This is a genomic window from Marinilactibacillus kalidii (assembly GCF_017599325.1).
Taxonomy (GTDB): Bacteria; Bacillota; Bacilli; order Lactobacillales; family Carnobacteriaceae_A; genus Marinilactibacillus; species Marinilactibacillus kalidii.
Genome location: NZ_JAGFVM010000031.1, coordinates 57,672 through 115,342 on the forward strand (window position 1 = coordinate 57,672; position 57,671 = coordinate 115,342).

A 57,671-nucleotide genomic window follows, 5' to 3' on the forward strand; every position below is an offset into this window, starting at 1 on the left:
ACTTTCGGTCCTTACCTTTCTGAACAGTCATCTGATACGTTCAAGAAAAAATGGGAACAGGTTTTAGATAAATTGGCATACGTTAAAAATCAAATGAATAAATCACAACATCCTGACGAAAGAAAACTAGAGAAAATCAATCAGGAAATTGAACATATTAAGGAGACGATTCAGTGAATCAGATAACAGTTAATGACCTGGTTGAAAAGATTGAACGGTTTGCTCCACCTTATTTAGCAGAAGATTGGGATCCTATCGGTTTATCTTTTGGATCAAAAGATAAACTAGTAAAAAAAGTTATGCTCGCTTTAGATGTGGATGCGACAACTATCCAAGAGGCCAAAGAAAATCATGTTGATTTGATTTTTACACATCATCCAGCTGTTTTTAAAGCACCTAAATTATTGAACAGCGATGATACTCGACGTCAAGACTATATCGAACTGATCAAGTCAGATATTGCCGTGTATTCCGCTCATACTAACATTGATGCAGCGGAAAATGGTATGAGTGACTGGTTAGCAGATGCTTTGTCTTTTCCTGAGAATCGTTCGATTGTTTCAACAATTCGAGAAGAATTTTATAAAAAAATTGCTGTGTACGTTCCAGTAGAAGCTGCTGAGAAGCTGAGAACGGCTATGCACGAGGCTGGGGCTGGAGAAGTAGGTCAATATAACGACGTATCTTACGATATGTTAGGTGTGGGGCATTTTACACCTAGTGATGGTGCCCACCCAGATCGAGGAGAAGTTGGCGAATCTGAAACAGTAGAAGAACTCAGAATCGAAATGCTGTTTCCAGAATCGATAAGAGACCGTGTCATCCAATCTATTTTAACCAACCACCCATACGAAGAACCTGTTTATGATTTATATACGATTGAAAATCAGAAAAAAGCTTATGGGTTTGGTAGAATTGCTCCAGTAGAAACAACAACAGAAGAGATGATTACGCAATTAAAAGAGACATTTAACTTATCGCATTTAAGATATGCTGGGCAAACGTCTTCTCGTATTCATAAGAAAGTAGCGATTTTTGGGGGATCGGGTGAAAATTATTATAAAGAGGCTTTAGCTCAAGGTGCAACTTTGTTCATTACCGGTGATGTGTCTTACCATGGTGCACAAGATATGCTGAGAGATGGTATGGATGTTATCGATCCTGGTCACTTTATTGAATCTATTTTTGTTCCTAAAATGAAAGAACAATTAAATCAATGGAAAAATTTACACCAATGGGACTTAGAGATTTTAGAAGCCCGTTTGCAAAAAGACGTTTTTAAATTCAGTTAAAAACCAGAAAATCGTTTCAATTTAGTGTAAAATAAAACGTATCATTAAAGTGGAGGAATAAACATTATGCATAAAAATTTAGTCGAACGTTTCGTGAAATACGTAAAAATCAATACGCGCTCTGATGAGTCTAGTACAACTGTTCCATCAACACAGTCACAAGTAGATTTTGCCAAACTATTAATGGATGACTTGCGCGAGATTGGTTTGAGCGAGATTGATTACAATGAAAAAAATGGATTCGTTACAGCAACATTACCTTCTAATATTGAAGCAGACGTGCCAACTGCTGGTTTTATTGCACATATGGATACGGCGGACTTTAATGCTGAAAATATTCAACCCCAATTTCATGAAAATTATAATGGTGAAGAAATTATTTTAAACAAAGAAAAATCAATTGTTTTGTCTCCAAAAGATTTCCCTAATATGAAAAACTATGTAGGACAAACGCTGATTACGACTGACGGAAACACGTTACTAGGTTCAGATGATAAGTCTGGTATCGTTGAAGTCATTAGTGCAGTAGAATATTTGATCAGTAATCCAGACATTAAACACGGTAAAGTAAGAGTCGCTTTTGGACCAGATGAGGAAATCGGCGTAGGCGCTGATTTATTTGATACAGACCACTTTAATGCAGATTTTGCTTATACTGTAGATGGTGGACCCGTTGGAGAATTGGAATATGAGAGCTTTAATGCTGCTTCTGCAGTTATCTCTATCCAAGGTAAAAATGTTCACCCAGGAACTGCAAAAGATACAATGATCAATGCGTTAAAATTAGCAGTGGAACTGGATAGCCTTTTACCTGAACAAGAAGTACCTGAGAAAACGGATGGCAGAGAGGGGTTTTATCATCTGTTAGGTTTGAATGGAACCGTTGAAGAAGCAAAAATGGAGTATATCATTCGTGACCATAGCCGTGAACTGTTTGAAGATAAGAAAAAAACAATTTCGGCTATTGTTGAGCAACTAAATAATCGTTTCGATCAAGAAAGAATTACATTAACGTTAAAAGATCAGTACTATAATATGAGAGAAATTATTGAAAAAGATATGCGTTCAGTAGAAGTTGCTGATCAAGCCATGCGTAATCTTGATATTGAACCAGATGTTAAACCAATCAGAGGCGGAACCGACGGCTCTAAAATCTCATTTATGGGCTTGCCGACACCTAATTTGTTTGCTGGTGGCGAAAACTTCCATGGTCGCTATGAATTTGTAGCAGTTGAAAGTATGGAAAAAGCTACAGACGTTATTATTGAAATTATCAAACTGACAGGTCAAGCATAATAGGATAAAAAAGATGGATATCTCGACTAGATATCTGTCTTTCTTTTTTCACAGTTAACCTTTAAAAGGAGTGAATAGATGAGTTTACAATTTGTGATTGGCCGTGCAGACACGGAAAAAGAGTCAGCGCTCATTAAAGAAATGAACCAGCTAATCAACCAAGATAATCAAGCTCAAGTCTTTTATCTCGTGCCAGACCATATTAAATTTGAAACAGAAATCAACGTACTTAAACAATTGAAAGACATACAAGACGATTCAAAAGCTTATACGGGTATGATCAACCTTCAAGTGTTTAGTTTCAGTCGTCTTGCTTGGTATTACCTTCAAGACACTGCCATCTATAATCAGACACAATTGACGGAAACAGGGCTGACGATGCTTGTCAAAAAACTTGTCAAAGACTATGAGTCTGCATTGAGTATATTTCGAGGAGAAAGTGCGCAGCAAGGCTTTATTGAAAAATTGACGACTTTATTTATGGAGATGAGAAATGGTCGTATCAATCTGACCGATTTAGAACAACTGACGAATACTGAGCTTGAACAGTCGTTAGGCGGGAATGATTTCTCTCAAAAAATTGCTGATATTCAATTGCTTTACCAAGCATTTAACGAGCAGTTGATCAATCAATACATCGAAAAAGAAGATATATTGGCGGCTTTGATTGAAGCACTACAAAAAAAGAATTTATCTCAAACGACCATCTATATCAACCATTATCAAAGTTTCTCTGCTCAAGAACAAGCGCTGATTATCGAATTGGTTCGTCATTGCAAAGATGTCCATGTAGCATTAGTCCTTGATCAAAAATTTGCTGTTGAACCACCGTTATTAACTCATTTTTTCTATGAAACCGGGATGACTTACTATCGTTTATATCAGCTTGCCTTACAAGAACATTTACCAGTTTTAAATGACCAAATCATTTCTGATGTTAATTCTGAAAGGTGTCAACCACTAAACGATCTAGCACAATTTTGGATCGATAGTTCTACTGGTCCTATGAACCCTGCTACTCAAATGGATCTTTCTATGGATGAATGCATAGAAATCTGGAGTGCTGAAACGAAGCAAGCAGAGATTCTGCATGTTAGTAACAAAATTAGGAAGATGGTCACAGAAGAAGGCTATCGCTATAAAGATATAATGATCATGAGTAGAGATATCGATGCGTATAAGACGGTCATTGAGCCGTTATTTCAACAAAATGAACTAGCGTTATTTATCGATGAACCAGATGCAATGTCTGGACATCCACTGGTTGAGCTGATACAAAGTTTATTACTGATTTCAAAAAGACATTGGCGATATGAAGATGTCATGCGGTTTCTTAGGACAGAATTATTCGTTCCACACCTGAGCGATCAATCCTTACCAAAAGAGCTAGGTACCAGATTAACTTATTTACAAGAGGCACATGCTGAATGGCGTACAAAAGTAGACTTAACCGAAAATGTAATATTAGCTTATGGCTATGAAGGTTCTGCTTGGACAAGAGATCAAGAATGGATTTATGCGCGTTATCAAATTGAGGATATGAATGAGCAATTTGATAACGATAAACAAATACAAGCCACTGCTAATCAGGTTAGAACAGTGATTAGAGAAACGCTCTTGCCTTTTTTTAAGAAAATAAAAAAAGCAACGACTAATCGTGATGCTGCAAGACTGCTCTATCAGTTTTTAAATCAACACAGCGTAGATGATCAAATCGTCTTTTGGAGAGACCAGGCTTTAGCTGCCGGCGACCTAGTTGAAGCAAGAAAGCATGAACAAGTTTGGGAGACATTTATCAATATGTTAGACGAATTCGTCGATGTCTTAGGTGATGAGCCGTGGTCAATGGATGACTTTCTAGCTATTTTAGAAACTGGTTTCGAGCAAGCAAAGTATAGTATTGTTCCACCAAGTATTGACCAAGTGATCTTTACGAGTTTTGATAAAGTACGCGCAAGTACAAAGAAAGTAGTTTTTATCGTTGGGTTAACTGATCAACTATTACCCTTGAATCGCGAAAATGATTCTATTTTAACAGATGAAGACCGAGAGAAAATACAAACAGTCTTACCTTTAGATCGCTTTTTAGCGCCGACTACAGAGTCAGTCATGGCATCGGAACCATTATCAGCTTATATGGCTTTTAGAAATGCTTCTGATAAATTGATTTTTTCATATCCGGTCAAGCAAGAGGGTAATGGAAATCATCGCATTAGTCCTTATATAAAAAGAATTGCTGATCACCTTTCTATTACGGTGCAACCTAAATTAGCAGATAGTCATCTCGTTCTCGACCAATCACTTGATACGATTCTTTCATTTATTGGTTCAAGGAAACAGTCTATCGGTCAATTGAATACCATCTTAAGAGAAGGTATTGATCAAGATCTTTTACCGCATACCTTTTGGCTCAGTCTATTTGAACAATTGAGAGATAAAGATAACTTTTTTGAAAATAGAGTATTTCACAGTCTTGAACGTAAAAATATTCCTGTACCGCTTACAAATGATTTAGCTGAACAGCTATATGGCAAAGATCTATATTTGTCTGTCTCTCAATTAGAGAGCTTTTATTTAGATCCATACAGTCATTTCTTGCAGTATGGCCTTCGACTTAAGGAACGTTCCATTCAAGAATTAACGCCGACGGAAACAGGGAACTTTTTTCATGATGCATTAGATCAATTATTTAAGCTGATTGTTTCTAAGGACTTAAGTGTGCAGTCACTGGATGATGAAATGCTTCGGAAGTTAACAGATGAAGTTCTCAATAATCTTTATGAAAAAAATCAGTTTCGTTTGTTATCCATGTCAAACCGAATGAAGTTTATTCGAGATCAACTTGGAAAAACCGTTAAACGAATGATGTGGGCAATTACTAATCAAAGTAAGCGTAGTAAGTCTACGCCTCAAAAATCAGAAGTTCTTTTTGGAAGAATTGGTCAAGCGAACGGCATACCAGGACTTGCATTTCCATTAAATAATGGTGGACAGATTCACGTACGAGGTAAAATTGACCGTTTAGATACAATGGAGATTGAAAAACAATTATACGTTAGTATTGTAGATTATAAATCGAGCAAACATTCATTTAAATATGATGAATTATTTTATGGTCTCATGATGCAAATGATTACGTATTTAGATACGGCTGTAGAATTTTCACCTGATTTACTCGGTCAGAAAGCTAGACCAGCTGGCGCTTTTTACGCACAGGTTAAAAATCCATATTTAAAATCACTAGCATTGGATACGGATGAATGGATGGAAGCTCTTCTTAAAGAATTTAAACTTAACGGCTTAGCCATTAATAACGAGGATGTACTAAGTCAGCTGGATTTAACGATGGAGCCAGGAAATCATTCATTAGTTTATCCAATCAATCAGTTGAAAAATGGTACATTAAAAGGCAGAGCCCTCATTACAACAGAAGAATTGGATTTACTTGTGAAACATAATCGTCAATTGATTATAGAAGCTGGTAATCAAATTTTAACTGGTAAAAATATGTTAATGCCTTTTATGGAAAAGCGCCAGTTTACACCATCGGTTAGTGGTCCATATAAGGCAATTTCTCAATTTGATGTGTTACTTGAAGAAAACAATTATCGTCACTTCGAAGATATACCAGATAAGAAAGCATTGATTCACCGCATATCGAACAAATTGATACTACCAGGGGAGGCGCATAGTTGATGAAGAGGATTCCACAAAAGCCGTCGGACAGTTTGTTTACAGACAACCAGTGGCGTTCAATTTATGACGAAGGAAAAAACCTTCTTATATCTGCTTCTGCTGGATCGGGTAAAACAACGGTGTTAGTCCAGAGAGTGATCGAAAAGATCAAAAATGGTGTGGGGATAGACGAATTACTTGTGGTCACTTATACCAACGCAGCTGCCAAGGAAATGAAAGAACGGATACAATCTGCTATCCAAAAAGAGATTACGCAAACCAACGATTCAGTTTTACAGCAACACTTAGTCAGACAGCTGCCTTTATTGTATCAAGCAAATATCTCTACATTACACGCATTTTGTCTGAAAGTAATTAGAAGATTCTACTATCTCATCGATTTGGACCCAGTATTCAGAATGTTAACAGATGATACTGAGAATACTTTGATGAAAGAGGATATTTGGGATGCATTAAGAGAAGAACTTTATGGTGAAGAGGCGTCGCTGTTTAAAACATTAGCAGCAACATATTCTAATGACAGATCTGATGACGGATTAACTGAGCTGATTTTTTCATTATATAATTTCTCTAGATCCAACCCCAATCCCAAAAAATGGTTAGAAGAATTGACCAAACTATATACAATAGAAAATAATCATATAGAAGATAGCCTGCTTTACGAGCAACTCGCAAAACCACAGATGCTACAAATCATTGATTTATCGATTGAATTAAATGCTTATGCTTCGACGATTGGGAATGGTGAAGAGGAATTAGAGAAACTTTTTAGTATCCTTGACACAGAAAAAAATCACTTTCTTTTTATCAAACAGTGTATAAAAGAAGGTAAGCTTGAGGAAGCATATGCGGTTATCCAATCTTTTAAATTTCAAACGTGGTCTTCTCCTAGAAAGAAAACTACACCTGAAGAAGTTAAAGAAGCCGCTGCTGAAATGAAAAATTTTAGAGATCAATCTAAAACAGCTTATAATCGTCTAAAAGAAGAATATTTTAGTGTGCCATTATCGAAGCAAATAGAATTGATGGATAAAGTCAGTATATTAGTCGAAGAGATGGCTAGGGTAACAAATTTGTTTTCGGATGCATTTCAAAAGCATAAATATGACAGAAGATTATTAGATTTCAATGACTTGGAGCACTTAACCTACCAAATCTTGACGAAAACTGAAGCGGATCAAGAAAGACCTTCAGAGGCTTCCAATTATTACCGAGGCTGCTTCAAAGAAGTGATGGTAGATGAATACCAAGATATTAACTTCTTGCAAGAGAGCATTTTGAAATGGCTGACTAATGATTCGCAGGCGCATGGTAACCAATTTATGGTAGGAGATGTGAAGCAATCCATCTATGCTTTTCGTTTGGCCGATCCTGATTTATTTATCGATAAGTATGAACGTTACGAATCTGGTGAACAAGGTGAGCGAATTATATTGGCAGAGAACTTCCGTTCTAATCATCATGTGCTCGATTTTACTAACTATATCTTCACACAATTAATGGATAAAGCAGTAGGAAACTTAGCTTATGATGATTCCGCTAAGCTTCAACAAGGTTTTCAAGCTTTCCCTAAAGACGCTACTTGTGAAACGGAAATCTTGATTTTTGAAAAGAATATTGATGAAGCTGAAGAACTTTCTGATGATACATCAGATTTTGAGGAAGTATCCGAGAGCTTCCAAATTGACTCAAAAGCAGAAGGCGAGCTGCTGATGGTTGGAGAAAAAATCCTTTCCTTAAAGCAAAATGGCTTTCAGATTTATGATAAGAAATTAAAGGAAAATAGACCGTTAACATTCAAAGATATCGTCTTATTGACACCAACCAAAAAAAATAATTTGGTTATACAAGATATTTTCAATAAACAGCTAGCCATTCCGACGGCTATCAAGGATACGCAAAATTATTTTAGAACTACAGAAATTAGTATTATGATGTCTTTACTCAATATCATCGATAATCCGTGGCAAGATATTCCGCTTGTTGCTGTTTTACGTTCTCCGATTGTCGGGCTAAATGAAGTTGATTTGACCAAGATACGTTTGATGAATACGACTTCTGCCTATTACGAATCCTTACTGGCTTTTATTAAACAAGAAGAAAAAGAACCGAGTAATCGACATTTACAATTGAAATTGATTGAATTCATGGAAAATCTCAATCGATGGAGAGAACTTGCTAGGAGACAGCCTATTGTCAAACTAATCTGGACGATCTATGAGGATACTGGCTTTTTATACTATGTGGGTGGCATGAGTTCTGGTAAACAAAGAAAAGCTAATTTACATGCTTTATACGAGCGAGCTGCTGCTTATGAGAAGACCACTTTCAAAGGACTTTTTCAATTTATACGATTTATCGAAAAAATGCAGAAAAAAGATAAGGACCTAGCTGAGCCATCGGTCGTCAATGAAGATGAAGATGCAGTAAGAGTCATGACGATTCATGCGAGTAAAGGATTGGAATTCCCGGTGGTTTTTGTTTTAGACATGTCTAAAAAGTTCAACCAAAATGAACTAAAAAAACCTTATGTATTTGATGAGAAATTCGGTGTTGGAGCAGAATACAAAGAAGTAAATGAATCAGCTCTTCAACCCAATGGACGATTCACGACGCTACCTGAACGAGCACTTAAAAATCATAAAAAGAATAAATTGTTGTCAGAAGAAATGCGTGTTCTTTATGTTGCGCTAACGCGAGCAGAACAAAAATTGTTTCTTGTCGGTTCGTACAAAGATAAAGCAGCTGCCTTGAAAGAGTGGGGGACTGTTAGCGGTCATGAGAACCCTGTCTTGCCCGCAGATATTCGTTTACAAGCTTCAAGTTATATGAGTTGGGTAGGACTAAGTCTAGCAAGACACCATAGCTTAGATCACGATACATGGCTCTCAACTTCAAATAGAGAGATATCTAATCACCCTGTTCAATTTAATGTTCAATTTTACAATCAATCTGATTTAGAAAATCAGTTGAAATCCTTTAATACAGAAGAAAATTCTGATTGGTATAATATTTTTAAAAAGAAACAACTCAAGTGGCAAGAAAATAAAGAAACAAAAGAGGCTCTTCGTCAAGCATTATCATTGATTAACGCAACTTACGCTCATCAAACGGCAACTAAAACGACAAGTTATCAATCAGTATCTGAAATCAAGCGTTTATTTGAAGAGCCAAATGATGGTCAGATGTTGAAAATTGATGTGACGAATCCAAGGGTTCCCTATCGTTATGTAGAAGAAAAACTTGATCGTCCGCTGTTTATTTCGGAAGTTTTGCAACCGAGCCCAGCTGAAATCGGCCAAGCAACGCATCTTGTTTTACAGGCGATGGAGCTCAGTCACGAACCGAACGAAGAGAACATAAGGAATCATATTCAATCTCTTGTAACTAAAGGAATATTAACAGAGGAAATGGCACCTTTAATCCGAGTCGAACAACTTGTTCAATTTTTTGAAACACCAGTTGGTAAAATAATCTGCCAAAATGCACAAAAAGTTAAACGTGAAGTACCTTTTTCTTTGTTATTAGAGGCTAGTGACTTGTTTGCTGATATGGAAGAAGAAACAGAACAAATCTTGATACATGGTATTGTCGATGGTTACATTGAAGAAGATGATGGATTGATTTTGTTTGACTACAAAACAGATCAAATTCAAAGATTTGATGATCCCGAAACAGTTATGTTGGAAAAGTATACTGGACAGTTGAGACTGTACAGAGAAGCTTTGGTATCTATACTGAAAAAACCGGTTAAAGAGACATACCTTATTTTACTTGATACTACCCAGATTGTATCTATACCATAAAAGCCATAAAAAAAATACCTTATCCCATAAATAGTAGGGGATGAGGTACTTTTTTTTAGCGATTATTCGAAGTTATATTGTGCACCTTCAGAATAGTTGTTTCCAGCGTTCCATAGCAAGAACTCGTTAACGCCATGTTCATTTAAAGCACGAATCTGATCTTCTACTTCACGAGCACCATAGTTTTTATAAAATCCTGATCCAAGGTAAGAAGCAGTGAAATCTTGAAGCCATGGTCTTGATTTAGGTGCATCTTCACCTAGAGCGCCTAATACATCATTTTCATATTCCATGTAATTCGATACTAGTTGATAAGGTTCAAGATCCGGTTTAGCAATGCCTAACGAACCGACACCCCAATGGCTAGGATAAATCATAGATGAAATAACATCTACATTAGCAGAAATTCTTGAGAAGTTCTGTCCAATGCCAGGTGTTTCTTCTTGGGTTGCAGCGTAGCCAAAGATATCAACAGAAACGTCAACATCGTAAGCTTGAAGTTCGCTTTTAGCGTATGCAACAAATTCAGTTACAGCATCTACACGTTGTTTAACGTTATCCAAGTCACTCTCTGCGTATTCTCCACGCGAGTAACTTAATTCTTCGTCACGATTTTCAAATCCTTCTGGGAAACGGACATAGTCAAATTGAATATCTTTGAATCCTAGTTTCGCAGCCTGTTTAGCTACTTCTACATTATATTCCCAAACTTCTCGTTCGTAAGGATTAACAAAACTTTCGCCACGCCTGTTTTTCCATACTTCACCATTACTTGTTTTAAAAGAAAGGTCTGGACGATCTTCTGCTAATTTAGAATCCTTGAAGACAACAATTCGAGCGATAGGATAAATATCATTTTCTTGCATTGTATCCATGAGCTTTTTAGGATCAATTACTTCTTGTGTTGATTCATTAATCAAATCAATATCTGAATCAAGTGGCATCATCATGTTACCATGATCATCCTTAACATCAACCACCATAGCGTTTAATGCTGTGTTATTCAACATATCAACAAGACTATTCATTTTTTCTCCAGCGGCAGAGTAGCCTGTTACAAATATACCTTTAACACCATCAGCAGGGTATTCAATATCTACACCGCTGTCGTATTTAAATTGACTAGGATACTCACTAGGCATTTTTAAAATAGGGTCTTGAGAAATTTCCAAGAAAGTTGTCTCGATTGGTTCTGCTTCAGCAGTAACGTCGTTGCCTTCTGCGTGTGCTGTTTCACTTAATAATGAAAGAGCCATCAATGAAGCTGTACCCAGGGTTAATTTCTTTTTCCAGTTCATTATTCTGTATCCTCACTTTCGTTTTCAACGGACTTAATAAGGGCAGGGTCTACGAGTTCATAGTCTTTCTCTCTTAATCCTTTAATAATTGCTGGTGTAGCTTCCAGTGTCCATTCACGGTCATGCATCAATAGATTAGCGCCTGAGGAAAGATATTCAGTATTTACCATAATATCAGCTAATGCATCAGCGTTCATATAATCAGATTCCCAATCATATCCATAAGACCAGTTCATCAACGTCATGCCTTGCTCGTTAGCAAGCTCTGCGGAATACTCAGTATTTTCTCCGAAAGGTGCTCTGAAGAATCGAGGTCTTTCCCCGGTGATCTCTTCAATCATATCACTGGTAGTCACGATTTCTTCATATTGCTTTTCCTCACTAATACTTGGCAGACTAGCATGAGTCTGTGTGTGATTCCCGATTTCGAAGCCCATATCGTAAATTTCTTTAAGCATTTCTTTACCTTCATCGCTTTCAAGGTACATCCCGTTGATAAAGAAAATAGCCTGCGCATCGTTTTCTTCTAGCGATTTTGCAATATCTAATGCGTATTTATCAGGAGCATCATCGAAAGTCAATAAGGCTACTTGACTATTAGCGTCTGATCCTTCCATCGGTTGGATCGCATAAGTTTTAGGATTTACTTCGTATTCGAATGCAACAGCTTCTTCGGGTTCTTCTTCAACAACCTCGTCAGATTCTGTATTTTCGTCTGACTGATCCTCAGAAGTCTCTTCTGAGTCAGTTGTATCAGCTACTTCTGAGGAGGGTTCTTCTGGTTCAGTAGCTTCATTTTGGTCACCACAAGATGCCAATAGTAGAGCAGAGGCAAGTAAAAATGCATAGTTAGAATTTTTCATTAATCATTACTCCTTATTCGTTTTCAGCCATAGCAGACTGAATCATATCTTGCGTTTGAGTGATTTTTTCTTTGACGGAAACGAGTGATTGATCTAATTGAACAAGCTCATCTTTTAATCCGGCTTTTTGATCATTGATTTCAGTGATACCAGCTGAGAAAGTGTCGTAAGTCGCATCATCATTACCGATTGAAGTAAAGTACGCTTCTTGAGCATCTAATGAAGTATTGTAGTTCGTTGTAAAATTTTCTAATTGAGAAGAAAATTCATCAACTTGAGCGTTTAATCCATCTAATTCTTCACTTGATAGACTTTCTCCATCGTAAGCAGCAATCAATTCTTCTTTTTCTTCAAATTCTTCATTTAGATCGTTGATCGTTTCGATGCGATCTCTTCTAGCAGTAATATTTTCAAATACTGAAGCTGAACCATCTGAGAAAGTTGCTAGTTGTTCATCGGCACTAAGTGATTCATCAAATTTTTCTTGAAGATTCGCTTCTTCTTGACTCAAACCGTTGATCTCTGTAACGATGTTCTCATGGATCTGATCAATCTCACCAACAGTTGTTTGGATTTCCTCAACGTTGTCTCCACTACAACTTGCTAAGAGAACCGTCGTTAAGCCGAGGCCGGCTAGAGCATATGTGTTCTTTATCATTTCATGAATCTCCTTTAAGTATATTCGTCTTTCAAAACATCTAAACATAACGTACTGAACAAGTATAACAAAGTTTCTCGTATCTTAAAAAGGAAATGATAAAGAACTTATCCAGTAACGATAGTTATTTAATAAGCGCTTTATTTAAAAAGGATAGGATAGGGTGTTTTTAAGTATAGAAATAAGGTACAATTGAATAGTATTATTCTTAGAAAAGAGGTTATTATGATTATTTTTTACATTATAGCAGGCATTATCGTCGTCATTGATCAAGTAGTGAAATACTTGACTGTTCAACATATTCCATTGTATGAGACAGTTTCTGCTATCCCAAATATATTATCCTTTACTTATCATCAGAATTCCGGAGCAGCCTGGAGTATACTGGAAGGGCAGATGTGGTTCTTTATTCTAGTTACGATTGCTGTGATTGGTGTGATTTGCTATTACCTTCAAACACAAGGCAGACAGAGCCTGTTGTTTTCTAGTGCATTGACACTGTTACTTGCCGGTGCATTTGGTAATCTGATTGATAGAATATTAAATCAATACGTAGTAGATATGTTCAGACTAGAATTTGTACAATTCCCAATCTTTAATGTGGCTGACATGTCTCTAACCTTCGGTGTTGGTTTAATGATAGTGTATTTGATACTAGACGAAATTAAAACTTTTAAACAAAAGAAAGCAGTGAAAAAATAATGGCAGAGCACTACTCATTTACAAATACGCAATCAAACGCGCGGTTAGATAAATTCTTGACTGAGAAATTACCGGAAATCTCTAGATCGCAAATTCAAGGTTGGATCAAAGATGGAAGTATTTCTGTCAATGGTGAACAATCGAAAGCAAATTATAAAGTTCAATTGGAAGATACAATCGAAGTAACGATTCCAGAGCCAGTTGAAATCAATGCGCAACCAGAAAATATTGAGCTTGACATCATTTATGAAGATCAAGACGTTGTAGTCGTGAACAAGCCACAAGGAATGGTCGTACATCCTTCATTAGGGCATGGTTCTGGTACACTTGTAAACGCACTACTTTACCACGTTAAAGATCTTTCTGGTATCAATGGTAAAATTCGTCCAGGTATAGTTCATAGAATTGATAAAGATACATCTGGGCTGTTGATGATCGCAAAAAATGATCAAGCACATGAAAAACTTTCTGCTCAGCTGAAAGATAAAAAAGCACAAAGAGAATATGTCGCGTTAGTTCATGGTGTCATCCATCACGAGAAAGGAACGATCGATGCACCCATTGGTCGAGATACTAGTAACCGAAAAAAATATGCTGTAGTGGATAACGGTAAAGATTCTGTTACACATTTTGAGGTAATCGAAAGATTCGATAAATTCACACTTGTTCGTTTGATACTTGAAACAGGTAGAACACATCAAATTAGAGTGCATATGCACTATATTGAACATCCAATGGCAGGAGATCCGATTTATGGTCCGCGTAAAACGATTAAAGGTAACGGACAGTTCCTTCATGCCGAAACACTCGGGTTTACTCACCCGACAACAGGAAAAGAAATGCATTTTTCTTCTCCAATACCTGACATTTTTGAAGAAAATCTTGATATTTTAAGAAAACAATAATGTTTATACTGGAAGGAATGATAGGATGGTTAACAAGATAACGATTTTAGATGAAATGGCTATGCAAAGAGCACTCACTCGAATCTCTTATGAAATCATCGAAATGAATAAAGGGACAGAAAACCTTGTGCTGGCAGGCATCAAAACGAGAGGCATTCATATCGCTAATCGGATTGCAGAACGAATCAAACAAATTGAAAATAAAGAAGTTTCGGTTGGCGAACTGGATATTACCTTATATAGAGATGATCGCCATTTTCCTGATGAAGTTGGTGATCCAGAAGTGAAGGGACAGCATTTTTCTGTTTCTGTAGAAGATAAAGTGGTTGTTTTGATCGATGATGTTATCTTTACGGGTAGAACCATCCGAGCAGCGATGGATGCGGTAATGGATTTAGGTAGACCCCAAAAAATCCTTGTTGCTGCGTTGGTTGATAGAGGGCATAGAGAAATCCCTATTAAAGCAGATTTTATTGGGAAAAATATTCCGACCGCAATTAAAGAACAGGTGAAAGTGTCTGTAGAAGAAATCGATAGTAAAAATGCTGTTGAAATTATTAAACCAGAATAAAAAGCATGCCGTAGCACTGAGCAAACGTCTTAAACGCGTTTGCTTGATGTCGGCATGCTTTTTTTATTTTCTAAGTGATTTAATCAGATCATCTGTAGGGGTTACGTAGTAAGTCGTTTGACCTTCATAAATAACAAAGCCTGGCTTAGCACCATTTGGCTTTTTGATTTGTCTAACTTGCACTGCGTCAACGGGTACGGATGCGGATAAGCGATATTTACTAAAATACGCTGCTATCGCTGCTGCTTCCTCTAAGGTTTTCTCGGAAGGCTCTTCACTTCTGACAATGACATGAGAACCAGGAATATCTTTAGTATGCAGCCACCAATCTGACTTACGTGCTGTTTTCAGTGTTAATTGATCATTTTGAATATTATTTTTGCCAACAAGTATGGTTGTACCATCACTAGAAATAAACTCATCTGGTTTAGATGCTGGTTTTTTCTTACCTTTTAGCGGTTTACGCTTCTTCTTGATATATCCACCAGATTGTAGCTCATCTCGAATCTCTTCAATATCTCGAGGGGAAGCAACTTCCATTTGAGTGAGTACAGATTCTAAATAATGAATTTCTTCTTTCGTTTGTTTCATCTGCTTGTTGAGATGGGTAATAGCATTTTTTAATTTCTGGTACCTTGAGAAATAAGCTTGTGCATTTCTTGAAGGTGATTTTCTAGGGTCTAATTCAATGGTGATTTTTTGATTCTCTTCATAAAAATTATCCAAGTCGACTGATGTCATTCCTTGCTCGATTTCATGCAAGTAGGCGGTTAGTACTTCTCCTTTAATTCGATACTGATCAGCTTTTTGGGTTTGTTTGAATTCTTTTTCAAGCTTCGCGAGTTTTTTGTGATTTTTATCGGTCTCATTTTTCACAATACCGAATAGGTCGTTAGCTTGTTGCTGAACACGGTCACGCTCAGCCTTATTACCGAAATAACGATCCGTAAGTTCGCTAAGTGTATCGAAAGATACTTTTTCACCCGATAATGATTGATAATCTATAGCCGTAAAATGCTCTTTACGATTATCTACCGTTAAAGTAGGAGAAAGGTTGTTTTCCTTATAAGCAGCCATAAATTTATCAAATACTAGGCGTGGAGCATCATCAGAGTGTTTTTCAATCAAATAGGCGATTTCTTCAGAAGAGTCTTTCCCTAACCCTTGAAAAGTACTTTGAATCCATTTTACTTTTTCTTTGAAGGGTTCATTTTCTATCGGCAATTTAGTATTGTACTCGAAAGGGTTTGCTTTATCTTGTCTGGGTGCTTCGATATATTTTGCACCAGGCAATAACGAGCGGTAGGTGTTTTGGCTAGAAGAGATATGTCTTATGGTTTCATAGATTTTTTCTTCTTGTTTGTTTACAAGTAAAATATTACTGTGTCTACCCATTATTTCCACAATTAAAACAAGATTTTGTATATCTCCTAATTCATTACGGCTATTAAAAGAAAATTCAATTACACGGTCATTGTCTAATTGTTTGATATCCTCTAAAATAGCACCATCTAGATATTTTCTAATCACCATACAAAATTGTGGCGGAACTGAAGGATTTTCAAATGGAATAGCGGTTAATTGCATTCTTGCATATTGTGGATGAGCAGACAAAAGTAGCTGCTTATTTTTTCGGTTAGCTCGGATCTTGAACAAGATTTCATTTTCATAAGGCTGTTGAATTTTTGCAACTCGACCACCTACGAGTTCCTGTTTTAATTCTTCAACCATTGCATGTGTAAATAATCCATCAAATGACATGTTATTATGTCTCCTTTCATCATGAGACTCTTAAACAGTATAGCATTTATAAAGAATCAAAACCATTTTTTCGTTGGAGAAAGCTTTGCCCAGATACCACTTAGATGGTATAGTTGACTCATACAAATAATTCGTTTGATAGTGAAACCATTTATCGAAAGAGAGTGATCAAAGTGCCTCAAAAAGTTGATACAAATGATTTATTAGTTAAATTAACCGAGCTACAAATGCTTTATAAAGCAATGTCACAAAATATTATGAGTGAGTATGATCTTTCTGCGTCCGCTCTAAACCTTATTGCCATTTTAGGTGAAGAAAAGGCTACATTAAAAGCGATCACCGAATTGAGTCAATTAGATAAATCGACAATCAGTAGACAGATGAATACATTGGTCAAAAAAGAATTAGTTTTAAAAACAACTGGCGAAGACAAACGATTCGCTTATTTCACATTATCTGATAATGCAAAATCACTTTATATATCGTATAATGAGACATTCAAAAAACAATTTTCAGAAATATTAGCTGGATGGACGGAAGAAGAGAAGCATTTGTTATCTGTTTTACTCGGTAGACTAAACAGAAGTTTAACAAATGGAATGAATTCTTTATAGTCAATTATCAGTTTTACTTAAGAGAAGAGGAAAAAACGATGCCTTTAGGAAGAAAAAAATCAAATCCTTATAGAATTGCCATATTAGGAATATTAACGGCTATTATCTTGATCCAAAACTTTGTCCCTTTTTTAGGGAATATTCCTATACCACCACTTAATCCCACCATTATTCATGTGACCGTAATTGTTGCGACATTAGTGCTCGGCACTAAAGACGGAATGATTGTAGGTGGCGTTTGGGGTATTACTAGAATGATTCGCGCCTATACAGTTCCAGCTACACCGCTTGACTGGTGGCTATGGACTAATCCTTTGATAGCTTTGCTTCCTAGAATTATGATTGGATTGTTAACGGGGCTGACCTATAAATTGATTAAACATTACTTTCCATCAAAAGAAAAGATATCAATGTCTATCGCTTCCGTCATTGGTTCATTCACGAATACGATCATGGTTTTATTCTTTATTTATCTTTTCTACGGAGAACGTTATGCACAAGCGATTGATGTAGACCTTAGTAATTTAGCAGGGGTTTTATTCGTTATCGTTGGTACAAGTGGCGTAGCTGAAGCCGTGCTCGCTGGAATCGTAGCGCCCCTTATCGCGACACCTTTGAAAAAAATCAAACATTAATAAAACATTTATTCAAGCCCCTAACGCCGGGAAGCGTTAGGGGCTTTTACGATACAAGCGTTATACTGACTATATTGTGATGGATATGATGAATTATTGGTGTACTTATTTCTTTATAAGGGAGAGTGCTGCAAGAGGTTATGAAATTTTTGATAAAAAAGAAGATAATAACATAAAAGTCGTCTTAAAACCTTAAAATTTTATTGAAATGAAAGTCTTTCAAGCGAATGTTGCTCGAAAGACTTTTTTGTCGTTGAGTTGTTACTTTAATTTTGTTATTTTGCAATCTGATTGTGCTAAACTAGAAGATAATCATGTAATGGTATTTAAGGAGATGTTTGAATATGAAAGACGATCAATCGAAACAATCAAGAACCGAAAGAAAGACAAGAGCTGACAAAAAAGATCAGCCAAAAAGTCGTTTTGATAAATATTATTATATCATTGTTGCTGTTTTATTAATCATTTTGCTGGTGATTATGGCTTATATTTTCTTTTTACCAAGAAATGAGAGAAGCAATCTATCAGAATCTACTCAGCCCAAAACGGAAATACCTGCGGAAAATAAAAATGAAACTGAAGAAACGAATCAGAATGAAGCAGATAATGCTGCTGAGGAAACCCAAGATGATTCAGAAGATACAACAGATTCAGAGGAACCAACAGAAGATGAGTCTGAAACAACTGAATTGGCAGAAGTCGAATCTGATGATCCTTTAGTAGAAGAAGCTTATACAGGAAATTGGTCTCCGGTCGGTACGAGCCAGACAGGGGAGCATACGACAGATTTCAGTGATGGGTCACAGGATCGTAGCGAAATAAACGAAGCAGTTAGATCAGTTACTGGCCTATCTTCAGGTAACATGACTGAATGGTGGGTTGGAGGTAATGGACCGAGTCAAGTAGAGGTCACTGTTTCTAATAATGAACAATCAGAGGTTTACCGCGTTTATCTTCAATTTGTTGAAGATGAGGGATGGCAACCCACCAAAGTGGAAGAATTATCTTCCGTTCCATCACAATATCAATAATATACAAAAGAGGTAGAAACATGCGAACTGGCATGTTTTTACCTCTTTTTTTTATCTGTAATTCATTGTTCTTCCAGTTTATTTCGCTTTCATGTTAAACTATTTGTACTACATTAGCTTCAGGAGGTATAGGATGAAATTACCTAACGATAGAATGAATATCATTCAAGAAATACTAGATAAGACAGAAAAAGAAATTGAGAATATGCGTCCAGTTAACATATTGATTGCTGGGAAAACGGGTGTAGGTAAGAGTACTTTGATCAATAATGTCTTTAGAGAGAAACTCGCAGATACAGGCATTGGTAAACCAGTAACGAAGCACCTTCGAAAAATATCAAAAAATGGTATGCCAATCGTTTTATACGATACGCGTGGGTTAGAGTTAGAGCAAACCATTCAAGATCGTGTAAAAAAAGAAATAACAGATTTGATTGCTCAAAATAAAAATAGTAAAGAAGCGGTTCATGTCGTTTATTACTGTATTCAAGCTACTTCTTCAAGAATCGAAGATATGGAATTAGCATTGATTAAGGATCTTTCTGAGAAGATTCCTGTTATTCTCGTTTTGACACAAGCGATTGGAGAACCGGCTGAAGTTTTTAAACAACATTTAGAAAATATGAATCTACCTGTTGCGGGTATCCAAGCGGTAATGTCAGAACCGTATGTCATTTCAGCAGACTATACGATTCCTGCTTTTGGATTAAAAGAATTAGTAAACAAAACATTAGAAATTATTCCCGAAGATGCACAAAAGGCTTTTACGAATGCCCAGCAGGCCGATATTGAACGCAAAGCTAAAAATGCTAGACGCTGGGCTACTCGCTATGTTGCATCCAGTTTTGGAATAGGCTTTATTCCCATACCGTTTTCCGATGCCTCCGTCTTGGTGCCCATGCAAATTACATTACTCGCACATATCACTGCGATTTTTGGAATTTCATTAGATAAGTCTTCTATTGTTTCCATTATTGCTGCAGTAGGCGGAACGAGCTCTGCGACTTTTCTCGGTAAATCCATTGTGGGGAACGCGCTAAAATTCATTCCTGGAGCCGGGACGGTTATCGGTGGAATCATTAGCGGAACTACGGCTTCAATCGTCACAAGCGCATTAGCTGTGAGTTATATAGAAGTATTGAGTGTCATGGCTTTTAAAGAAATGAATGGTGAAGCTGTGAACTTGTCTTTCATAGAAAATCTGATGCGAAAACAATTCAAGAAAAATATGCAACTTAAAGGAAAGCATTTGAATAAGAAAGAACTCGAGTTTGATCGAACGCGCACAGCTTCAACCAATTACGAGCATTTATTAAACCAAGGAGAGACCGAAGAAAAGAAACAACCTTTCTTTAAAAGAATCATTCCGACAATTAAACGAACCGTTAGTAAGTTCTCTCGAAAAAAATAAGTCATTAAAGAAGGTAGCTTTTAAATGAACCTTCTTTTTTTGTACCTATTTAGAAAAGTACTAGTCATTTCTTTAAAGTAAAACTTTAGCTCCTTTAAATTTTGTGTATTACGCAAGAAAGTTCCACTTGGTAACGGAACTTATCCATCTGGAATTGAAAGCGGTATTAATTTATAGTTACCTTATCAAGTTATTCAATAAAAAAGGAGGAAATAAAATGAAAAAGATTTTATTAGCGTGCTCTTCAGGAATGTCGACAAGTTTACTTGTGTCGAAAATGGAAGAAGAAGCGACGAAACGTGGGGAAGAGGTCAAGATTTGGGCTGTAGCTCAAGACAAAGCCGAACACGACATGGAAGAAGCAGATGTGTTACTTATTGGACCACAAATGCGTTTCATGAAGAAAAAATTTGCGGTTACTGCAGAAAAAGTGGGTATTCCTATAGACGTTATTGATTCCGTTGCATACGGTAGAGTTGATGGTGTTGCTGTTTTAGACAAAGCTTTTGAATTAATCGAAAAAGGATAATCAGAGATATAGGAGGAAAGACATGAACAAGTTTATGAGTGTATTAGAAGATATACTTTTACCCGTTGCTGACAAGCTCAACAATAACCGTTACTTAACGGCTTTACGTAACGGTTTTATGGTAGCGTTACCTTTAATTATTTTTGGATCAATCTTTGTTGTTATTGCCAATTTGCCATTTTTAGATAAACTTATCGGGGAAGAAGCTTATGTAACTTATCAAAATACTTTAGGACCTGCATCAGCAGCAACCCTAGGTATCATGGGATTATTCGTCATGATAGGTATTGGTTACAAAATGGTTGAACAACGTGGTGGCGAAGCCATCTACGGAGGGGTTGTTGCACTAGCTTCATTTTTAGTTTTAACACCTCAGGTTTTAGAAGAAACAACAGGTGTCATTCCAACAGCTGCATTAGGCGCACAAGGTATGTTCTTAGGTATCTTTACTGCATTTATTTCAGCGGAACTCTATCAGTTCTTTGTCAAAAAGAACCTTACGATCAAAATGCCAGCGGGTGTACCCGATGCTGTATCAAGATCGTTTAGTGCACTGATTCCTATTACATTAACCTTAACAATCTTTTTACTCATCCGTATTGCATTTAGCTTCACAGGATTTGAAACCGTACAGAATTTCATTTATACTTTAATCCAACAACCGCTTACAGCTTTAGGTAGTGGCTTGCCAGCAACGATTATTGCTGTATTATTGATTCAAGTATTTTGGTTCTTTGGTCTTCATGGTCAAATTATCATCAACTCTGTATTTGATCCAATTTGGTATTCATTGAACGATCAAAATTACAAAGCTTTCCAAGCTGGAGAAGACTTACCAAACATTGTTACAAAACAATTCATGGATACTTTTATCGTGGGTATTGGTGGATCTGGTATGACATTAGCTGTCATCTTAGCCATTTTCCTTGTAACAAAAAGTCGTCAACTTCGCGAACTTGGTAAATTAGCTGGACCAGCAGGCATATTCAATGTAAATGAACCAGTGATTTTTGGTCTTCCAATTATCATGAATCCACTAATTATTATTCCTTGGTTATTAGCGCCAGTTGTCGTTGCTATCGTAACGTACTTTGCTATGGATATTGGATTTGCTCCAAGACCCGCTGGTGTTATTGTCCCGTGGACAACGCCGGCGTTACTGAGTGGTTATCTAGCAACAGGAAACAATATTATGGGTTCCGTAATGCAATTAATCAATATGGCGATTGTATTCGTAATTTGGTTACCATTCCTTAAAGTATTAGATAATCAATATTACCGAGAAGAACAAAGTGTTCAACCAGCAGAATAGAATGATAAATGAATAGAAAATTGCATAAAGGAAATCGAGTGTCTTAGACATTCGCTTTCCTTTTCGTTTTTATGGAGGTCAATAAAATGGATACAATGACAGAGGTCGCATTTCAAATTATCTTATTTGCTGGAAATGGCAAGTCCAGTGCAATGGAAGCCATTCAAGAAGCAAAAGAAGGCAACTTTGAAGAGGCTGACAATAAATTAAAAGAAGCTAGTGAAGAACTTGGTAAAGCACATCAACATCAAACAGCCTTACTGCAAAATGAGGCTCGCGGTGAAAAACAAGAACTGAATATTATTTTGATTCACTCTCAAGATCATCTCATGACTGCCATGACTGTTCGTGATTTGGCAACTGAAATTGTAGAGCTTTACCGATTAAAATAAGGAGGTCAATTATATGACAGTCGAGTATCAATTCCCTGAAAATTTCTGGTGGGGCAGTGCGGCATCAGCCACACAAACAGAAGGTGGCGAAAATGGAATAAAAAGTAAAAATATTTGGGACCAGTGGTACGAAAAAGAACCAAATCGTTTTTTCGAAAATGTTGGACCAGCAGTGACTTCTGATTTTTATCATCGTTATAAGGAAGATATCGCTAACATGAAAAAAATCAATCACAATAGCTTTAGACTCTCGATTTCATGGGCTAGACTAATCCCTGGAGGAAGAGGTCCTGTTAATCAAGACGCCGTTACTTTTTACAATAACGTGATTGATGAATTGATTGAAAATGGTGTAGAACCTTTCGTAAATCTTTTTCACTTTGATATGCCACTTGAACTGCAAGAAATTGGCGGGTGGGAAAATCGTGATGTGATCGAGGCTTATGATGACTATGCAGCGGTCGCTTTTGAATTATTTGGAGACCGTGTGAAAAAATGGTTTACATTTAATGAACCAGTGGTGCCTGTTGAAGGTGGCTACTTATATGATTTTCATTACCCTAATATCGTGGATGCAAAAAAAGCTTTCCAAGTTGGCTATAATACAATGGTTGCCCATGCACGTGTTGTTAAACGTTATCACGAGAACTATGATGGAAAGATCGGTATCGTATTAAATCTTACACCGTCTTATCCTAGAAGTCAGAATCCAGCTGATTTAAAGGCTTCTCACATTTGTGATTTATTCTTTAATCGAAGCTTCCTTGATCCAGCTGTTAAAGGGGAATACCCTCAAGACTTGATCGACTTACTCTCAACTTATGATCAACTGCCTGTTACAGAAGAAGGAGACAAGGCATTATTAAAAAATAACCTTGTAGATTTGCTTGGAGTGAATTATTATCAACCTAGAAGAGTGAAGGCTAGAGATACACAACCTCACCCGGATAGTCCTTTCATGCCCGATTGGTTCTTCGATAATTACGAAATGCCAGGAAGAAAAATGAATCCTTATCGTGGTTGGGAAATCTATGAAAAAGGTATCTATGATATTATGATCAACTTGAAAGAAAACTATGGCAACATCGAATCATTCATTTCAGAAAATGGTATGGGTGTGCAAGATGAAGATAAGTTTTTAGTGGATGGTCGAATTGAAGATGATTACAGAATTGACTTTATAAAAGAACATCTAAAATGGCTACATCGTTCTATTCAAGAAGGCTGTAATGTGAAAGGTTATCATCTATGGACATTTATGGACAACTGGTCTTGGATGAATGCTTACAAAAATCGCTATGGATTCTTCTCCGTTAATTTAGAAACACAAGAAAGAACTGCTAAGAAAAGTGCTTCGTGGTACGCAGATGTTTCCGAGAATAACGGATTCAACGAGTAGAACTGAAAAGTAACGAATAAGCGTAGTGATATCGTATTACTGCGCTTTATTCATGTGTAAGAAAAGATATTAGCCAATCGATTACTTTTTTTAGGAAGGAGGAGAAGGATGCGTAGAAGACAAATGAAAATTCTCGAGAAACTTTCATCATCGAAACAACCCGTGACCAGTGATCAATTGGCTGCTTTAATAGAAGTTTCTTCTCGGACGATCAGAAAAGATATCAAGACATTGAATGAAGAATTAGAGAATGTAAATGCAACGATTCAAGCCCTAAAAGGAAAAGGCTTTGACCTCGTAGTTCATGATCAACCACAGTTTGATGCTTATGTGAAAGAGCTTGATCCGACCTTTAACCAGAACAGAGATATGCCTAACTCACCTAATGAGCGCGTTAAGTATATGTTGAACCTCTTACTAAGAAAAAATGAATCGATCAAACTTGAAGCACTGAGCGAAGAGATTCATGTCAGTCGATCAACGCTACAAGCAGATCTCAAAACAATTAAAACCTTACTTGAGCCCTATTCTCTCAGTTTAGTGAGTCGCCCAAATTATGGACTGATATTAAAAGGTACTGAATTAAACCGTCGTTTTGCGATTTCAGAATATTTATATGATCACCGCGAAATTGGTCCTAATCTAATCCAGTTAAAACAAGTAAGTGCCATTGCTGAAATGAGCGAATCTATTTTAAATGATATTTGGATTATATTGCTTTATCAAATTGATGCAAATCGAATCGTCTTATCAGATATCGCTTTGAATAATCTCTTCGTGCATATTGTGATTGCTTATAAACGAATCAAAGAAGGATATAGCGTCAATTTAATTCAAAAAGAGTTAATGGACATCAAAACGCAGAAAGAATATCATGTTGCTCAAAAAATCATTACTCAAATTCAAGAAGTATTAGGTGTTCGGTTTCCAGAAATTGAAATCGCTTATATTGCTATCCATTTATTAGGGACTAAATTAGTTAATACAACATTATTATTGAAAGAATCGACGGATCCTGTGGTAGATCCAGAAATAGATAGTCTGGTTAACCGTATTCTTCAAAAGATAAATGCTGAGATGAGTCTTGACTTGATAGAAGACCGTGAACTGCGTGTCAGTTTAGCTTTACATTTGAAGCCTGCTATCAACCGGTATAAATACAATATGAATATTCGTAATCCGATGCTTGAAGATATTAAACTTCATTATCCTTTAGCTTTTGAAGCGGGAATAACGGCAGCAGTCGTCATTGACCATACATTAGAAGTAGAAATCGATGAAAATGAAATCGCCTATATTGCCCTTCATATCGGAGCAGCGATAGAAAGAGCTAAAGAGAAACAGACTTTAAAAAAATGTTATATCGTCTGTGCATCGGGTGTGGGAAGTTCAAAACTTATCCAATACAAATTGAAATCTGAATTCCGTTCTGTTATCGATGTGGTGGGTACAACAGAACTATATCGCTTGAAAGATATACCTTATGGAGACATTGACTTTGTAGTAAGTGCTGTCCCGATAAAGGATGTATTACCAGTACCAGTCATTGAAGTTAATGCTATATTGAGTCAAATGGATCTGAATAGTATTGATCGATTTATCAAAGGTGATCAGTCAAGTCCGTTAACTTTTATCAAAGAAGAGCATACCTTTTTGAATCTCACACTAAAATCAAAAGAAGCTGTATTCGAATATTTTTACGATGCATTAAAAACAAATCATTCGTTACCTGAAGGTTATGTAGATGAATTGAAAAAAAGAGAAGAAATTGCACCGACAGCCTATGGCAATTATGTGGCTATTCCACATCCTATTTCACCGCAAACCGATCAAACGTTTCTAACCTTTTGTACATTGAATCAACCCATTATATGGGGAGAACGAAAGGTGCAATTTGTTTGCTTATTGAATGTGCAAAAAAATAGTCAAGAAGATCTTCAACTTCTCTACGATGTATTGGGCAGAATCGTCAATACGCCTGCCATTGTTCAGAAGTTACTGCAGTGTAAAACGTACCAATCTTTTATTCAAACGATTCAAACGTATACTTAAAATAATCCCTTAGGTCAAAAACGATACTACTTAAAGTATCGTTTTTTTGTGTAAAAAATCATGATCATCGTTAGATAACCATGCTATAACTGTAATGAATGTTTATTTTTATCCATAATTCCAGTATAATATAGGTATATAAAGAAAAGAAAGGAGTGTAGAAGTTTGATAAAAGCACTTATTCAACATGTCGAAAACAATTTTGGTATTACATTTCACGATCAAGAACTGCTGATCGAAGCCTTTACTCATTCATCCTATGCGAATGATCATCGAGAGTTAACATTGAAAAATTTAGAACGATTGGAATTTTTAGGAGATGCCGTCTTAGAATTGACTGTTTCTGAATACCTATACAATAAATTCCCAGATTTACCTGAAGGTCAATTGACAAGAATGCGCGCTGCTATTGTTAGAGCTGAAAGCTTAGCGATGCTAGCAAAGGAATGTGAATTAGCTCAATTTCTCCGTTTAGGTAAAGGAGAAGAATTAATGAATGGCAGAAAACGCCCATCCTTATTATGCGATGTCTTTGAAGCATTTGTAGGCGCAATCTTTATTGACCAAGGTATGACAGTCGTTATGCATTTTCTTGAAAGAGTCTTATTTCCTAAAATAGATTCTGGTGCTTTCTCTCATGGGATGGATCACAAAACTGCTTTACAAGAACTCTTACAAAAAAATGGTGTAGTTACAATCGTTTATCAAGTTATTGAAGAAATCGGACCTGATCACGATCGTCAATTTATCGTTGAAGTCTTTGTCGAAGGAGACTCATTGGGAACTGGGCGAGGCCGTTCAAAAAAAGGCGCAGAACAAGAAGCAGCCCGAGTCGCATTGATGACACTTGAAAAAGAACAGTAAACCAATCAATTCAGACCAGTGGGTCCAAGTTCTCATATCGTTAGCAAGGAGAGGAAACATCTGTGCAATTAAAGAAGCTGGAACTGAAAGGATTTAAGTCGTTTGCAGATAAAACGACATTGGATTTCAATGATGGCGTAACTGCTGTCGTTGGTCCTAATGGTAGTGGGAAAAGTAATATTATTGAAGCGATCCGTTGGGTGATGGGCGAACAATCTGCCAAGAACCTCCGTGGTGGTCGCATGCATGATATTATTTTCTCTGGTACGGATTCAAGAAAACCAATAAACGTTGCGGAAGTCACCTTGGTTTTAGATAACCAAGATGGCTTTCTTCCTGTGGACTTTGAAGAAGTCAGTGTCACTAGAAGAATCAATCGCAGTGGTGATAGTGAATACTTAATGAACAAGCAAGCTTGTCGACTAAAAGACATTGTCGACCTTTTTATGGATTCCGGTTTAGGAAAAGAATCATTTTCAATCATTTCACAAGGTCAGGTTGAAGCTATTTTCAATAGTAAAGCGGAAGATCGTCGGTCTATTTTTGAAGAAGCTGCAGGCGTTTTTAAATACAAACTCCGTAAACAATCAGCTGAACGTAAACTGGAAGATACGCAAGATAATTTGGATCGTGTCCAAGATATTTTGTATGAATTAGATGCTCAAGTAGAACCGCTCAAAGCGCAAAGCGATTTGGCGCAATCTTATTTGGAACAAAAAGAAGAGCTGACGGGCATTGATATTGGATTATCTGTTTTAAAAATCAAGCAATTGCAACAATCCGTTGAAACTGATCAAGTAGCCTTAGATAAGCTGTCTCAGGAATTAGCGAATCTGGTCAAATCAATTGATGCAGATAATGAACAAGCGCAAGAACTTCGAATGAAACAAGCGCAGTTAGAGCAAGAACGCGAACAAATACAAGCGGATCTTTTAAAAACAGTCCAATCCATCGAACGTACGGAATCTGCACTAAACCTATATGCAGAAAAAGAAAAGCATAAAGAAGCTTTTTTAGATGAGAAAAAAGCGTCAATTGAAAAATTAGAAATACAGAAAAAAACAGTGACTGCCTCTTATGATACCGTCAAAGATCAATTGAACGAGCTTTCTAAGCAATCAGCCGAACTATCTGCACTCGTTAAAGAAAAACAAGCACATAAGACACGTTTGGAAGGGAATCGAGAAGAAGCTATTGAAGCGTTACGGGCTACTTATATCGATTTAATGCAAGAACAGACAACTTTAAAAAACGAACAGACTTATCTTGAGAGACAAATTCAACAACAATCGGTCTCTAAAGAGAAAGTCTCTAGAAACGCCGTCAAAACGACAAAAGAATTAGCTGAGTTAGAAGAACAAGTTGAAGTGAAATCTAAACAACATGCGACTTTAAAAAATGAAGTCGATACATTACTTGCTTCGTTTCAGACAACGAAAGAAACAATGGAGCAATTGACAACTGCAATTGAAAGTAAAGAAGTCCGTCTGAATCAAGCACAAGGCAAACTTCAACAAGCGATGGCTAAAAGAACGAGCTTACTTGAGATGCAAGAAAATTATGCTGGCTATTTCGCTGGTGTCAAAGCTGTTATGAAGAACAAGTCTCGATTAGAGGGGATTGTTGGTACGGTTGCTGATTTAATTGAAGTACCTAAAGATTATCTGGAAGCAATCGATACTGTGCTTGCCTCTTCTAGTCAGTTTGTGGTCGTTGAAAATGAAAAAGCCGGTCGTCAAGCTATTCAGCATTTGAAAGCGACTAGAGCAGGTAGAGCGACCTTTTTACCTTTGACAACGATTCAGTCACGATTGATCCGTAATGATGTTAAAAAAGCAGCTAGTGAAATCGATGGTTATTTGGGTATAGCTAGTGAATTGATTCAATATGAGTCACGGGTAGCGAATATTTTAGAAAACCTCTTAGGTAATACAATTGTAGCTGAGTCTCTCGATGCTGCTAACGCAATCGCTCGCACCGTTAACTATCGCTACCGCGTGGTGAGTTTACAAGGAGATATGATGAATGCCGGCGGCTCAATGACCGGTGGGGGCGGGAAACGCTCTTCCAATTCACACTTGTTTTCACAAAAGAAAGAATTGAAAGAATTAGACATCTTTATCGATGAAACGGAAAAAACGGTCAATCTTCGTAGAGAAGAGTTGTTTAACGATAGAGAACGCCGTAAAACACTCTCTTTAGAATTAGAAGAAGTTCGCTCTGCTGGTGAAGAGAAGCGCGTTGATGAGCGACAATTACAAAATGAACTGAATTCAGTGGAAGAAAGACGGACACGTCTACGTAGAGAACACCAAGCCCTTTCTTATGAGTATAATCAAGCTGAAAAAGAATATAGCGAGAACCAGACCCGTTTGAAAGAAATTGCTACTAGTAGAGAACAAATCGATGCACGAATGAAAGCTCATAAACAAGAAATGAGTGAACTTTCTGCAGAAAAAGAAGATATAGAAGAACAGAAGCGTGCTTTACAAATTACTTTAGAAGAACTGCAAGACAAACTGCATACGGTTAATGAAAAACAAGCTGCTGTTAAAGCAGAGGTCACACATTTTAAAACACAAAAAGAGCAATTGGATGAAAATATTCGTGTCTTGCATGATGATCTTAAAGCCTATGAATCGGGTGAGTCTTTCGGTTCAAAAGAAGAGCTAAAAGAACAACTAGAGAAACATAAAGCAAATCAAGTGGCTTTGCGTGATAAAGAACAAACGCTAAAACAAGATGCGCAACAATTAGAAACAGATAAAAGCCAAGTGGAAAGCCGCTTGACTGCTCGTCAAGCTGACAAACAAACCTTAAGCGATCGTAAGACAACGATTGAAATCAATCTATCTAGAGCAGACGTATCGCTTGATCATTATCTGGCTTACCTCTCTGAAGAATACGGTTTAAGCTATGAAGAAGCGAAATTAGAACCTAAAATTGACCTATCTGAAGAAGCTGCGCAGAAAAAAGTTAAATTGCTTAAAAAGGGTATTGAAGAACTAGGACCTGTAAATGTCGGTGCGATTGAAGAATATGAGCGTGTACATGAGCGTTTCACTTTCTTAAGCGCACAACAAACAGACCTTTTAGAAGCCAAAGCACGTTTGTACGATACAATGGATCAAATGGACACCGAAGTATCGCGGAGATTTGAAGAAACATTCAATTTGATCAAAAATCAATTTTCAATCGTTTTCCCACAAATGTTTGGCGGTGGTAAAGCAGAACTGCGATTAACTGACCCAGAAAACTTGTTAACTTCAGGAGTCGAGATCGTTGCGCAGCCGCCTGGTAAGAATCTGCAATCATTAAGTTTACTATCCGGTGGGGAACGGGCACTGACGGCTATCTCCTTACTATTCGCTATTATCCAAGTAAGGCCGATACCATTCTGTATTCTCGATGAAGCTGAAGCAGCGCTTGATGAAGCAAATGTATCTAGGTTCGGAAAGTATCTGAAAAACTTTTCTAGTGATACGCAATTTATCGTCATCACTCACCGTAAAGGAACCATGGAAGAAGCCGATAGTCTATACGGCGTAACTATGAGAGAAAAAGGTGTCTCTAAACTTGTTTCGGTTCGTCTGAAAGATGTTGAAGAAATCGAAGGGATTTCTCCTTAAGAGCATCGTCAATTAACTGAAGAAAAATTTTCAAGCAAAAAGGAGCGTTCATTTTGGGTATTAAATTAGTTGCATTAGATCTAGATGGTACATTGCTGAATAAAAATAAAGAAGTTTCTGAAGAAAATCGGCAAGCTATTCAACGTGCAAAAGAAGCTGGAGTTAAGGTGGTTTTATGTACCGGACGCCCTTTGAAAGCTATCTTACACATTCTTGAAGCTTGTAATCTTCTTGAAGAAGGAGATTTAGGCATTACGTACAATGGTGGCTTGATCCAATGGACACAAAGTGGCGAAAGCTTGAGTCAAATCACGATGGATAAAAATTCTGTCCTAGAAATTTACGAACTCAGTAAAACTTTGAATGTGCCTTGTAATTTTATAGATTTAAATACTGTTTATGAACCTGCTTATCCAGCAGGAAAAGACTCTTTATATCCGTCGATCATGAACATACTACCTTTTAAACCCATTAATACTGGCTCTCTTCCAGAGAACACAGCAATGAATAAGTTGATCTTCTGTTGGCACCAAGAAGAGTTAGATCAAGCGATCAGTCAAATTCCAGAAACGGTTCATGAACGCTATACGATCATGAAATCTAGACCGAATTTACTTGAAATTTTGCCAAAGACAGTGGATAAAGGTAAGGGACTAGCTTTACTGGCTGAACAACTTGATTTGGATGTCAGTGAGATCATGGCGATAGGCGATCAGGAGAATGATTTGGCGATGATCCAGTATGCTGGAATTGGCGTAGCAATGGATAATGCTACTGAAGAAGTGAAGAAACATGCTGATGTTGTTACAAAATCAAATGATGATCATGGAGTTGCTTATGCTATAGAACAATATGTGTTAAACTAGGTAAGATAAAAAAGGGTCATCAATTTGATCACGACTATAAAAAGAAAGTTGGAGATATAATGGGATTGTTTGATAAGATCAAATCCGCTTTCACAAATACTGATAAAACTGAAACGAAACCTGAAGTTGAACAAATAGAACAGAAAGCACCTTCAGAAACAATAGAACAACCTGTCTCCCAGCCAGTAGAACCTGAGCGAGCGGAACAAAAAGAAACCGAACAGTACGAAAAAGGACTTCAAAAATCTCGTCGCTCTTTCACTAGAAGATTAAATGAATTGCTAGCTAATTTTCGATACGAAGATGAAGAATTTTTTGAAGAGCTAGAAGACTTATTGATTGAATCAGATGTCGGTTTTGAAGCAACGATGTACATTTCAGAAACACTTCGACACGAGTCTAAAGTACAAAATGTTCGTAGTATGGCTGATGCAGAACGCGTAATCGTTCAGACAATGGTCGATTTATACGGTGAAACAAATCCGGATCATCACGTGTTCAATGATAATCCAAATGGTCTGACAGTCGTTTTATTTGTAGGCGTAAATGGTGTCGGTAAGACAACTACTATCGCTAAAATGGCACATCAATATATTGATCAAGGTAAAAAAGTTGTTATGGCTGCCGGAGATACTTTTAGAGCTGGAGCAATTGAACAGTTACATGTATGGGGTGAGCGCGTAGGCGCACAAGTTGTTTCCACTAAGCAAGGTGGCGATCCAGCTGCAGTTGTTTATGATGGGATCGCGCAAGCGAGAGAACATGGCGCTGATGTTTTATTAATTGATACGGCAGGTCGTTTACAGAACAAGAAAAACTTGATGAACGAACTTGAAAAGATGAAACGTGTCATCAGTCGAGAAATTCCAGATGCTCCTCATGAAACACTACTTGTCTTAGATGCAACGACTGGACAAAATGCTTTGAACCAAGCCAAAATCTTTAAAGAAACCACCGATGTAACCGGTATTGTCTTGACGAAAATGGATGGTACTGCAAAAGGTGGTATCGTTATTGCCATTGGTAAGGAATTGAATATTCCAGTCAAATTTGTTGGTCTAGGTGAAACAATGAATGACTTGCATGTCTTCGATTCTGAGAAATTTGCGATCGGATTATTCAAAGAATTGATTCAGCAAACCACTTAAAGGAGCCGGTTTTATGGAACTAGAAAAGACACTTCAAATGAATACACTATTCAGTTTCTATGGCCCGTTGCTGACGAAAAAACAGCAAGAGTATATGCAACTCTATTACGGAGAAGACTATTCTCTCGGTGAGATCGCCGCAGATTTTGACATCAGTAGACAAGCAGTCTACGATAATGTGAGAAGATCAGAAGCGATTTTACTGGATTATGAGGCTAAATTGCATTTAGTTGAAGATTTTGATCATAAACAACAAGCACTCGATAAAGTACGTGAATACGCAACAGAAAAATACTCAACGGATTCTACATTGCTTCAGCTTTTACAGGAAGTCAACTACGAACCGAAACGAGAGGGGAAATAATCTGAATGGCATTTGAGGGATTAACTGGACGTTTGCAAGACGCATTCTCCGGACTACGAAAAAAAGGAAAAATCACTGAAGCGGATGTTAAAGACGCGATGCGTGAAGTTCGCCTAGCCTTACTTGAAGCGGATGTTAACTACAAAGTTGTTCGCGACTTTGTTAAAACAGTCAGAGAAAAAGCGATTGGTGAAGAAGTTTTAGAAAGTATCAATGGTGGGCAACAAGTCGTAAAGATCGTTAATGATGAACTTACTCATTTAATGGGGGATACCCAAGAAAAAATCGTTTTCGCAGACCGTGGACCAACCGTTTATATGATGACTGGTTTGCAAGGTGCTGGTAAAACGACGACTGCTGGTAAATTAGCCAATTATTTACGTAAAAATGAAAACAAAAAACCATTAATGGTCGCAGCCGATATTTATCGTCCTGCAGCAATCGATCAGTTACAAACAGTCGGAAGAGATTTAAACGTACCTGTATTTAGCATGGGCGATCAGGTAAGTCCAGTAGAAATCGCTGAAAAAGGGATTCAAGAAGCGATTGATACAAATCGTGATGTGGTCATTATCGATACTGCTGGACGACTGCACATCGATGAAACGCTGATGGATGAGCTGGAGAATGTTAAGACGGCAATCAATCCACATGAGATATTCTTAGTTGTTGATGCCATGACGGGTCAAGATGCTGTTAACGTAGCGAATACCTTTAATGACCGCTTAGATATCACCAGTGTCATTTTAACAAAATTAGATGGCGACACTCGTGGTGGGGCTGCACTTTCTATTCGTTCCGTTACACAAAAACCAATCAAATTTACCGGTACTGGCGAGCGTTTAGACGCGTTAGAACCATTCCATCCAGATCGTATGGCAAATCGTATACTAGGGATGGGCGATATCCTGACACTAGTTGAGCGTGCGCAACAAGAAGTTGATGAAAAACGCGCTGAAGAAATGGCTGAAAAAATGCGTGAGAACACGTATGATTTCAATGACTTCATTGAACAAATGGATCAAATGCAAAATATGGGACCAATCGAAGATCTAATTAAAATGATTCCAGGTGTTAATCAAATTCCTGGCATGGACCAATTTGAAATGGATCACAAAGATATGGCGCATATGAAAGCGATCGTTATGTCTATGACACCTGAAGAACGATCAAATCCAGATATCCTTTCCCAAAAACGTAGACGCAGAATTGCTGCAGGTTCAGCAAGGAATATTGCTGAAGTGAATCGTATGATCAAGCAGTTCAAGCAATCAAAAGATATGATGAGCAAAATGTCTAATGGTAATATGAATGGCATGGAAAATCTATTTGGTGGCGGTATTAAGGGTAAATTAGGCAAAATGGCTATGAATAAAGCCTCTAAGAATATGACTAAGAAGAAAAAGAAAAAAATCAGACGTAAAAAGTAATCATTAAAAACGCAAAGACAAACGACTAATCCGTTTGTCTTTGCGTTTTTTTATTCATGTTTTTCAAGATAAGCTAACAGTTTTGCTAACTCTTGCTCGTCAGCAGAATCTTCATTATTAATCAGGACAGATAATCGATTTTGGTTGATTCCAATTTCTTGACTCAGTTCTTCTAACGACAAATTCTTGGAGAATTGAATATCCTCGATTCTTGTCATATATACAATTGTTTCTATTTTACTATCTGACATCTCCCCTGCTAGATTATAATTAGATTCTATGATTTCTTTTATAGAAAATAGATCTAAGAACTTACCTATACTTTTAGTAATCATTTGAATTTGTCGTGTAAGATAATCTTGGTCTTCGATACTCATACAATATACTCCTTTAGTTAGTAGTTTTTATAAGATAATTTTTTCTGTAAAGAAAAAACACTTTACAAGGTTTGGTAACCATGATATGATAAGACTCGTGAGATTGAGAGAAGGCAAAGTCAAAGCGTAAATACGCTAGACCGATGCTGGATACTACAGGAGGTGCAAGTAAAACATGGCAGTAAAAATTCGTATGAAACGTATGGGTTCTAAAAGAAAACCTTTTTACCGTTTAGTTGTTGCGGATTCTCGTGCTCCACGTGATGGTCGTATTATTGAAGCTGTTGGGACTTATAACCCAGTTTCAGAACCAGCTAAAGTGGACGTAAACGAAGAACTCGTTTTAAAATGGCTAAGAGATGGCGCTAAACCATCTGATACAGTTAAAAATCTTCTTTCTAAAGAAGGAATTATGAAAAAATTCCACGACGAGAAAAGAAGCAAATAATGAACAAATGCACTTGCCTGGTTCATGCTAATCAGGTAAGTGATCCTACATAAAAGAGGATGGTACTATGACTGATCAGAAAATGAGAGAATTGATTTTTACAATTGTCAATCCGTTAGTCAGTCATCCAGATGATGTCAAGCTTGATTTGCAAGACACCGATGATTTTCATGAATATTTATTGTCGGTTCATCCTGATGATGTCGGTCGTGTGATTGGAAAGAAAGGGCGAATTGCTAAAGCGATTCGTGCGATTGTCTATAGTATCCAATTTGACGGGCCAAAACGTGTGCGTTTAACAATTGTAGATTAATACAATTATCTATCAATAAGTATACTATTATTTAGACGTTAGTTTTAACAATCCATGTAAAACATTTGAAGGTTCATAGTGAATGGGGATGCCTCTGAGGAGAACATCCTCATTTTGTTGTATTATATAATAAATCACGGTATAGGAGAAGGATAATGGAATTTTATGATGTAGGAAAAATCGTCAATACACATGGTTTAAAAGGTGAGGTGCGTGTCATCTCTGTGACTAGTAACCCTGAAGATCGCTATTATGCTGGGGCACCTTTAAGCTGGTTTAAAGACGAGGAACAACTTGATTTGACTGTCCGCACACATCGGGTCCATAAAAACTTCGACCTGGTTGCTTTTGAAGACTTCCCATCTATCAATGATGTTGAGCGTTTGGTAGGCGGCACATTGAAAGTAGGCGACAACCAGTTATTGGAACTTGAAGAAAACGAATTTTACTTACATGAGATCGTTGGATGTGCGGTAGTTGACGAATCAGGTGAACAGTTGGGTAAAATCAAAGAGGTATTATCCACTGGTGCAAATGATGTATGGATCGTTCAGAGACCCAACAAAAAGGATTTACTTTTACCTTATATCGAATCAGTGATCTTAAACGTTGATATCGAAAATCAGCAAGTAACAGTCCATGTGATGGAAGGGTTAGATGAATGAAAATAGATGTCGTTACATTGTTTCCTGAGATGTTTGATGGTCCACTCAATCATTCTATCATGAAACGCGCGATCGATAAGGAACTACTAGAAGTGAACAAAGTAAACTTTAGACGCTTCGGTGATGGTAAACATCAACATGTCGATGATACACCGTATGGTGGTGGTGCGGGCATGCTTTTAAAACCAGAGCCCATTTTTCAATCTATTGAAGAAATCGAACAAAGAGAACCAATGACTAAAAAAAGAATTATTTTGATGGATCCTGCGGGTAAACCATTTGATCAAAAAATGGCCGAAGAATTTTCAAAAGAAGAGCACTTGGTTTTTATCTGTGGACATTACGAAGGCTATGACGAACGGATTCGTAGTCTTGTAACGGATGAGGTCTCCTTAGGTGATTATGTGCTCACAGGTGGTGAATTAGCGTCTATGGTCATGATGGACGCTGCTGTTCGTTTGATTCCAGGTGTTTTGGGGAATGAAGTCTCTGCTGAAACAGATTCGCATTCGAGTGGATTGTTAGAACACCCGCATTACACACGACCTGCAGAGTATAAAGGTATGGCTGTTCCACCTGTTTTAATGAATGGAAACCATAAGCTTATAGAAGAATGGCGTCATAAAGAATCCCTAAAAAGAACTTTCCAAAGACGCCCTGATATGCTCGAAAAGCGAAGCTTAACGCCTCAGGAAATACAATGGATTTCAGAATGGTCAGGTGCGCCAGATAACAATAATCAATAGAGAATTTCAGAAAATCAAGTAAATAACCTTTACAGCTTAAAGATATTATGTTAGAGTTAATAGTCGAGTGGGCAACCACTTGTATTTGACAATATTCCGCTGAGACAGGCTCTTATGAGTATTGCGCGAAAGGAGTAGTTAAAATGAATCCATTAATTCAAAACATCACTAAAGAACAACTACGTAGTGATCTTCCTGACTTCCGTCCTGGAGATACTGTTCGTGTTCACGCACGTATCGTAGAGGGTACTCGTGAGCGTATCCAGATTTTTGAAGGCGTCGTGATTGGTCGTCGTGGTCAAGGCATCAGCGAAATGTACACTGTTCGTAAAGTATCGAACGGAGTAGGCGTTGAGCGTACTTTCCCATTACACTCACCACGTGTTGCAGAAATCGAAGTGACTCGTCAAGGACGTGTACGTCGTGCTAAATTGTACTACCTACGTAACTTACGTGGTAAAGCTGCACGTATTCAAGAACGTTCTCGTCGTTAATTCAGACAAGTACCTTCTTAAAACCTACCATCTCGGTATAGAGATGGTAGGTTTTTTTGTTATCAATAGCGTATACTATAGAAAAATAAATAGGAGGTCAAGATGTTGGAATCATACATAACTACTGAAACGTTTACCCTCTCACTCGATAAAGCAGGAGAAGGAGAGGTCATCTTACTTCTTCATGCTGGTATAGTGGATAGAAGAATGTGGGAGAATGAAATGCAGTATTTGAAAAAACAAGCTTGTGTCATCAATATTGATTTACCAGGTTATGGAAATAGTGAAATTACTGGGCAGACAATAGATTACGTACAAGTAATTGCTTCCGTCATCGAGCATTTTCAGTTAAAGAAAGTGACGATAATGGCTGCTTCATTTGGAGGTAAAGTTGCACTTGATTACGCACTGCTTTATCCAGAGAAAATTGAACGGTTGATGCTAGTATCTCCAGCTGTGAGTGGCTGGACAGATTCGATGGAGCTCAGTGATTATGAAGAAATAGAAGAGAGTTTGGATGATTCAGCATCATTGCTGGGCTTGATCGATCAGTTCTGGTTCGTGAGGAACCGTCCCCTAGAACAAATAAGGCACCATCATTCTTTTATAAGAAGGATGATCAAAGACAATTTATCACTCATTAACGACGAGGTAGAAGAGTGTTCTCTTGTTGAAAATAGTCTTCAGCAATTAAATCAGTTAACGATGCCGATGCTTATCATAAATGGCGCAAAAGATGTCCCAGATTTCCTTGAGATAGGTGAACAGATTCATAAAAGCGCTCAAGCTACTGAAAGGATTATTTTCCCTGACGCAACCCATCTTCCTAATCTCGATGATCCAATAAGATTCAAAGAAAGCCTTTTAATTTTTTTAGGAAAAAACTAAACTCCTCTTAAATAGCTATTGCAGAGGCAAGTATCTATTCTCTGTACAAAAAATTGCTTTTGGAGCATAGATCTTCTGCTTGATATAAAGAAATGAATCATTCGTTTACAATAATTAGTGAACTACTCTGTTAATAAAGCGCAATCTACGTTATAATTGAAAGTGAGAATTTAATGAAAACACGAAATGAAACTACTGGAGGATTTTGATGAGTACAATTACTGACAATTTCAAAGCACTAGCTGAAGAAAAACAGATTCAATTCAAAACGAAAGAAGTTCCAGCACCAGTTCGCAACAAAGATGGAGAAACAACAGAACAAAAGCAGATTCTTTTCCAATCTGCGTTACGCGTAACAAAAGATAAACCAGTTGGCTGTGCCGTTATTATTCACGATGCATCAGTTGAACGCGTTAATTACCAAATTACTTACAACAAAATCGGTTATGTAACAGACCGCAATAAATTACCCGACATTCTAGCCGCGTTAAATGAATTAAATGCGATGAGATCTGGCTACTATCGTTTCTTAGTATCAGGTGATGGGGAGATTTTCATGCGTTTCTTAGGCATTACCAGCGAAGACGTTCGACCAGTGATGGATGTCTTTATATTCGGTGGTCGCATCTTACGTGCGCTCTTACCAGAGCTAGAGAAGATGGAAGGAATCGATCTAACACCTAGAAAAGCATAGAGGGATAAATGATGGATAAACCACTTTTTGAAACAACTGTAGTCAATAATGAAGGCGTAGATGGTGTAGCCTACGTGGATGAGCCAACAGGACTTCGTGTTATTACATCTAGTCCAACCACACAAGCACCTGGTACAAATCCAGAGGAATTGTTTGGTCTAGCCATAACGACTTGTCTGAATGCGACCATACAGTCATTATTAAAAGCAAGAGGTGCTTCTAATAAAAGTCAGGTAACGAGTAACATTCAATTGAAACGTGAACAGAACGGTATTGGTTTTTACTTTAATGTCGACATTTACGCTAGTATTGAAAATCTGTCTTTAGAAGAAGCCACACAAATCATTTTATCCGCTGAAAAACGGTGTCCTGTATCCAAGCTAACAAAGGGCGCTGAAACATTAACGATTCATACAGTTGATTACAAAGACACGCATGAATAAATCAGCAATAGAACTCAGTAGGATTGATATCGTCATCAATCCTACTGAGTTCTTATTTTCTTTGTTTAAAGAGCGGTTATTCGACCGCGCAATACCGAATATGAAATAAGAGAGTGAATAATATGGGAAATGTAAATAAAGAAGATTTTTATTATGGGGCTTTTTTATCTAAATTGACAAAAGCTGGTACGATACCGGTACTGATCAAAACGACGGAAGATGGTTTGTTTTATCGATTGCAATCTCAAGGCGCTGATACTGAGCAGATTGTATTGATGAAATACCGATCGACACCAGATCATAACGGGACCAAGGTCAAACGGTGGGACTTTTCTTTCACCAAAATGGAAGTAGATCAACTCAAAGCTTATCATGAAAAAGGCATCCAACATTTGACCGCTTTGATCGGTGGCGTGCATAGTCAGTTACCACAAAGTGAAATTGCTGTGTTAGACTTCGACGAAACCATTGCTTGTATTGGTCTGACTTATACGTCGGGAGAATCAAGACGCATTACTGTTAGACAAGAAAAATTTGCGCCAGGACTAAAAGTATATGGAACAAGTCTGGCTGATAAGGACTTCATTAGAGTAGATAGAGACTTTCATAGTCGATTCTTAGTGTAATTCAAAAGATTTCTTTATAAGGTTGGGATTAGATGGATGAACGAACGCGATATTTAGAAGCATTGTTACAACAACTAAAAGAGTCAGTTGATATCCAAGCCATCTTTTTAGGCGGATCACTGGCAAATGGAACAGCAGATGATTATTCTGATATCGATTTGAGAATCATAGTATCAGATTTAGTAGATAGGCGTTCATATCTGGAAGCATTCGTAGCTTCACAGCCCGATATCCTATTCGTTGAAAACCTATCGAGAACGTACACTGTCGTCCATTTTAAGGCGTTCTTCAAATTAGACCTCTTTGCCTATAAGAAAGAAGAGGTCATAGCAAGTACATGGTTGAATCGTATAACCATTATCAAAGATACCCACGATCAGTATCTTGCTAAAATTAAAGACCATTCTAAGACGTTAGTATTTGAACCTACTCAAGAGCTGTTTAACCAACTAATGAATAAGTATATCGCTTATCTTCATGAGGGTTACAGAAAAGGTCAGAGAGGAGCAATGCTTTTTGTTGAGCAATGCCTATTGCATATGAAACATATCCTACTCTCGCTTTATCGCTTACTGGCAAAACAAGAACCGAACAGTTTAGGAGATTGGAGTAAGTATGAAGGACCGCATAGTCGATTCACCGTTGAACAAACAGCTTCTATACGAGCTTGCCGTTTAAATGGAGAAAAAACACTTGCTGATACCATTCAAGCATTAAATCATGATGTCAGAAAACATGCTTTGCTACTTGCTCGTGAACAGGGCCTTACATTTGATGCTGAAATGTTTGACGAAGCTTGTCAGTTAGTGGACTTTCAAGGAATATCATTAATTAAAGAAAAGGATGAATAGAGACGATGGCTATTGTCTTCTCCGTTCAGACAACTAACCCAGTAAATAATGATTCTGGTTTTTAATAAATAGTGTTAGAATTGATATAGAAATAATACGTATACAGAGGAGAGTCAACTTTTATGAGCTTTCAATCACTAGAAACGAAAGAACTGACAGATATTCAGTCAGTTGGTACATTATATGAACACGAAGAAACGGGGGCTAAGGTCCTTTATTTAAAAAATGATGACCCAAATAAGTCCTTTACAATTGGATTTAAAACACCACCTTACAATGATAATGGGATTGCGCATATTTTGGAACATTCAGTCTTGAACGGTTCTGAAAAATACCCTTCGAAAGAACCGTTTGTTGAATTAATCAAAGGGTCTTTAAATACCTTTGTTAATGCGATGACTTTTTCTGATAAAACCATCTATCCTGTTGCTTCAACCAATCAAAAAGATTTTAAACACTTGATGGGTGTTTATTTGGATGCTGTATTCAAACCGAATCTTTATACAGATGAACAGATTTTGGAACAAGAAGGTTGGCACTATCATTTAGAAGATGCAGAAGATGAGTTGATCTATAAAGGCGTTGTTTATAACGAGATGAAAGGTGCAACGGCTTCTCCTGAACGACAAGTGTACCAAAGCTTGATTAGCCATTTATATCCCGAAAGCATTTATAGCTACGAATCTGGCGGAGAGCCACAAGCGATTCCAAGTCTTACACATAAAGAATTCGTTGAATTTCATGAAAATTATTATCACCCAAGCAATTCATTGACAATCTTATACGGGGATTTAGATATTGATGAAGCTTTTGCTTCCCTAGAAGCTTACTTTGATGGAATGGGGAAAAAAGAGCCGGTTGATTTATCGATTGAAGTTTCTGAACCTGCCCAAAAGGTCTATGAAGGTACTTACTCTATTACTGAGGGCGATACACCTGAAGGAAAAGATTTCTTGGCTTTAGGATGGCATGTTGCTTCTCAAGATAATCCATTAGATAAATATGGCTTAGAAGTCTTACAAGAGATTTTATTTGGTAGTAACCAGGCGCCACTTAAAAAAGCCTTACTGGATGCAGAAATCGGTGGCGATATCGATGGAGATGTAGATGATATCGGCTTTCCAACAGCTTTTACTATTTTGTCTAAATATGCAGATGCTAGCAAAATGGATAAACTCAAACAAGTGGTCGAAGAAACCTTATCTACACTCGCTAAAGACGGTATCAATAAAGAATTAATCGAAGGTGCTTTAAACAAAATCACGTTCCAGACTAAAGAGGCTGCTATTTCAGAAGACAATCCTAGAGGGGTCATCTATGCTATACGCTCATTAAGTACTTGGTTATACGAAAAAGATCCTTTCGTCTATTTGTCATTCTCAACCTATTTGGATCAATTGAGAGAACAAGCTGATAATGGCTACTTCGAGAAATTGATTACAGATAAAATACTGAATAACCCTATTCGAGTTGAAGTAACCTTAACAGCTGAACCAGGTAAGAACGATAAGCTAGAAGCTGAGACTTTAGAGAAGTTACAAGCCTATAAAGCAGAAATGTCTGAAGAAGACATTGAAGCGATCGTAACGAAAACAAAAGCTTTGATCAAACGCCAAGAGACACCAGATAGTCCTGAAGATCTAGCGAAAATCCCGACGTTAACGAGAGAAGATTTAAATACTGAAGTAGAAAATTACCCGTTAGAAGCCTCTACAATTTTTGAAAATACGCGTTTTTATCATGCTGATCAGTTTACTTCTGGTATTGACTACATCAACCTGTATTTCGATATGAGTGATTTCAAACAAGAAGACTATCCATTACTAGGTTACTTGAGTAAACTTCTTAGCAGACTAGGAACGAAAAACTATGATGTGGCGACACTTCAAAGACAAAGTGATTTGCACACAGGTGGTATCTACGCAACAATGGATATCTTTGAAAACCTAGAAGGCGAACTGAAACCTCAATTTGTCATAAGAGGGAAGGGTTTGGCCGATTTCTCTGAGAAAGTCATTGAGTTGATGCATGAAATCATGGCACACACTGCGTTTACAGATAAGGCTGAGATGCTAAAAATCACGCAACGTTCTATTTCTAATTTCGAAAATGCTATCAACTATCGAGCACATGTTCTAGCAGCGAATAGAGCGTTGAGTCAAATTAAGCCATCTTCTAAATTAAATGAACTAGCTGGCGGTATAGATCAATTCGGTCATTTAAAATCTATTCGTGATGATTTAAAAGCTGGGGAAGTTAATGAATTAGCTGAGCAATTACAGGTACTGTTAGCGAAGATACTAAACAAGAAACGCATGACCGTTCTTTATGTAGGGGAAAGTGAGCGTGTAGCACCGATTAAAGCCCAACTTGAAACAGCCTTTTCAGCTATTTCTGATAATGATATGGGTGAAAAAACAGTATTTGAAGCAGGTTCGCTGATTAAAGAAGCCTATGTTACTGCTCAAGACGTAAACTATGTCAGTACAGCAGCAGATGCGACTGGGATTATACCATTTACTGGCTCTACGAGCGTACTTGGAACTGTCTTTAGGTTTGATTATCTATGGAATGAAATTCGCGTAAAAGGTGGCGCATATGGCTCGCTGTATAATCACCGTAGAAATGGTAACTTTGCACTGGGTTCATATCGAGATCCTAACATCAGTAAAACATTAAATATTTATCAACAGTTACCAAGTTTTATTGAAAAACTGACTTTATCTGAATCTGAACTGGTTAAGTACATCATTGGGACAATGAGCCCACTAGAACAACCAAATTCTGCTTTCAGTAAAGGGTTGATTGCCTATGAGCGTATGAACAGAGGCTTGAAACAAGCAGATATCAAACAATTGAAAGAAGAGATTCTCTCAACTACGTCCAATGATTTAGTTGCACTAGCAGATGATTACAGAAAAGTACTGGAAAAAAGTACCGTTGTTGTTATAGGAAATAAAGCTCAAATTGAAAAAGAAAAAGCGCTATTTGATAAAGTGATTGAACTTTATTAATTAACTGAATCTTGACGACCTCCATATAGAGGTCGTCTTTTTTATGGAATATAGCATGATCGTAGTGGGCGAACGAAGGGCATTTATGAAATGAATATGCTAAACTAACTATACAACTATCTTATTTCTATTCGTATGCCCTCCTTCTTTTTATTTTAAAGTAGAGGAGAGAAGAAGGGGGGCAACTAATAGAAACTATAGAAAAAGGGATGATTCTATTTTTACATTAGGCAGAAAAATTGATTTAGGGTATAAAACGAATATAATCATCGTCCTTTTTACACTCACAACATTTGCTGTAGGGTGGGCGATTTCCGGAGAAATGGGCACTGGTTTTACTCTAGGCATAGGCGTATTTCTGGCGTGGGCTCTGACTAGAGAAGTTGATCCGGCAAACAACTATTCAGCATTTATTGCGGCTGCTTTATCTCTTTTACATTACTTTTTTACGGGGGAATCGCAGTTTCTATTAATCGCTTGGGTGCTTTTGATTCTTAGAGTGATTAATGGTATTTCAGGAAAAGCGTTGACTATAATTGATCTGATAGTGGCACTTAGTTTCACAATCTATCTTTCAATTAGCAATGAAAATAGTCTGTTTTTAATCATTTTAGCTATAACTACAGTAGGTCTTTACAATATTAGGGAACGAAAAAAAACTGCAATAATCGTTGGCATTTTGAGTACTGTGTTGTATATCATACAACTTCTTTATTTTGATTACTTTACATTCAATACATTAGATCAGATTAAACCATTGTTTGTACTAATGGTGATAGCCTCCATTGTATTTGCATTCTTTTCTAAGTTTCTAAAAATAGAAAAAGCCAACGACGATAAAAACAATCAGGCAGATCCTAAAAAAATACGGTTTGGACAGATTATGTATAGTTTAATACTTATATTACTGGTCTTCTTTAGTAATGCGACTGCTAGCCACTTCGTTATGCATTTATCGGTTATTGGCGGTAGCTTACTATATTTTATTGGACATCAAATTAGCATTCACTTAAAAGGAAACTTGAACTAATATCTTTCCAATAAGCTCAATCAAATTGTTTTAAAAAGCTGAAGCGGAAAGTATCTAGGTAAAGATACTTTCCGCTTCAGCTTTTTTATTACATACATTAAAATTTTTCGTTTAGAAAAGAGGGAAGAAGGAGGTAGAGGAGAGGAACAAAATGATTAATGAGTAAAGACTAACTTACTTATAACGGAAAGGACTTTAAGAAACTTAATCTTTTTTTAAATCCAATCATTTAGGATTAATGAAGGGCGGGATATGAAGGGTATGAAAAAACTTAAAATAGCAAATTTTATACTGGTAACGTCAGTAGTAACATTGATAATAGGATACTGTTTATGGGCAGTATTGATACCTATGCAAGACGCTAATGAAATAAATAGAGAAGACATCATTCGACTTCAACAAGAAGTTGCATTTAATTATCCATTAGGTAGATTTTTATTGTACGTTGGATTTATCGGAATTGGAGTTTCTTTCGTATTTTATGGTAAACATTTATATGTGAAACTTAGAGATTTACGAAGTTAGAGCTGTGCAGTATCTTAGCTTAAAAGCTGGAAAAAGTTCAGATAATCTCAACGAAATTTATATATACCTTTGTTATTTGGTCAAATTTATCAGTAATTATATGCAATTATATGTGCCATGATTATTCAAGATTTGAACAACATATATATAAATTAAGAACAAATCTGAATCATTAAAATCAATTTATTCTATAATAGTAAATCTTTTAAAGTAAAACAATTTAATTTCAATAACGAAAATTTTAAGTGATATTTTTAAGTGATATTGCTGTTATAAAATACTTAGTAGCCTGTAAATCGCTAATTAGAAAAACTAAAGCTTATACGTAATCAATATTTATCAATATTTCGAAATAAATTATTGATTGATTGATATCAAAGTTTGTTCATTCTAGGCTAAGTGCTAAATTGCAAATAATTAAAATTAAAGGTAAGAGGCTATTTAATTATTTTTTATCTAAAATACAAAATAATTGAATTAAATGAATTCTAAATAGTCTATTCATTAATAGACTATTTTTTTAATTTAGTTTACATAATATATATTATACAAAGTAGATTATATGAAATGAGTCCGCTTCTCAATCGGTCTAAATTGAATTCCAATTGAAATTCAATTTAGACCGATTGATTAAGTATAAAATTAGATCATTGAAATATTATTCCAACCGTAAATTGCTTCTTCTAACGAATCATCATGTACCATTAATTGTTTAGATTCCAAATATCGACCACCAAGTTTTTCGTAGAATTTTGTGGCTGGATTATCCGATAATACTTGAACAAGCATTTTTTGATGATTGCGTTCCAACAATTCATTTATACAAGCTTTAATTAACTTTTTACCCAGTTGTTTGCCTTGATAAGTTTTAAGAATATAAATCGCATGTAGCTCACAATCGTATGCTTTGAATAACTTATCGTCCAATCGATTTTCACCAGCTGTTACATAGCCTACAATTATATCGTCGTTAGCTATTGCTACGTAACTAACTGGCTTACGTTCTCTAAAGTATTTTTTAAATCTATCAGTATATAAATCGTAATTCATCTGATTTAGGAATTCTTCTGGAACAATCCCTTTATATGTACTTTGCCAGCTATCAACTTGTACCTTAGCAATTTGGGCAGCATCTTCAATAGTTGTTTTGAGTATGTACATTTTAATCACTTCCTTAATCATTCATACCAATCGTAATACTCTCTACCTTTGAGTTCGACGTGAACATCCAATCGCTTTAAATCATTTTCAAAGTTTTCTTTAGTTACATAAACTTCATATTCTGTAGTATCCTTATTGATTATATAATACATTAACGGCGTGTTTTCTGAATGATCATGCCGCCCAGTTGCTACAATATAATGATCATTCCAAGCGAATTCATCAAGTTCTCTTCCGTAAGATTTAGTATAAGTATTCATGTCCTTACGATCATTGTATGTAATAAAAGCGTAATTTGCTGAGATAGATATAAATTTGAAATGATCATCTATTATTATAGTATTCGCAGAATAACTTGAATTTTTAGCTCTAAATTTATTTTCAGGATTGGTCCAGTGATCAAGAAAATGATTAATTAATATACACGAGATAATGAACAAAAAGAAGCTGCTTAAAATGATTGGCTTAAGGTATTTCATATCTATCACCTCAAAAAAATTTTAATTCATGTTTACGATAACATTAAATACTTAAGGAATAATAATTTTGTTCTGTCAGTAAAGCTAAACTGCGAATATTAAAATCAATTATAAAATTCTTCATATCTTTCAGCTGTTACGATTTGTCCAATGGAAACATTCAAATGCTTTGTTCAATAAAAAATTGAATCCATTTGTTGATTGCATCTTTAGTAATACGCTTAGCGGAATGACAAGCAATTTACCGGCGATATACTGCGTGTTTTCTGAGAGCATCTTTAATTCTACAAGGTGCTAATATCATTCTAACCCTATCTGATCTGAACCTTAATCAATGTACGCCATACTAGTTCACGGTCTTTTTCCCTCGTTTCTAACAAAATATTACCTTCTCCAAAGAATAGAATCCTATAAAAACCAAAATAAAAGAGTAGTAATCATCAATTCATTACTACTCTACTCGCTTTCTATTCTTCTAATAGTAACCTACTGTATACATGCTTCTATAAAGTCAATCATAATACGAGAAACTTCTTCCGTGTAAAAGGTTGGTCCACCATGATCTGCACCATCTACACAGTAAAACGTGGCTTGAACTTCCTTCTCCTTACAAAATTCATACAGTTCTACACTCTGTTCAAACGGAACTAGCGTGTCTTTGTTGCCATGTATGATTAGTAAAGGAACTAATTCTTCTGCTTGCTTGATGTAATAAGGAACTGATGCTTTTTCAGCGACTTCAGGATACTCTTCTGGTAAGCGACCACCAATAATCAAACTATCTGGACTAGTGGGTTTTCGGTGATCTACACCTGATTCTTTATTGTATATAGTGAGTAAATCATATACGCCATAAAGATTGATGCAGCCTCTGATTTCTGGCAATGGTACTTCTGACGTATCTAGTACTGGTTTGTTCCAAGTTGACCATGCCATCAAGGCTGTATGACCTCCACTGGAATCACCACAAAGTAATAAACGGTCAACATCAATCTCGAGTTCTTCTGCGTGTTTCGCTAAATATCTTACAGCCATCTTAGCATCTTCGACTTGGCTAGGGAAAATTGCATCAGGTAATGGCGCATATTCTATAATGGCCATCGCATAACCTGCAGTAACGATATCTTTAAATTCCATGTCCCATTAAGGTCTTGCTCGAACCAAGCAGAGCCTTGGATATGGATAAATAAAGGAAACGGCTTAATCGGCTTTAGCGTATTAGGATACACCATGCGAATTCTCAAATTTCGTCCATTCTTCCGCTGATAAACAAGATCTTCTTTTACGATTCTAGCCCCGACATTGTCCATCTTGGCTTTGATCGTCTTCATACCTGTCGCTTTAGCCGTTGACTTCGGCATCGTTTGCGTATCGTACTTCATTTCAAATTCCATTTATTTTCCTCCCTTAATATCATAAGAAAAGTTTACTGGACACTTAGTGGGACTCTATGATCAGGCACTGGAAAAGCAGCATCTAATTTTTTGATTTCTTCTTCTGTCAATTGCATCGTCAGCATGTCTGCATTCAGCTGAACATGTTTTTCAGTGCTTGCTTTGGGAATCGCGATGATATTCTCTTTTTGTAAGACAAATGCCAGTAATAGTTGAATAATAGAAATCCCATGTGCTTTTGCGATTGCTTGAACCGTTTGATCGTTATATACGCGCTCTTTAAGCTGTGGTTCCTGACCGATAACCGGACAATAGGCCATCATTGGGATGTTTCTTTCTTTTAAATAGTCTTGTAAAGCGACTTCAGTTCCTCTTGATGCTAAGTGATAAAGGACTTGATTGGTCTGACACTGGTCGCCCCCATTTACAGATAATAATTCTTCCATATCTTCCAAGTCAAAGTTTGAAACACCCCAACCTTTGATTTTACCTTGTTGTTTCAACTCTTCAAAACAATCGACTGTTTCTTGTAAAGGAACACTACCACGCCAATGAAGTAAGTACAAATCAAGGGAGTCTATACCTAAACGCTGTAATGTCTGTTCGCAAGCATCGAAAATAGCCGATCTACCCGCATGATGAGGGTAGACTTTAGAAACAATAAACAGATCTTCTCGCTGGTATGCCGCAATCGCATCTCCCACCAATTCTTCAGATTTACCATCTCCATACATCTCAGCTGTATCGATTAACGTCAAGCCGCTCTCGATACCAGAGCGAAGCGCAGCGACTTCTTGATCATATTTTGCTGCATCTTCTCCTAAACGCCATGTCCCTTGTCCTAAGTTAAGAACCTGTCGTCCATCTGGAAATTGAATAGATTGTTTCATCATTAGAACCTCCTTTTAACTTCTCTTCTAGTATACCAATACGTTATGATTTTATTCATTAAAAACTCTATTAAATTTTTAAAATCAACATAAATCCAGTCTCTCATCTTCTTTTAAAGATTTCTGTTTACATTTAATTGTATTTTTGATAAGGTTATATGCAAATAAACCAATAAAATTGAATGACTGGATGAGGCGCAGAAATCATAAGTATTTATCAGCAATAGAACCTGTAAGTTCTTGATAATGAAAGGGAAATCTGCCGAAATGGTGAATCTTTTACAGTGAGATTGACTGTTGGGCTGTATATGAAGAATATGCAGACTGCCGTATGAATATAAGTAGCCACCTAATTTATTGAATAGGTGATCTACTTTACGGAGTGCTTCCGCTTGTATATAGATTCTTTAAGACAAGTCGGTACTTCGACTTGTCTTTTTGTATACACTTAACGGTGTAAGGCAGTCTCACTAAGTTTAGAAAGGATCGCCATGAAAAGAAGCGTATTGAAATTTGGTGGCTCCAGTGTAGCGGATCTATCAAAAATAAAAGAAATTGCGACATATCTTAAGAAACGAACGGATTTAGGAGAAGAATTAGTCGTTGTAGTCTCAGCTATGGGCAAAACAACGGACGACCTACTAGCGAACGTTGGACATATCACCACTAAGCCTAATGAACAAGACTTAGCAATGCTTCTGACAACTGGTGAACAACAAACCATCTCCTATCTCTCCATTACGTTAAATGACATGGACGTGAAATCTAAGCCACTTACCGGTTATCAAGCTGGAATCGAAACAATCGGCCATCATTTGAAAAGTAAGATCTCATCAATCAAAACGGCTTTGTTTGATCAACTCTTTGAAACAAACAAAATCATCATAGTTGCTGGTTTCCAAGGATTTAATAAAGATGGCGAATTAACGACACTCGGTCGAGGCGGTTCTGATACAACGGCAGTAGCCTTAGCAGCTGCTTTAGAATCAACTTGCGAAATCTACACGGATGTTGCAGGTGTTTACAGCACGGATCCTAGGATATTCTCGGATGCCAAACGTTGGGATCAGATTTCTTATGAAGAAATGATGGAGATGTCTGCCCTGGGTGCTGGTGTCTTAGAAACCAGAAGTGTAGAATTAGCAAATAATAATGGGATAAAACTTTATCTCGGTAAAACACTCTCTACAGAGAAAGGAACTTGGATCGTGCCAAATGAACAAATGCTTGAAAGAAAAGCCGTAACGGGTGTTGCCCTAGATAAAAATATGGCACACGTAACATTAAATGACCCGTCTAATGGTGCACAATTGCTAAATGATATTTTTGTAGAACTAGAAAAAGAAGAAATCAACATTGATATGATCTCTCAAATTAGAAACCAAGATGGTATGCAACTTTCTTTTACAGCAAAAGACTCAGATGAACGCCAATTAGTTCAAGTCTTTGATAAACTTAAAATTGATTACAAGGACTTATCTGTAAATATCGTTGAATCATATGCAAAAATCTCTGTTATTGGTGCTGGTATGAGGGATATGTCTGGTGTTGCATCTCAAATATTCAGAACCCTTATCAATGCGAACATCACCTACTATCAAGTAACCACCTCAGAAATCAGTGTATCTTGTGTGATTGATGAGACTAATGGTGAAAAAGCAACAAGATTACTATGTGAAAAATTCGATTTATAACCATAATGCTGCTCAAAGAAAGGAAATAAACGATGTATAATATCGCTGTTGTCGGGGCAACTGGGTTAGTCGGTCAAACCATGCTCCGTTTACTTGAAGAAAAACAGATTCCTATAGCAAACCTTACACTCTTCTCTTCGGCTCGATCTGCAGGTAGTCAGGTTTCATTCAATGGAGAAAATCATGTCGTTGAAGAACTGACCACTGAAAAAACGGCTGGTCCATTTGATTACGTACTGATGTCTGCTGGCGGAGAAACAAGCTTGACCTTCTCTCCTTTATTTGAAAAACACGGTGCTGTCGTGATTGATAATTCGAGTGCATGGAGAATGGATCCAGAAATCTCCTTAGTCGTTCCGGAAGTAAATCCACCATCTTCTAATCGAAAAATCATTGCGAACCCAAACTGTTCAACAATTCAATCAGTTGGTCCACTGAAAATTTTATTGGATGCATTCGGTATCGAACGCATCGCCTATACAACTTACCAGTCTGTTTCTGGCTCTGGTTGGAAAGGTATCGAGGATTTAAAGCGTGGTGAACGTGGAGAAGACCCTGTTAACTATCCGCACCCTATTTATAATAATGTACTGCCACAAATTGATGTTTTTCAAGAAGACGGCTACACTAAAGAAGAAGTAAAAATGATTGAAGAAACAAGAAAAATTTTGAATCTACCTACTTTACCTGTAACCGCAACTTGTGTCAGAGTACCCGTGACCAGTGCACATGCTGTAGCTATTAATGTTACTTTATCTGAAGAGACAAGCGTTAAAGCGATTCAATCATTATTTGAGGCCAGTCCCTATGTAACACTTGAAGACGAACCTGAAAAAGGGATTTATCCAATGCCGCTTCAGGCTGGTGGTAAAGAAGGCATTTTTGTCGGACGTATCAGAAAAGATGATAGTTTACCCAATACTTATCACGTCTGGACAGTCAGTGATAATATTTTAAAAGGTGCAGCGCTGAATGCTGTACAAATTCTACAACAACTGATCTCTTGAAAGGAGAATAAAACAAATGGCTCATTTATTTACAGGAATTGCTGCCGCTGTAACCACCCCCTTCACTAATCATGAAGTTGACTATGAACAGTTTCGCAATCATTTAAGCTTTTTGAAAGAACAACAGATTCAAAGTTTCATCATTAATGGCACGACCGGAGAAGGTTCAACACTTTCTTCTGAGGAAAAAACGAACTTGCTGAAAGTAGCGCTTGAGGTTTCTGATGGACAGCTTCCTGTTATCGCGGGAACTGGCTCAAACAATACACAAGCAAGTATCGAAGCGTCTAAGCATGCTGAATCACTGGGTGTTGATGGTTTACTGATTATCACCCCTTACTACAATAAAACGAGTCAGCGTGGATTAATTGCGCATTTTACAGCAATCGCTGACGCTGTCGAGATTCCAGTTATTCTTTATGATGTACCCGCACGTACAAATATGACCATTGAACCGGAAACCTTACGTGTGCTAGCTGAACATCCAAATATTGTTGGCCTAAAGGATGCGACAGGTGACCTAACACATCTTAGCCGTTTACAAGCAATCGTAGATGACGAGTTTGCTTTTTATGGCGGAAATGATGATCTTGCCCTTCCCTTCTTCGCTCAGGGCGGACATGGGTTAATCTCGGTAGCAGCCAATGTTTTACCCGGAGAATACCAAGAAATGTTTGAGACAGTGAAAATCGATATTGCGAAAGCAAATTTGATTTATCGTGAGCTGCATCCAGTCGTTGAGATACTTGGTATCGATGTTAATCCAATCCCGATTAAGGTCTTAACCAATTTCTTAGGCTATGGGGATTACGCAGTAAGGTTGCCGTTAGTGCCGCTAGAAGAAATTGACCGGGCATCTATTATTGAAGTGTTCCGTCACTTAAAAGGAGATACGGTATAAATGGATATCTTATTAGTCGGTTACGGCGCAATGAATAAGCGTGTAGCATCACTAGCAGAAGAAAAAGGCCACCGAATCGCTGGTGTTGTCACACCTGATGCATCAGCAGATCACTACCCTGTCTTTTCTGGATTTAATGAAAATCTACCAGCAGTAGATGTGGTGATTGACTTTTCACATCCGGTGTTGACAACTGCTTTACTAGAATCTAATATCTCAGCTCCGTTAGTCATTGCCACCACAGGAGAAAAAGAACAATTAGCAGTGTTGATGCAAGAGAAAGCTCAGACACAGCCCGTCTTTTTCAGTGCCAATATGAGTTACGGTGTGCATATTCTGACTGAGATCATTAAATATGCTACACCACTACTTGAAACGTTTGATATTGAAATGATTGAAAAGCACCATAACCAAAAAGTTGATGCACCTAGTGGTACTCTGGTTAAACTATATGATGCAATCGTTGAGAGCGCAAAACCGAATGCTACACCTGTATACGATCGTCATGAAGTTTCTGAAAAAAGAGATTCAAAGGACATCGGTATCTCTTCTATTCGTGGCGGAACAATCGTTGGTGAACATGAAGTCATTTACGCTGGTCATGATGAAGTGATTTCTATTAAGCACACTGCACAGTCAAAAGACATTTTTGCTAGCGGCGCTTTAACTGTCGCTGAAGCATTACAAACCAAACCTCAAGGTTATTACACTTATCATAATTTAGGAGAATGAATGTATGAATGATTTTTCAGCGCAAGAGATTATCCAATATATTAGTACAGCTACAAAAACAACACCCGTTAAAATTTATGTCAATTCTTCTTTAGCAAAATCGGATTTTCCAGATACCTTCCGTGTATTTGGTGGAGAAAATAGTTATACGATCTTTACCGATCTGAAAGACTGGAAAGCATTTTTTATCGACCATAAAGAAGCATTGATCGATCATGTCATGGAACAAGATCGCCGCAATTCGGCTATTCCTTTACTAGATGCAACTGAAGTGAATGCACGAATCGAACCGGGGTCTTTCATTAGAGAACATGCAGTCATTGGTGATCAAGCGGTCATCATGATGGGTGCTGTGATCAATATCGGTGCGATTGTTGGTGAAGGAACGATGATTGATATGGGTGCTGTTCTAGGTGGACGCGCAACAACAGGCAAAAATGTGCATGTAGGCGCGGGGGCTGTTTTGTCTGGAGTTATTGAACCTGCTAGCGCGAAACCTGTTGTGATTGAAGATGATGTGCTGATTGGTGCGAACGCCGTTATACTTGAAGGTGTAACCGTTCATAAAGGCGCAGTTGTCGCTGCTGGGGCTATCGTTACAGAAGATGTTCCGGCTAATACGGTTGTCGCTGGCGTTCCAGCTAGAGTCATCAAAAAAGCTAGCGATGTAGAAGCTGGTAAAATCGATATTATTTCCGCACTTAGAAATTTAAATTAACTGAATGAATAGCTGAGCGGAATGCTTTGTTAGCATTTCGCTTTATGCTTATTCACAGTCACTCGTTAAAGGAGTTTTTTCATGATAGATTATGAGACAAAAGTCACTGAACACCGCAGAGCACTTCATTTGATTCCAGAACTATCTTTCCAAGAATACAAAACGACTGCTTACATCCGCTCACAACTTGAGGCACTATCGATTGATTACATGACACCTTTAGAGACTGCAACGATTGTTTACTTTGAAGGTCAATCAAATAAAACAGTTGGATACCGGGCAGATATTGACGCCTTACCCATTGTTGAAGAAACAGGTGTCTCTTTTGAGTCTACCCATCCACTAGCGATGCATGCGTGTGGTCACGACGGTCATGCAGCTATTTTGCTCACATTCGCAGAATGGTGTAAGTCCCAGGCAGATCAACAATTACTTCCACATAATGTTTTGTTGATTTTCCAACCTTCTGAAGAATCGAACGCAGGAGCACATGCACTAATCAAATCTTTTCCTTTTAAGGACTATGCTCTTGAAGGCATATTTGGTGTTCATCTTGGTCCCGATACAGATGAAGGTGTCTTGCTGACAAAAGAAGGCCCGCTCACTGCAAGTGCAACGGAATATCGCATTCGCATCAAAGGTCGTTCGGCGCATGTCGCTGAAAAAGAAACGGGTGCAAATGCGCTGGGTGCCTTATCAAACATGGTCAACCAAATTGCACAAATTCAGCAATATCATCTAACCGGTTTAAATCAGAACGTCATTCATATCGGTAAAATGGATGCTGGTGAAGCTATCAATACTGTAGCGAGCAATGGTTACCTTGAAGGAACGATTCGAACGTATAGTCCAAATGACCTTGAGATCATCAAAGCACAACTACAAAAAATCTTGGAAAGTAATGATCAGATTTACGGCACTACTTCTACCCTATCGATTGCAGAGGGATACCCACCCGTTATTAATCCGGCTTCCCTACTGGAGACAGTAGAAAAAAGTGCGGGCGCTGCAGGGTTAAGACTTAATATTAAAGGGAAACCTTACTTATTTGGAGAAGACTTTTCATTTTACGCAAACGTTGCGGAAACGAACTTCGCTTTCCTCGGTATTAAAAATGACGGAAAAGGCTTTACTAGCGGACTTCATACGGCTACATTCAATTTTGATGAATCTGCATTGGTTTACGGTGTTCGTTACTTTCAAGAAATTCTAAATCATATAGGAGCATAATGATGGCTGCGACTTTAACATTGAACCAACAAAGATTATATGAGCAAGCACGTTCTTTGCAAGATAACCAAAATGTTCTAGTAGTCATGAAAAACAATGCCTATAATTTTGGTATGTCACTCGCCTATGAAGCTTTTTACAAAGCGGGTATTAGAAGTTTTGCGACTACAAATCTTGATGAAGCGATCTGGTTAAGAGCGCAACATAGCGAAACAGTCATTGTATTACTCGATCCTTCAACTGAATTCGACTTACTCAAAAAGCATGACATTACGCTAACGATTCCAAACATGGCCTTTTACAAAATGTATAAAGAGCAATGTGAAACGATTAAAGTCCATCTTGTGTTCAAAAACCTTTTGAACCGTTTTGGATTTGATACTGCTGAAGAAATGAAAGCCGTCTTAGATGAGGGTGCTTTAACGATAACCGGTATCTGGACTCATTTTGCATTTGCAGATGAATTAGAAGATGACCGTTATACGATTGAAAAAGAGAATTGGCAGTATGTCCTTTCGGTTTTGTCTCCTTATTTAGATGCATTGACGATGATTCATGCACAAAATAGTGCTTCGTTTTTAAGAGATGGACTTTTTGATCAACATACACATATTCGTGTAGGTGTCATTGCATACGGAACAAGACCCTATTACGAGCTTCCGGAGAGCCTTGCTCGTCAGACGATTGAAGTGAGTGCAACAGTCAAGGATGTTGTTACAGTTCCAAAAGGTGAATCAGCTGGCTACTCAGCGGCTTTTGTTGCTGAAGAAGATACACGACTGGCAATTTGTGACATTGGTTATGGTAATGGTATCTTACGTACTCGTTCTAAACATGAAGTAATGATCAATGATCAGATTTATCCAATCGCAGTACTAATGATGAGTCATATGATGGTTAAAATAGACGAGCAGGTTTCAATTGGAGATCAAGTTTTTCTTTACAATGATACACTCCGTTTAGATTACTTCACTCAAAAGGGCGTTGGTGCTTTCTCAGAACAGATGGCAGGTTTAAATCAAAATACCTTTGCTGTAAAGACAATTCGTTTATCGAGTTAATGATAAGGAGGCGGTTCAACATTAGCCACCTCCTTTATCGTTTAACCATCACCTATTAAGCACAACATTAAATATGTGAAAAAACATACTTAAATTATGTTAGTTGTTGAACAATGTTTGTTTTATTCAATATTATTTTTGAGATTTTACACAAAAAGGCTTCTAGCAGAAGTAAATCTGCTAGAAGCCTTTTTTATTCGATAAAATTTTAAGAAAATTTAACAGTTAATTGAGGTACAACTTGTTTTTTACGAGAAACGATTCCTTTTAAGAATAAGACAGAATCTTCTATAGTTGTATCAAGCGCTTCACAAACTTCTTTCTCGTATGGTCCGTATAGAATAGCTGTTGAGTCATTTTCAAGAACATTTGTGACCAACAGTAAGAATAAATCATAGCCTTCCGCATCACTTTGAATTTTCATTGCTTCAAGAAGCGCTGATTTTCTCTCAAGAATCTCGTCAACATCAACGACGTTTACCTGACCAACACGAACTTTTTTATCTCCCATAGGAAATGTTTTTGCATCCGCATCTAGTAATTCCTGTTCAGATTTATCAGTGGTCTTTGTACCGGCTTTCAATAAATCAATGCCGTATGTTCCCATGTTTACTCCAGCGATATCAGCCAAAGCTTCTGCTGCAGCAATATCTTCTTCTGTACAAGTTGGAGATTTCAATAGTAGCGTATCAGAGATAATAGCTGAAAGCATGATGCCCGCAATATCTTTAGGGATTTCAATAGATTTTTCTTTAAATAGCTTAAA

General features: G+C 37.2%; 54 protein-coding genes and 1 riboswitch (2 of these 55 cut by a window edge). Of the genes, 43 read left to right on the plus strand and 11 right to left on the minus strand.

The features are described from left to right. The 5 genes from J5J05_RS07935 to addA form a co-directional block, all read left to right on the plus strand. On the plus strand, positions 1 to 177 hold the end of the coding sequence (locus tag J5J05_RS07935) for a tRNA (adenine(22)-N(1))-methyltransferase (protein WP_208560152.1). 525 nt of this gene lie to the left of the window's left edge; 177 of the gene's 702 nt are visible here — the last part of the coding sequence; its start codon lies off the left edge, out of view; it ends in the stop codon at positions 175 to 177. Next, positions 174 to 1,292, plus strand: a complete 1,119-nt coding sequence (locus J5J05_RS07940) for a Nif3-like dinuclear metal center hexameric protein (RefSeq protein ID WP_208560153.1) — start codon at positions 174 to 176, stop codon at positions 1,290 to 1,292. Before J5J05_RS07935 ends, J5J05_RS07940 begins: the two co-directional genes overlap by 4 nt. Before the next feature lie 66 nt (positions 1,293 to 1,358). After that, a complete protein-coding gene (gene pepT / locus J5J05_RS07945; protein WP_208560154.1) occupies positions 1,359 to 2,588 on the plus strand; it encodes a peptidase T in 1,230 nt (409 codons plus the stop codon). 78 nt (positions 2,589 to 2,666) lie between these two features. Further along, a complete protein-coding gene (locus J5J05_RS07950) occupies positions 2,667 to 6,284 on the plus strand; it encodes a PD-(D/E)XK nuclease family protein (RefSeq protein WP_208560155.1) in 3,618 nt (1,205 codons plus the stop codon). Next, positions 6,281 to 10,090, plus strand: a complete 3,810-nt coding sequence (addA, locus tag J5J05_RS07955) for a helicase-exonuclease AddAB subunit AddA (protein ID WP_425270353.1) — start codon at positions 6,281 to 6,283, stop codon at positions 10,088 to 10,090. The genes J5J05_RS07950 and addA overlap by 4 nt, the downstream gene beginning before the upstream one ends. Positions 10,091 to 10,152: 62 nt before the next feature. On the opposite strand, the gene J5J05_RS07960 is transcribed toward addA, so the two are convergent. From J5J05_RS07960 to J5J05_RS07970, 3 genes are read right to left on the minus strand one after another with little or no spacing between them, the layout of a single operon-like run. Beyond that, positions 10,153 to 11,388: a putative glycoside hydrolase gene (locus J5J05_RS07960; RefSeq protein WP_244244669.1), complete on the minus strand. Its 1,236-nt coding sequence runs from the start codon at positions 11,386 to 11,388 to the stop codon at positions 10,153 to 10,155. Then, complete coding sequence (locus J5J05_RS07965; protein WP_208560156.1) at positions 11,388 to 12,251, minus strand: polysaccharide deacetylase family protein; 864 nt, start codon at positions 12,249 to 12,251, stop codon at positions 11,388 to 11,390. The genes J5J05_RS07960 and J5J05_RS07965 overlap by 1 nt, the downstream gene beginning before the upstream one ends. Positions 12,252 to 12,264: 13 nt before the next feature. Then, on the minus strand, positions 12,265 to 12,909 hold the full coding sequence (locus tag J5J05_RS07970) for a YkyA family protein (protein ID WP_208560157.1): 645 nt from the start codon (positions 12,907 to 12,909) through the stop codon (positions 12,265 to 12,267). A gap of 192 nt (positions 12,910 to 13,101) precedes the next feature. On the opposite strand from J5J05_RS07970, the gene lspA reads away from it, so the two are divergent. Genes lspA through pyrR form a run of 3 tightly spaced genes read left to right on the plus strand, consistent with a single transcriptional unit; the run spans position 13,102 to position 15,087 of the window. Next, positions 13,102 to 13,611, plus strand: coding sequence for a signal peptidase II (gene lspA / locus J5J05_RS07975; RefSeq protein WP_279633314.1), 510 nt, complete (start codon positions 13,102 to 13,104; stop codon positions 13,609 to 13,611). After that, positions 13,611 to 14,516 (plus strand): RluA family pseudouridine synthase, encoded by a 906-nt coding sequence (locus J5J05_RS07980; RefSeq protein WP_208560159.1) that lies wholly within the window; start codon positions 13,611 to 13,613, stop codon positions 14,514 to 14,516. Before lspA ends, J5J05_RS07980 begins: the two co-directional genes overlap by 1 nt. 25 nt (positions 14,517 to 14,541) lie before the next feature. Beyond that, a complete protein-coding gene (pyrR, locus tag J5J05_RS07985) occupies positions 14,542 to 15,087 on the plus strand; it encodes a bifunctional pyr operon transcriptional regulator/uracil phosphoribosyltransferase PyrR (protein ID WP_208560160.1) in 546 nt (181 codons plus the stop codon). Between the two features lie 63 nt (positions 15,088 to 15,150). Here the strand turns inward: pyrR and J5J05_RS07990 are convergent, their stop codons facing one another. Beyond that, on the minus strand, positions 15,151 to 16,848 hold the full coding sequence (locus tag J5J05_RS07990; RefSeq protein WP_208560161.1) for an NFACT RNA binding domain-containing protein: 1,698 nt from the start codon (positions 16,846 to 16,848) through the stop codon (positions 15,151 to 15,153). Positions 16,849 to 17,021: 173 nt separating this feature from the next. Between J5J05_RS07990 and J5J05_RS07995 the strand changes: the two genes are divergently transcribed. The 15 genes from J5J05_RS07995 to ffh all read left to right on the plus strand — a co-directional run bounded on the left by J5J05_RS07995 (position 17,022) and on the right by ffh (position 34,524). Then, positions 17,022 to 17,462, plus strand: coding sequence for a MarR family winged helix-turn-helix transcriptional regulator (locus tag J5J05_RS07995; RefSeq protein ID WP_208560162.1), 441 nt, complete (start codon positions 17,022 to 17,024; stop codon positions 17,460 to 17,462). Between the two features lie 38 nt (positions 17,463 to 17,500). Then, a complete protein-coding gene (locus J5J05_RS08000; RefSeq protein WP_208560163.1) occupies positions 17,501 to 18,097 on the plus strand; it encodes an ECF transporter S component in 597 nt (198 codons plus the stop codon). 344 nt (positions 18,098 to 18,441) lie between these two features. Then, entirely contained in the window at positions 18,442 to 19,128 is a 687-nt protein-coding gene (locus J5J05_RS08005) for a YrrS family protein (RefSeq protein ID WP_208560164.1), read from the plus strand. A 133-nt stretch (positions 19,129 to 19,261) separates the two neighbouring features. Beyond that, positions 19,262 to 20,539 carry a YcjF family protein gene (locus J5J05_RS08010; RefSeq protein ID WP_208560165.1) on the plus strand — a complete coding sequence of 426 codons (1,278 nt, stop codon included), beginning with the start codon at positions 19,262 to 19,264 and terminating at the stop codon, positions 20,537 to 20,539. A gap of 217 nt (positions 20,540 to 20,756) precedes the next feature. Continuing rightward, positions 20,757 to 21,068, plus strand: a complete 312-nt coding sequence (locus J5J05_RS08015; protein ID WP_208560166.1) for a PTS sugar transporter subunit IIB — start codon at positions 20,757 to 20,759, stop codon at positions 21,066 to 21,068. Positions 21,069 to 21,090: 22 nt separating this feature from the next. After that, on the plus strand, positions 21,091 to 22,380 hold the full coding sequence (gene celB, locus J5J05_RS08020) for a PTS cellobiose transporter subunit IIC (protein ID WP_208560167.1): 1,290 nt from the start codon (positions 21,091 to 21,093) through the stop codon (positions 22,378 to 22,380). Between the two features lie 86 nt (positions 22,381 to 22,466). Continuing rightward, positions 22,467 to 22,772 (plus strand): PTS sugar transporter subunit IIA, encoded by a 306-nt coding sequence (locus tag J5J05_RS08025; RefSeq protein ID WP_208560168.1) that lies wholly within the window; start codon positions 22,467 to 22,469, stop codon positions 22,770 to 22,772. 13 nt (positions 22,773 to 22,785) lie between these two features. Further along, a complete protein-coding gene (locus tag J5J05_RS08030) occupies positions 22,786 to 24,171 on the plus strand; it encodes a glycoside hydrolase family 1 protein (protein ID WP_208560169.1) in 1,386 nt (461 codons plus the stop codon). A gap of 108 nt (positions 24,172 to 24,279) precedes the next feature. After that, the gene (locus J5J05_RS08035; protein WP_208560170.1) at positions 24,280 to 26,223 is read left to right on the plus strand and encodes a BglG family transcription antiterminator; all 1,944 of its coding nucleotides are present in this window, start codon (positions 24,280 to 24,282) and stop codon (positions 26,221 to 26,223) included. 165 nt (positions 26,224 to 26,388) lie between these two features. After that, complete coding sequence (gene rnc / locus J5J05_RS08040) at positions 26,389 to 27,087, plus strand: ribonuclease III (protein ID WP_208560171.1); 699 nt, start codon at positions 26,389 to 26,391, stop codon at positions 27,085 to 27,087. 62 nt (positions 27,088 to 27,149) lie between these two features. After that, positions 27,150 to 30,716, plus strand: coding sequence for a chromosome segregation protein SMC (gene smc / locus J5J05_RS08045; RefSeq protein WP_208560172.1), 3,567 nt, complete (start codon positions 27,150 to 27,152; stop codon positions 30,714 to 30,716). 53 nt (positions 30,717 to 30,769) lie between these two features. Beyond that, on the plus strand, positions 30,770 to 31,582 hold the full coding sequence (locus J5J05_RS08050; RefSeq protein WP_244244670.1) for a Cof-type HAD-IIB family hydrolase: 813 nt from the start codon (positions 30,770 to 30,772) through the stop codon (positions 31,580 to 31,582). A 59-nt stretch (positions 31,583 to 31,641) separates the two neighbouring features. Beyond that, the gene (gene ftsY / locus J5J05_RS08055) at positions 31,642 to 32,730 is read left to right on the plus strand and encodes a signal recognition particle-docking protein FtsY (RefSeq protein WP_208560173.1); all 1,089 of its coding nucleotides are present in this window, start codon (positions 31,642 to 31,644) and stop codon (positions 32,728 to 32,730) included. 13 nt (positions 32,731 to 32,743) lie between these two features. Next, a complete protein-coding gene (locus J5J05_RS08060; RefSeq protein ID WP_208560174.1) occupies positions 32,744 to 33,094 on the plus strand; it encodes a putative DNA-binding protein in 351 nt (116 codons plus the stop codon). Positions 33,095 to 33,099: 5 nt separating this feature from the next. After that, on the plus strand, positions 33,100 to 34,524 hold the full coding sequence (gene ffh, locus J5J05_RS08065; RefSeq protein WP_208560175.1) for a signal recognition particle protein: 1,425 nt from the start codon (positions 33,100 to 33,102) through the stop codon (positions 34,522 to 34,524). Between the two features lie 50 nt (positions 34,525 to 34,574). Here the strand turns inward: ffh and J5J05_RS08070 are convergent, their stop codons facing one another. After that, positions 34,575 to 34,901 (minus strand): helix-turn-helix domain-containing protein, encoded by a 327-nt coding sequence (locus tag J5J05_RS08070; protein WP_208560176.1) that lies wholly within the window; start codon positions 34,899 to 34,901, stop codon positions 34,575 to 34,577. A gap of 175 nt (positions 34,902 to 35,076) precedes the next feature. Between J5J05_RS08070 and rpsP the strand changes: the two genes are divergently transcribed. The 13 genes from rpsP (at position 35,077) to J5J05_RS08135 (ending at position 45,638) form a co-directional block, all read left to right on the plus strand. Then, on the plus strand, positions 35,077 to 35,349 hold the full coding sequence (gene rpsP / locus J5J05_RS08075) for a 30S ribosomal protein S16 (protein WP_208560177.1): 273 nt from the start codon (positions 35,077 to 35,079) through the stop codon (positions 35,347 to 35,349). A gap of 67 nt (positions 35,350 to 35,416) precedes the next feature. Continuing rightward, entirely contained in the window at positions 35,417 to 35,662 is a 246-nt protein-coding gene (locus J5J05_RS08080; RefSeq protein WP_208560178.1) for a KH domain-containing protein, read from the plus strand. A 152-nt stretch (positions 35,663 to 35,814) separates the two neighbouring features. Then, positions 35,815 to 36,327 carry a ribosome maturation factor RimM gene (rimM, locus tag J5J05_RS08085; protein WP_208560211.1) on the plus strand — a complete coding sequence of 171 codons (513 nt, stop codon included), beginning with the start codon at positions 35,815 to 35,817 and terminating at the stop codon, positions 36,325 to 36,327. Further along, positions 36,324 to 37,073 carry a tRNA (guanosine(37)-N1)-methyltransferase TrmD gene (gene trmD, locus J5J05_RS08090; RefSeq protein WP_208560179.1) on the plus strand — a complete coding sequence of 250 codons (750 nt, stop codon included), beginning with the start codon at positions 36,324 to 36,326 and terminating at the stop codon, positions 37,071 to 37,073. Before rimM ends, trmD begins: the two co-directional genes overlap by 4 nt. A gap of 143 nt (positions 37,074 to 37,216) precedes the next feature. Then, on the plus strand, positions 37,217 to 37,567 hold the full coding sequence (gene rplS / locus J5J05_RS08095; protein WP_208560180.1) for a 50S ribosomal protein L19: 351 nt from the start codon (positions 37,217 to 37,219) through the stop codon (positions 37,565 to 37,567). A 102-nt stretch (positions 37,568 to 37,669) separates the two neighbouring features. Beyond that, positions 37,670 to 38,455 carry an alpha/beta fold hydrolase gene (locus tag J5J05_RS08100; RefSeq protein ID WP_208560181.1) on the plus strand — a complete coding sequence of 262 codons (786 nt, stop codon included), beginning with the start codon at positions 37,670 to 37,672 and terminating at the stop codon, positions 38,453 to 38,455. Between the two features lie 208 nt (positions 38,456 to 38,663). Further along, a complete protein-coding gene (locus J5J05_RS08105; RefSeq protein WP_208560182.1) occupies positions 38,664 to 39,149 on the plus strand; it encodes a hypothetical protein in 486 nt (161 codons plus the stop codon). Between the two features lie 11 nt (positions 39,150 to 39,160). Then, positions 39,161 to 39,592 carry an OsmC family protein gene (locus J5J05_RS08110; protein WP_244244672.1) on the plus strand — a complete coding sequence of 144 codons (432 nt, stop codon included), beginning with the start codon at positions 39,161 to 39,163 and terminating at the stop codon, positions 39,590 to 39,592. Between the two features lie 122 nt (positions 39,593 to 39,714). Beyond that, positions 39,715 to 40,218: a hypothetical protein gene (locus J5J05_RS08115; RefSeq protein WP_208560184.1), complete on the plus strand. Its 504-nt coding sequence runs from the start codon at positions 39,715 to 39,717 to the stop codon at positions 40,216 to 40,218. A gap of 32 nt (positions 40,219 to 40,250) precedes the next feature. Further along, entirely contained in the window at positions 40,251 to 41,069 is an 819-nt protein-coding gene (locus tag J5J05_RS08120) for a nucleotidyltransferase domain-containing protein (RefSeq protein ID WP_208560185.1), read from the plus strand. 122 nt (positions 41,070 to 41,191) lie between these two features. Further along, entirely contained in the window at positions 41,192 to 44,083 is a 2,892-nt protein-coding gene (locus J5J05_RS08125; RefSeq protein ID WP_208560186.1) for an insulinase family protein, read from the plus strand. 322 nt (positions 44,084 to 44,405) lie between these two features. Continuing rightward, complete coding sequence (locus J5J05_RS08130) at positions 44,406 to 45,113, plus strand: hypothetical protein (protein ID WP_208560187.1); 708 nt, start codon at positions 44,406 to 44,408, stop codon at positions 45,111 to 45,113. Positions 45,114 to 45,374: 261 nt separating this feature from the next. After that, a complete protein-coding gene (locus tag J5J05_RS08135) occupies positions 45,375 to 45,638 on the plus strand; it encodes a hypothetical protein (RefSeq protein ID WP_208560188.1) in 264 nt (87 codons plus the stop codon). A 642-nt stretch (positions 45,639 to 46,280) separates the two neighbouring features. Here J5J05_RS08135 and J5J05_RS08140 read toward each other — a convergent pair. From J5J05_RS08140 to J5J05_RS08160, 5 genes are all read right to left on the minus strand, one after another. Continuing rightward, the gene (locus tag J5J05_RS08140) at positions 46,281 to 46,799 is read right to left on the minus strand and encodes a GNAT family N-acetyltransferase (protein WP_208560189.1); all 519 of its coding nucleotides are present in this window, start codon (positions 46,797 to 46,799) and stop codon (positions 46,281 to 46,283) included. Positions 46,800 to 46,816: 17 nt separating this feature from the next. Further along, positions 46,817 to 47,059 carry a hypothetical protein gene (locus tag J5J05_RS12760; protein ID WP_244244673.1) on the minus strand — a complete coding sequence of 81 codons (243 nt, stop codon included), beginning with the start codon at positions 47,057 to 47,059 and terminating at the stop codon, positions 46,817 to 46,819. A gap of 705 nt (positions 47,060 to 47,764) precedes the next feature. Then, positions 47,765 to 48,415 carry an alpha/beta hydrolase gene (locus J5J05_RS08150; RefSeq protein WP_208560191.1) on the minus strand — a complete coding sequence of 217 codons (651 nt, stop codon included), beginning with the start codon at positions 48,413 to 48,415 and terminating at the stop codon, positions 47,765 to 47,767. Beyond that, positions 48,367 to 48,672, minus strand: a complete 306-nt coding sequence (locus tag J5J05_RS08155) for a hypothetical protein (RefSeq protein WP_208560192.1) — start codon at positions 48,670 to 48,672, stop codon at positions 48,367 to 48,369. Before J5J05_RS08155 ends, J5J05_RS08150 begins: the two co-directional genes overlap by 49 nt. 32 nt (positions 48,673 to 48,704) lie before the next feature. Next, positions 48,705 to 49,562: an aldo/keto reductase gene (locus J5J05_RS08160; protein ID WP_244244674.1), complete on the minus strand. Its 858-nt coding sequence runs from the start codon at positions 49,560 to 49,562 to the stop codon at positions 48,705 to 48,707. A 182-nt stretch (positions 49,563 to 49,744) separates the two neighbouring features. Further along, a riboswitch (Lysine riboswitch) is annotated at positions 49,745 to 49,958 on the plus strand. Between the two features lie 95 nt (positions 49,959 to 50,053). Between J5J05_RS08160 and J5J05_RS08165 the strand changes: the two genes are divergently transcribed. From J5J05_RS08165 to J5J05_RS08195, 7 genes are all read left to right on the plus strand, one after another. Next, positions 50,054 to 51,256 (plus strand): aspartate kinase, encoded by a 1,203-nt coding sequence (locus J5J05_RS08165; protein ID WP_208560194.1) that lies wholly within the window; start codon positions 50,054 to 50,056, stop codon positions 51,254 to 51,256. Between the two features lie 32 nt (positions 51,257 to 51,288). Beyond that, on the plus strand, positions 51,289 to 52,263 hold the full coding sequence (locus tag J5J05_RS08170) for an aspartate-semialdehyde dehydrogenase (protein ID WP_208560195.1): 975 nt from the start codon (positions 51,289 to 51,291) through the stop codon (positions 52,261 to 52,263). Between the two features lie 16 nt (positions 52,264 to 52,279). Next, entirely contained in the window at positions 52,280 to 53,164 is an 885-nt protein-coding gene (dapA, locus tag J5J05_RS08175; RefSeq protein WP_208560196.1) for a 4-hydroxy-tetrahydrodipicolinate synthase, read from the plus strand. Next, a complete protein-coding gene (gene dapB / locus J5J05_RS08180; protein ID WP_208560197.1) occupies positions 53,165 to 53,896 on the plus strand; it encodes a 4-hydroxy-tetrahydrodipicolinate reductase in 732 nt (243 codons plus the stop codon). A 4-nt stretch (positions 53,897 to 53,900) separates the two neighbouring features. Beyond that, on the plus strand, positions 53,901 to 54,614 hold the full coding sequence (dapD, locus tag J5J05_RS08185; RefSeq protein WP_208560198.1) for a 2,3,4,5-tetrahydropyridine-2,6-dicarboxylate N-acetyltransferase: 714 nt from the start codon (positions 53,901 to 53,903) through the stop codon (positions 54,612 to 54,614). An 81-nt stretch (positions 54,615 to 54,695) separates the two neighbouring features. Then, positions 54,696 to 55,844 (plus strand): M20 metallopeptidase family protein, encoded by a 1,149-nt coding sequence (locus J5J05_RS08190; protein WP_208560199.1) that lies wholly within the window; start codon positions 54,696 to 54,698, stop codon positions 55,842 to 55,844. A 2-nt stretch (positions 55,845 to 55,846) separates the two neighbouring features. Then, on the plus strand, positions 55,847 to 56,905 hold the full coding sequence (locus J5J05_RS08195; protein ID WP_208560200.1) for an alanine racemase: 1,059 nt from the start codon (positions 55,847 to 55,849) through the stop codon (positions 56,903 to 56,905). Between the two features lie 208 nt (positions 56,906 to 57,113). Here J5J05_RS08195 and J5J05_RS08200 read toward each other — a convergent pair whose 3' ends face one another. Further along, a protein-coding gene (locus J5J05_RS08200; protein ID WP_208560201.1) for a manganese-dependent inorganic pyrophosphatase crosses the window boundary here: on the minus strand, positions 57,114 to 57,671 show its 3' portion. Its footprint extends 369 nt past the window's final position; 558 of the gene's 927 nt are visible here — the last part of the coding sequence; the start codon falls outside the window, past its right edge — the gene reads right to left on this strand; its stop codon occupies positions 57,114 to 57,116.

Excerpts from the sequence above, each read along its gene's own strand:
- ftsY (WP_208560173.1), top strand. The coding sequence starts at position 31,642 with ATGGGATTGTTTGATAAGATCAAATCCGCTTTCACAAATACTGATAAA.
- pepT (WP_208560154.1), top strand. The coding sequence starts at position 1,359 with ATGCATAAAAATTTAGTCGAACGTTTCGTGAAATACGTAAAAATCAAT.
- J5J05_RS08010 (WP_208560165.1), top strand. The coding sequence starts at position 19,262 with ATGAAATTACCTAACGATAGAATGAATATCATTCAAGAAATACTAGAT.
- J5J05_RS08165 (WP_208560194.1), top strand. The coding sequence starts at position 50,054 with ATGAAAAGAAGCGTATTGAAATTTGGTGGCTCCAGTGTAGCGGATCTA.
- J5J05_RS08170 (WP_208560195.1), top strand. The coding sequence starts at position 51,289 with ATGTATAATATCGCTGTTGTCGGGGCAACTGGGTTAGTCGGTCAAACC.
- J5J05_RS08115 (WP_208560184.1), top strand. The coding sequence starts at position 39,715 with ATGGGAAATGTAAATAAAGAAGATTTTTATTATGGGGCTTTTTTATCT.
- ffh (WP_208560175.1), top strand. The coding sequence starts at position 33,100 with ATGGCATTTGAGGGATTAACTGGACGTTTGCAAGACGCATTCTCCGGA.
- J5J05_RS08025 (WP_208560168.1), top strand. The coding sequence starts at position 22,467 with ATGGATACAATGACAGAGGTCGCATTTCAAATTATCTTATTTGCTGGA.
- dapB (WP_208560197.1), top strand. The coding sequence starts at position 53,165 with ATGGATATCTTATTAGTCGGTTACGGCGCAATGAATAAGCGTGTAGCA.
- J5J05_RS08015 (WP_208560166.1), top strand. The coding sequence starts at position 20,757 with ATGAAAAAGATTTTATTAGCGTGCTCTTCAGGAATGTCGACAAGTTTA.
- J5J05_RS12760 (WP_244244673.1), bottom strand. The coding sequence starts at position 47,059 with ATGAATACTTATACTAAATCTTACGGAAGAGAACTTGATGAATTCGCT.
- rplS (WP_208560180.1), top strand. The coding sequence starts at position 37,217 with ATGAATCCATTAATTCAAAACATCACTAAAGAACAACTACGTAGTGAT.
- J5J05_RS08155 (WP_208560192.1), bottom strand. The coding sequence starts at position 48,672 with ATGGAATTTGAAATGAAGTACGATACGCAAACGATGCCGAAGTCAACG.
- celB (WP_208560167.1), top strand. The coding sequence starts at position 21,091 with ATGAACAAGTTTATGAGTGTATTAGAAGATATACTTTTACCCGTTGCT.
- J5J05_RS08070 (WP_208560176.1), bottom strand. The coding sequence starts at position 34,901 with ATGAGTATCGAAGACCAAGATTATCTTACACGACAAATTCAAATGATT.
- dapA (WP_208560196.1), top strand. The coding sequence starts at position 52,280 with ATGGCTCATTTATTTACAGGAATTGCTGCCGCTGTAACCACCCCCTTC.
- J5J05_RS08080 (WP_208560178.1), top strand. The coding sequence starts at position 35,417 with ATGACTGATCAGAAAATGAGAGAATTGATTTTTACAATTGTCAATCCG.
- J5J05_RS07990 (WP_208560161.1), bottom strand. The coding sequence starts at position 16,848 with ATGTCATTTGATGGATTATTTACACATGCAATGGTTGAAGAATTAAAA.
- J5J05_RS07965 (WP_208560156.1), bottom strand. The coding sequence starts at position 12,251 with ATGAAAAATTCTAACTATGCATTTTTACTTGCCTCTGCTCTACTATTG.
- J5J05_RS08120 (WP_208560185.1), top strand. The coding sequence starts at position 40,251 with ATGGATGAACGAACGCGATATTTAGAAGCATTGTTACAACAACTAAAA.
- J5J05_RS08035 (WP_208560170.1), top strand. The coding sequence starts at position 24,280 with ATGCGTAGAAGACAAATGAAAATTCTCGAGAAACTTTCATCATCGAAA.
- J5J05_RS08125 (WP_208560186.1), top strand. The coding sequence starts at position 41,192 with ATGAGCTTTCAATCACTAGAAACGAAAGAACTGACAGATATTCAGTCA.
- J5J05_RS08030 (WP_208560169.1), top strand. The coding sequence starts at position 22,786 with ATGACAGTCGAGTATCAATTCCCTGAAAATTTCTGGTGGGGCAGTGCG.
- J5J05_RS08150 (WP_208560191.1), bottom strand. The coding sequence starts at position 48,415 with ATGGAATTTAAAGATATCGTTACTGCAGGTTATGCGATGGCCATTATA.
- J5J05_RS08100 (WP_208560181.1), top strand. The coding sequence starts at position 37,670 with ATGTTGGAATCATACATAACTACTGAAACGTTTACCCTCTCACTCGAT.
- J5J05_RS08195 (WP_208560200.1), top strand. The coding sequence starts at position 55,847 with ATGGCTGCGACTTTAACATTGAACCAACAAAGATTATATGAGCAAGCA.
- J5J05_RS08005 (WP_208560164.1), top strand. The coding sequence starts at position 18,442 with ATGAAAGACGATCAATCGAAACAATCAAGAACCGAAAGAAAGACAAGA.
- J5J05_RS08110 (WP_244244672.1), top strand. The coding sequence starts at position 39,161 with ATGGATAAACCACTTTTTGAAACAACTGTAGTCAATAATGAAGGCGTA.
- J5J05_RS08130 (WP_208560187.1), top strand. The coding sequence starts at position 44,406 with ATGGGCACTGGTTTTACTCTAGGCATAGGCGTATTTCTGGCGTGGGCT.
- J5J05_RS08140 (WP_208560189.1), bottom strand. The coding sequence starts at position 46,799 with ATGTACATACTCAAAACAACTATTGAAGATGCTGCCCAAATTGCTAAG.
- J5J05_RS08135 (WP_208560188.1), top strand. The coding sequence starts at position 45,375 with ATGAAAAAACTTAAAATAGCAAATTTTATACTGGTAACGTCAGTAGTA.
- J5J05_RS07980 (WP_208560159.1), top strand. The coding sequence starts at position 13,611 with ATGGCAGAGCACTACTCATTTACAAATACGCAATCAAACGCGCGGTTA.
- pyrR (WP_208560160.1), top strand. The coding sequence starts at position 14,542 with ATGGTTAACAAGATAACGATTTTAGATGAAATGGCTATGCAAAGAGCA.
- dapD (WP_208560198.1), top strand. The coding sequence starts at position 53,901 with ATGAATGATTTTTCAGCGCAAGAGATTATCCAATATATTAGTACAGCT.
- J5J05_RS08060 (WP_208560174.1), top strand. The coding sequence starts at position 32,744 with ATGGAACTAGAAAAGACACTTCAAATGAATACACTATTCAGTTTCTAT.
- J5J05_RS07950 (WP_208560155.1), top strand. The coding sequence starts at position 2,667 with ATGAGTTTACAATTTGTGATTGGCCGTGCAGACACGGAAAAAGAGTCA.
- J5J05_RS08160 (WP_244244674.1), bottom strand. The coding sequence starts at position 49,562 with ATGAAACAATCTATTCAATTTCCAGATGGACGACAGGTTCTTAACTTA.
- rpsP (WP_208560177.1), top strand. The coding sequence starts at position 35,077 with ATGGCAGTAAAAATTCGTATGAAACGTATGGGTTCTAAAAGAAAACCT.
- trmD (WP_208560179.1), top strand. The coding sequence starts at position 36,324 with ATGAAAATAGATGTCGTTACATTGTTTCCTGAGATGTTTGATGGTCCA.
- J5J05_RS08105 (WP_208560182.1), top strand. The coding sequence starts at position 38,664 with ATGAGTACAATTACTGACAATTTCAAAGCACTAGCTGAAGAAAAACAG.
- J5J05_RS08190 (WP_208560199.1), top strand. The coding sequence starts at position 54,696 with ATGATAGATTATGAGACAAAAGTCACTGAACACCGCAGAGCACTTCAT.
- J5J05_RS07970 (WP_208560157.1), bottom strand. The coding sequence starts at position 12,909 with ATGATAAAGAACACATATGCTCTAGCCGGCCTCGGCTTAACGACGGTT.
- J5J05_RS08000 (WP_208560163.1), top strand. The coding sequence starts at position 17,501 with ATGCCTTTAGGAAGAAAAAAATCAAATCCTTATAGAATTGCCATATTA.
- J5J05_RS07960 (WP_244244669.1), bottom strand. The coding sequence starts at position 11,388 with ATGAACTGGAAAAAGAAATTAACCCTGGGTACAGCTTCATTGATGGCT.